Consider the following 57,671-nt stretch of genomic DNA (forward strand, 5'->3'; position numbering starts at 1 on the left):
ACTAAATCTTTAGCTTCTTTCAAACCAAGACCAGTTAATTCTTTTACTGCCTTAACAACAGCCAATTTGTTTGCACCGGGTGCTTTCAAAATTACATCGAAAGAAGTCTTTTCTTCTTCTGCAGCAGCAGCGCCACCAGCAGCAGGACCAGCAACAGCAACAGCTGCAGCAGCAGGTTCAATACCATATTCTTCTTTAAGGATTGTAGCCAGTTCGCTAACTTCTTTTACGGTCAGGTTTACTAATTGTTCTGCAAAAGCTTTCAAATCTGCCATTTTTGTATGATTTAAATGATTGTTTACTGTAAAATATTAAATAATTATCTTTCTTCCAAAGTCTTCAACAGACCATGGATAGTTTGTCCTGATGACTGAAGAGCAGAAATAACGTTCTTCGCCGGAGATTGCAACAATGCAATAACGTCGCCGATAAGTTCGTTTTTGCTCTTGATATTTACAAGGGCTTCCAGGTTTTCAGCACCGACATAGAAGCTTTCCTGTACATAGGCTGCTTTCAATTCCGGTTTAGCGATTTCGCCTTTCTTGGCACCTTTAGTAAATTCTTTTATCAGACGAGCAGGAGCGTTAGCTGTCTGTGAAAACATAACAGCTGTATTGCCTTTCAAAGCAATCTGCAGCGGTGAGAAATCACCTTCTACATTTTCCAGTGCTTTTTTAAGCAAGTTGTTCTTAACAACAACCAACTTAATTTCCTGTTTGAAACATTCTCTTCTCAATTTGCTTGTTTTCTCAGCATTCAATGCTTCGATATCAGTCAAATAGAAATTAGGATATTCCTTTACAGTCTCTGTAAGCTGGCTTATAACTATGCTTTTATCTTCCTTTTTCATTGTCCAACAATTTTAAATTAGTTTTCTTCAACTGATTTCGGGTCAATCTTAATACCCGCGCTCATTGTACTAGAAAGATAAATGCTCTTTATATATGTACCTTTAGCTGCAGACGGTTTCAACTTCAAAAGAGTTGAAATAAATTCCTTAGCGTTATCACGAATCTGATCGGCATTGAAAGATACCTTTCCGATTGATGTATGAACGATACCAGATTTGTCTACTTTAAAGTCGATCTTACCTTGCTTAACTTCCTTCACTGCGTTGCCTATTTCATTGGTAACCGTACCGCTCTTAGGGTTAGGCATCAAACCACGAGGGCCTAATACGCGACCTAAAGCACCGATCTTACCCATGATAGAAGGCATAGTGATGATAACGTCAATATCAGTCCAACCACCTTTAATTTTGTCAATATACTCATCCAAGCCAACATAGTCAGCTCCAGCAGCAGTTGCTTCAGCTTCCTTGTCTGGTGTACATAATGCGAGAACCCTAACTTGTTTTCCTGTTCCGTGAGGCAATGAAACCACGCCTCTAACCATTTGATTGGCCTTACGGGGGTCAACTCCTAAACGAACATCCACATCTACAGATGCATCAAACTTAGAAGTAGTAATTTCTTTTACTAATGCTGATGCTTCTTTTAATGTATATGCTTTCCCAGCTTCAATCTTGCCCAAAGCCAACTTTTGATTTTTTGTCAGTTTACTCATTTCAATTGAAGTTTATTAATTATTACCCGGGAATGTCCCTTTAACAGTGATACCCATACTTCTAGCTGTTCCGGCAACCATTTTCATGGCAGCTTCAACAGTAAAACAGTTCAAGTCGACCAGTTTGTCTTCTGCAATAGTTTTTACCTGATCCCAAGAGATTTCTGCAATCTTCTTACGGTTCGGCTCAGCAGAACCACTCTTCTGTTTAGATGCTTCCAATAACTGGATAGCAACAGGAGGGGTTTTAACGACAAAGTCGAAAGACTTATCAGCATAGTAAGTAATTACCACAGGTAATATCTTACCAGCCTTGTCTTGGGTTCTGGCATTAAATTGCTTGCAAAACTCCATAATATTAATACCCTTAGAACCTAAGGCAGGTCCTACTGGGGGAGAAGGGTTTGCTGCTCCTCCTTTAATCTGCAATTTGATTTGTCCAGCAACTTCTTTAGCCATTTTTCTAAAATTTAGATATATAACATCAATAACAGAAAGAAAATACTTCTCGTAACAAAAGCATTACTCCTTCTCAACTTGCATATAGCCCAACTCAAGCGGGGTTTTACGTCCGAAGACCTTCACCATCACTTTAAGTTTCTTTTTCTCGGCGTTGACTTCTTCGATTACACCCGTAAAACCGCTGAACGGTCCGAAGGTGATCTTAACACTCTCGCCAACATAAAATTGGACATCCAGTTCTTCCTGTTGATCCTGCAATTCGTCAACCGTACCTAAAATACGATTCACTTCAGAAGGACGCAACGGGACCGGGTTATCAGACCCGCCCAAAAATCCGATTACATTGGGAATGTTTCTTAATCGATGAGCGACTTCTCCGACTAATGCTGCTTCTACCAATACATAACCTGGCAAGTAAGCTCTTTCTTTCATCACTTTCTTACCATTACGCACCGTAAAAGTCTTCTCCGTAGGTATCAGAACCTGGTTGACATATTCACCCAGATCTGTGTTCTTCAACTCAGCCTCGAGATACTCTCTGACTTTATTCTCCTTACCACTGATGGCACGCAGAACATAAAATTTCTTTTGGATATCAGACATATCTAAAACTGATTAAAAGATTTTCTCGTAGAAGAAACGCATTACGCTTTCGAAGCCTAAGTCCACAACAAAGATTACTGCTGCAATTATAAGGGAAGCAAACATAACAACCACAGCACTATTGGAAAGCTCTGTTCTAGTAGGCCAAGAAACTTTATAAACAAGTTCGTTATAAGATTCCTTAATATAAGTAATTATCTTTTTCATCGAATCTATAGATTTTTAGCACGGAAGGAGAGGCTCGAACTCCCGACACCTGGTTTTGGAGACCAGTGCTCTACCAACTGAGCTACTTCCGTAAAAGAGCCAGTCCTGTTACAGACTGGCTACATGTATTATGTATGAATTAGTTTTCTAATTCTGTAATCTGACCAGCACCTACTGTACGTCCACCTTCGCGGATTGCGAAACGAAGACCTACGTTACAAGCTACCGGGTAGATCAGTTCAACGTCGATTGTTACGTTATCACCAGGCATAACCATTTCAGTTCCTTCCGGAAGAGTAATTTCACCTGTTACGTCCAATGTACGGATATAGAACTGAGGACGATATTTGTTGTGGAACGGAGTGTGACGACCACCTTCTTCTTTTTTCAAGATATAAACCTCAGCTTTGAAGCGAGAGTGTTCTTTAACCTTACCCGGATGGCAGATAACCATACCACGTTTGATTTCGTTCTTGTCGATACCACGAAGCAACAAACCTACGTTGTCACCAGCTTCACCCTGATCCAACAGCTTACGGAACATTTCAACACCAGTTACAACTGATTTCTTTCCGTCAGCACCCAGACCGATGATCTGAACTTCTTCACCAACTTTTACGATACCTGCTTCGATACGACCTGTTGCAACAGTACCACGACCAGTGATAGAGAACACGTCTTCAACCGGCATCAAGAAAGGTTTATCTACATCACGCGGAGGCAGAGGAATCCATGTATCAACAGCTTCCATCAACTCCATAACTTTGTCTTCCCATTTCGGGTCACCATTCAATGCACCCAGAGCAGAACCACGGATGATCGGAGTGTTGTCACCATCGAAATCATAGAAAGAAAGAAGTTCTCTCATTTCCATTTCAACCAATTCCAACATTTCTTCGTCGTCAACCATGTCACATTTATTCATGAAAACAACCAGCTTCGGTACGTTTACCTGACGAGCCAACAGGATGTGTTCACGAGTCTGAGGCATAGGACCATCAGTTGCAGCAACTACGATGATAGCACCGTCCATCTGAGCAGCACCAGTTACCATGTTCTTTACGTAGTCGGCGTGACCCGGACAGTCTACGTGAGCATAGTGACGGTTTGCAGTCGAATACTCTACGTGAGAAGTGTTAATTGTAATACCTCTTTCTTTTTCTTCAGGAGCGTTGTCGATAGAATCGAATGAACGCAGTTCTGAAAGACCTTTCTTTGCCAATACTGTTGTGATAGCAGCTGTCAAAGTTGTTTTACCGTGGTCAACGTGACCAATCGTACCAATGTTCACATGTGGTTTCGATCTGTCAAATTTCTCTTTTGCCATAACTTAATTGTTCTTTATTTGATTAATGATCATGTTCTAAATATCATCTTGAGCCGGTGCCGAGACTTGAACTCGGGACCTCTTCCTTACCAAGGAAGTGCTCTACCGCTGAGCTACACAGGCGAAATAAAAAGAGCGGAAGACGGGGCTCAAACCCGCGACCCTCAGCTTGGAAGGCTAATGCTCTATCAACTGAGCTACTTCCGCAATTTTAAATCTTTCACGAACCAATTCTCGCTTAGAATTGTTCCTTAGTAGTGGGCAGTGATGGATTCGAACCACCGAAGTCGAAAGACAGCTGAGTTACAGTCAGCCCCATTTGGCCACTCTGGTAACTGCCCATTTCAAATTTCAATTCTTTTGAGCCTCTTGTCGGATTCGAACCAACGACCCCGAGATTACAAATCACGTGCTCTGGCCAACTGAGCTAAAGAGGCAAACCTTCTTTCTAAAAGAAGCCGTTTCGTCGGGTAGGCGAAACGGCTGCAAATTTAGATATTATTTCTTACATACCAAATTTATCTACCGTTTTTTTTATTTGGCTCTGATTTTTTCCTTGAATTTAACTAATTGCTTTTCCAAAGCTTCAACACATTCGTCAATTGACTCTTCAAAAGTGTCGTTTACCTTCTCCGCAAAGCAATCGCCATTCTTTATTTTTAAACGTACAGCAGCCTCTTTATTCTTAGCAGCTTCAGGCTTCACGACCTTCAATGTTACTTCTGCCAATATTATGCCGTCGAAGTATTGCTCCAACTTACTAACTTTCTTCTGAATAAACGCTTCTAACTGCGCTGTAGCGTCAAAATGGATTGCTTGAATTCTAATGTCCATAATTAACCTCCTTCTTTTTTAGCTCTTGGATGAGCATGATACACTTTTTTTAATTCCTCAAAGGTTGTATGTGTGTAAACGCTGGTTGAAGCCAAACTGCTGTGTCCGAGCAACTCTTTCACAGCATTCAACTCTGCTCCATTATTCAACATACTTGTTGCAAACGAATGTCTCAATACATGAGGGCTACGTTTCGCCAATGTTGGGATCTCCGACAGCTTCTTCTTTACTATAGTATATACGATACCTGCCGATAATTGCTCCCCGTTTTTTCTTACAAAAAACCATCCGCTCTCCGAACCAACTTCACGATTTCGAACTTCAGTGTATGCTTGTATCAAGTTCTTTAACCCTTCTGCAAATGGAATCAACCGCTGCTTGTTACGCTTACCTGTCACACGTATCTGCATCGCTCCGAAATCCACATCGAAATCTTGTATTCCGATCAATTCCGAACGGCGGATACCTGTATCATACAGCATTTCAAGTATCAGACGATCCCTTACACCTTCAAAATCCTCATCAAATCCATCTCCGTCCAACAGCAACTCCATTTCCTTATCTCTTACAAAATAAGGTAACGGCTTTTTTGTCTTCGGCCCGGTTATTAACCTTAATGGATTCACAGAGATGCTTCCCTGCTTCATAAGGAATTTAAAAAAAGACTTCAAAGAACTTAATTTCCGATTGACCGACACCGGAGAAATCTTCTCGTCCATTAAAGAAACGATCCAACTTCTGACTAAATCCGCATCGACATCTCCCGGAACAAATATGCTTTCTTTATTCAATTTTACATACTCTTCGAACTGACGCAAATCTTTCGAATAAGCCTCTATCGTATAATTGGAGTAATTCCTTTCATACCGAAGATAATCTAAAAATGAATCTATCAACATATCTGCGTTGCATCAACTATTATGCAACGAAAATAGGAATAAGAATTCAATTAAACAAGCCTGACAGGATATTTTATTCTTCTACCTGCTGCAATTGCTGAACGTAAACCGCACGCATGTTTTGTTTTCTCTTTTCAACAGAGGGTTTTATAAAAGCCTGACGACTTCTCAGTTCTTTTACCACACCTGTCTTTTCGAACTTTCTTTTAAATTTCTTAAGCGCTTTTTCAATGTTTTCGCCTTCTTTCAATGGAACTACGATCATAATTTAATTTATTATATTGTTTTTAATTACATCCTCAAAATGGGCAGCAAAATTACTGATTCTTTCGTTATTAGCAAAACTTTCCGGAATTTATTTTACGAAGCCTCCACAAAATAAGCTAAAACCCGATCCGTTATAAAACTCTTTGTAGCAGCAAGACACATCATCTCTCCATAACCACCTCCAGATCCTTTTCGCTTGTGCGGACCGGCCCCTTCATAAATTCGGGTACATTATAAGACTTATATTGAAAAAAATAAGAATCACTCCTTTTTTGTGGTAACAAAAAAGGCTTTCCTGCATGTCCCGAAGAATCTATATGAGCCAAATACAAGCAAGTAAAAAGCCCTGTCATCCGACGGCTACTAAAAACAATCCAATGACCTTCCGACGACCAGGAATGATAACTTTCCGTTTCTTCCGAATTTAAGATCGATGTATCTACTTCTCTTCGGTTATGCAAATCAAACATGCATAAGTCAGCATCCCGATGCCAGATAGAAAAATTACCATAAGCATGTCGCGTGTATAGCATAAAACGCCCGGAGGGTGATATTTTAGGGAAAGAGATACTGGCTTTTAGTGTATCGACTCGTATCACCGTATCAATTTTACTTCCCAAAGTCCCTTTCTCCAAATCCACATCCAGGCTACATAAATGATATCGTACGTAATTAAATGAATCCGGTAACGATATTGCAGGAGCAGAGCAAAAGTATAACTTTTTTCCATCGGAAGAGAAACAGGGAAAAGTCTCATAAGCATCAGCCGACGATAATAGAGAACTGGTTAAAAGTATATTCTTTTGTACATCCAGGATCACAATATCCGAGTGCAGATCCATCACCTCAATGCGATTCCTGTGCTGTGAATGTACTGCCTGTACCGTCTTGTTTACAGAAAAAGCTATATATTTACCTGATGAATGCCAAGATGGATAAACTAAAGTTTTTATTTTTTCGGAATAATCCGTATTCAATTTACTAACAACTCCATCTTTAACTAAAATAGTTCCTGCCGGTTTAGGCCGCTGATGGAATATATACTCTTCCGGGTTTCCTTGATTGGTCGTATGACAATTCACACAAATTTCTTTTACTCTTGAGTTTTCAAAAATAGCATCCTCTTCATAATTAGCCAAACAACGTTGATAAATCCCCATATCCCCCCACACCTCATATCCTGGCTCAATCAGGCGATATGAAAGATAAGGATCTATCGGATCCGAGGATATATATATCTTAAAAGAATCAATGCAGTTCCACAAACGGTCAGTTTTTTTCTGAATATAAACATTCAGTACACTATCAGATGTCACTAACTCTCTCCATTCGAGTGAGGAAAAACGAATCTCTTTACCCTGACGATTTAACTTATAGGTTCGTGTAGATAATGAGACCTGAACATTTTCATTCATTTCCGGCAGATTTACATAAAAAGATAACGGCGCAATATCAACCGGAATTGTAACATTTCTGTAATCAGGAAATATAAGTTCTCCCGTTGCATAGCCAGGCCTCTCTTCTTCACAACAAGACAAAAACAGAATTACATACCAGCAAAACAATAAATATTTAATCATAAACGGACAGGATTAAAATCGTAATAATACCAATAACTACTTGTATAACAATGAATATCCTTATTCTCCACATTCGTAGATATATCCAGATGATTCGTCTTACAAAAGGATTGATACGCCTGAAAACGCTCTTTCAACGAATCCGGTATAAAGAAATAATCAAGTATTTGAGGGTTACTTTGTGCTCCCAGAAAAATTGCCTCCTGATAAATAACCGGGACATTTTTCTCATTTTTATAGAAATAGTAAAATGCTTTCAAAAACTCATTCAGGTTCTTATCCAACAAATATGAGCATAGAACAAAATCTGCCAACTTCTTATTATGCACATTATCATAAGCCAACAGGTCTATGTCTTGGAGATATACAAAATTATCGGCCTGAGATTCGACTCGTCTCAAACAGAGAGTGTCCACCTCCCAATTCCGATAAACCCATGTTTTGTGCAAATAGGAAAGATATTTATCTACAACTGCATACTCTCCCATCTCCCAATTACATGTTGCCAGCATTTTTAGAGTCTGTGGATATCCGACTGATCGTGCACAAACATTACATTCAAAAGCATATTTTCGAGCCGATGCTATATCTCCATAGCAATAACATATCTTTTGTAGTGTCATAGAAACAAACGGCGTCATATTCCAATCGACAAACAACCCTTTACTCCCCTGTTGTGTATACATAAGTAAAGAGTCTGCCAAAACACCCTGTTCTGCCAAAGCCAAGTTTTGATAATTAAGGCACAATAAATCCGTAGGTTTCCGTTTCTTACAACTATGTAATATCTTTTCCCACTTTTTGTGATCTGCATAATACGCATATTTTTTTACCGGCAAAGACTTTCTATCATCATATCCTGACAATAAAAAAGCACCACAGAGTAACAATATAACGACCTGAGTACCCATCCTCCAATATTTATTTTTTATCGCAACAAAGACAAAGTCAAATAATGGACTCAACAATGGACTGAAAGCCAATAAAAACCACGGAGCATAAATCACCCATCCGGCTCCCCCTTTCAATACATATATCCCATCAGCAAAACATATGATCTCCGAATAATACAGATATCCGGCATAATTCAAATAAAACATCAGTAATATTGTGAATAGCATAGGGATAAGAAGCAGACCGATTTTTAGCCTGTATACCTTTATTTCCTGAATCAATAAAGAAACAGCAAAGGCGACAAAAACCGATCCGGCTATCAGATATAGTAAGCAGATCATCAAACATCCGGTCAGAATACGTACGAACTCTTTTTGAATACGCTTATAAACCAACAGAAAGACCACACAAAACAAATAAGCAACAACTCCTGCATAAAGAAAATTAAAATCAAGAATATCAATCAGTAAAAATAATAGAATGAGCCCTTCCGATAAAAAACAGGTTTTATTGGAAGAGACGTATTGCTTTATCGATCCGGCTATACATACTAATAATAATGCTGAAACAAACTCACCTACCAGCGGATAATAAAAAAACTGTACCAGAAACTCTCCCAAATACACTGATAAGCCTCCAGGATGAGAAACCGTTTCAAACAGATAGTCCTCCAAAAACATAAACAACTGAAACTGCTCGATATAGAAAAAATGATAACTATATCCAATCTGCAACAATAAAAATAAAAGAATGAACAGGCTTATATAAAACAATTTACTCATCATTCTGCATTTTTCAATAAATTTCCCGAATACCGATACAACTGTCCGCTCTCATCCACGCCTTCAATTACCACATGATATGAAGCCGGGAGATCCGAAGCATAAAATTCCACATTTCCTCCTCCCTGAGAGTCTATTTCCAAAGTAGGATTCCAATAAAGAGTACTGCGTATATCCATTTTTTCCGACTTTTTTTCATCAGGTGTCTTATATACCGGATGGTAGAATTGATCCGGTTTTACATACCCTTGCGAATGGAATAAAGCCACCCCCTTCCTCTTGCGATTCATCGCTTCCGGTTTCAATGTAATCACTACGGCAGGAGTCGACTTACTTATAGAACCGTATTTACATCGTTTCTGATCCCTAAACACATCAAAGCTCCTCATGTCATCCGGATAAATTGTTTCCAATATATAATTATCATCCCAACAGCACATCCCATCAATCACTACTAGCGGATCACTTACATCTGCGCCTCCCATAGCTTGTCTGAATAAATCTTTTGCAGTCCTGGACACCGACTTTCCAAGCATATCTTCTGTCATGGAATAATCAGCCCACACACGTTCAGCCTTTTCTTTGGCTGTCTGAGTTCGTTTTCCTTCAATCACGACATCTTCCAGATTGATTACACGCATACCACCAGCGTCCATTGCAGAGGATAGATAATGCGAATTAAAAACAAACAATGAATCAGGGAATAAATTTTTGTCTTCTACAACAGGAATAGTTTCTTCGTCCATCTTTATATCGACAACTGCCAGACCTTTTTTACTTCGGGCTTGTACGACAAAAGTCGTTGAATCACAATAATCAATTCCATCCAGCAAAAAACAACCTTTTTCATCCGACTCCAACGTCCTGACTAGATTATTTGCAGGATCGACTGCGACTATTGCTGCATCTTTTGCCTCTTTACCGAAAAAATTCAAAATCCTTCCACTTATATATTGCCCCTTCTCCACAAAATAATCAGGCATAAACGATTGCTCTGCAAAAGGAGTAATATCAAACCGACTCCAGCCATGCGTCAACATCAATAAATCCAATCCTCTTATAGTTGTTCTGGACTTCTCTTTAAAATACCATCCGGGATTCTCCACAAATCCCTTCAAATCCGACACAAGTAACAAATCAGAGTAAATATTGCTTGACAGTGAATCCACAGAAACCGAATTATTATCCGTAATACTTAAAGAAAAAGAGCCTTTTACCGGTAATCCCGATTCGTTATCCAACCGGATATTTATTTTTATTTTTTCCCGACGCTCATATGTATCTTTATCAGTTTGTAAAGTCCAACAGCTTTCCTTCCTTGGATAATTAAATATCAGTCGTTCACTCAATTTATTACCGGCCTCATCCATCAACAGAAAATGAGAAATACCATCCGGAAAATAAGAAGAACTAATAACCCCCGTATGATTCTCTTTACTTATCGGCAACAAAAAACGAAGTAATCCTCGCGTATGACCAATCAAATATAACGAATCCGATTGTTGACTAGCCGGCAGTGATGAAAATATCTGATAACGTATTTTTCCGGCCGATTGATTTAACGATAATGTAACGCCTGAATCTTCAGCTTTTGGTAATTGTATCTTTTTCTCTTCACATCCGGAAGAACGGACTAATGCGTAATATGAATTATCCTTCGCCGGAAGAAAAGAAAAAGTTCCCATACCATCATGCTCGCTCTTCACTTGTGTTAGCGTATCCCCTGACTGATTGACTATATATCCTTCCAACATTCCACTATAGCCATTTGAACGCTGACATTTAAAAGCCATTTGCTGACGATATCCCGTTAATAAATGTCCTCCCTCCGGAAAAAAAGAAACACTAAAATCATTTTTACTTATATCTTTCTTCTTGAGTTCTAAAGTATCCGGTCTATCCAAGGTATTGGCTATCGGAATATTTTTTTGAAAGAAAAAGTTTACATTAGCATTACGCATCCAATTTGTATATCCCCTCAATGTATATTCTCCTACAATCATATCCGTTGGTAATAGTAAATTACCCCAAAAGCCACCTTCATTTTTCTTTACTTTTTGCCTACAAACAATTTTATTATTCTGATTTACCAATTCCACATAAATAAAATTATCCGGCATATCCGGAGCATGGGTAGACGAGTTCACCAGATATCCTTTAAACCAAATTTGCTCCCCTGCGGCATAATAAGGTTTATCCAAATGCAAATACAACTTTTCCTGTTGAACTGTTTGAAGATTTAAAAAAAAGGAGATTATCTGTTCACTTGTTGTTTTTTCCTGAAACAAACGAAATGACATTCCATCCAACAAGACACAGATGATAGTTATAAATAGGATTTTCATAAATCAACTGATATTTTTCATCATTCTCTCACTGTGTTTTATAGTAGGTCCAAAAAAAAAACCATTGTTCCCGCCTTTTGGACCTACCGATAATCAGTATGATACTACTTCGCTAACTGTTTCATATTTTCAGTAACAACAACCCAATCACTCCATTCTGCCTCCAATCCTTCCGAAGCAGGAGCAACCAAAGTCCGATATCGATAAGAAATATAGAATCTCATTATTCCCAGTTCTTCTCCGTACCGATTCGATTCAGCCACTGCCAGGACTTCTTTATCGTCCTCACTTCCAAGCATTTCGACTTGTATATTTTCCTTATTATAAGGATAGACTGTCAATGGATAATAAGAAACACCTTTATAATTCAGTGTTTTTTCTTCGCCAATCTTTACAATAACGCTATATTTATTGATTAACTCCAGATCAGCCTTATTTCCACTGTTTTCCATACCTGCATTAATCCTTACTTCCTGCTTACTTAAAGGATACATACGCTTATTGGCCGCAATTTTAGAAACAGGCCCATCACCGACCTGACGAGTACCTCTCATCGACATTAATGTATTGTCCTTTTCCGATGCAAAATCATTCTCCAGAACAACCTGATAAAGCACACGGCTTTTCTTTGGATTAATTTCATAAGCAGAAACGCCTGTCAGCTTCAATGGTATCATATATAAAGAGTCCGGAGAAAGTCCTTCTGGACGTATCTTGATCGGCAATAAAGCATAGGGCATTTCTCCCCCCTGCTTCATTGTTACCGAATATGACTCGATCGTATATTTAGACGGATCCAATCTTTTTGCGTATTTGTCCGTATCCAAATCATAGTTCAGCAGATTATATTCATCCAACAACTCCTCATCGGGTTCCAGCGTAAACGTTATATCCTGATCTATGTCCAACGTCCCTCCTGCATATAAAGTCAAATAACCAGTACTTTCTGTCTCATTTAGCGAATGAATAACCTGAAAAGCCATATTATCATCACTTAGCACATAAAGCACTTTTTTATATTGTTCTTCCTTAAACACATCACTCTGGCTACAAGCAACAAGTCCGGAAAAGAACAAACATGCGGTTATTCTATATATTACCTTATTTATCATATCTATACATTTTAATATTATTAATTATCCCATCCCGGATTTTGATCCATTTTCGGTACTTTTCTGATCTCCTGGCGACTAATAGGCAACCAGATCATTTTTCTTTCGACTTTACGATTTCTGGCTATCGGATGATTGACCACCGTGCGCTCATAATAACTGTCTTTACGCGATTCGGTATCCATTCCGACAATAGGCTCTTTGTCGACTTCTTCATAAATACCCCAGCGACGTACGTCATAGAAACGACGATTCTCATGTAAGAACTCGATCATTCTTTCGCGTACTATTAAATCAAACATTTGATCAGGGGATGATAATTCAGCAGATGTCAATCCCGGAAGCCCGGCACGGTAACGGATCATATTAAAATATTTAGCCATCTCATTCACATCCCTGGTAAATGTCTGACTATTACCTTCAGCATCTGTAATAGTATGCCCTCCCGTCAGGTTGTTGAGTGCTTCCACATAAGAAAGAAGAATTTCTGCATATCGGATTATAGGGAAAGGTTTTTCCAGTGTCTCCGCATCATTTCCGGCCCAGGCATCGTCTTTGTGGATAAACTTCTTGATTACGTAACCTGTGATCGGGTAATTTCGAATATCTGAATTTGTACGGTCTTTCCCGGAATTTCCACCCTTAAAATAGGTGATCGTCTGATTTCTGCGTCCACTCTCGCTTGTAGAAAGACAAGGCCAGAAACATTCACTGAAACCGATAGAGGCATAAAAGCGCATTTCTCTGTTCATATACATATTATATACGCCATTATTCAACTGATAACCGGAGAAGGATTGCTTCTCACTGGAAAATCCGATTTCCGAATAAGGATATTCTTCGCTCGAATCGTTGATATTACGACCGTCTACCATATAATACGCATCTACAATCTTTTGAGGAATAGCCATACCATTCCAACCACCTAAATTATCAATAGGAAACGCATGCCGGGTATAGTTTCTTACATTACCGGAAATACGCCCCCACACAAATTCCGTATTTTTTTGAGACAACGCTTCTCCTGTAAACATATCGCTATACGACTTGAAAGGGTCGATATTACCCGCCCCATTTGGAAAATCTCCCGAAGGTACATTTTTGGGTAACGGCATAGTTGTCGAGTCACGTTTTACCGTATATAACTCATAAACTCCCATATCAATCACCCGTTTTGCTGCCGCAGCGGCAACCGCCCATTTCTTTTCGTCATATTGCTGTGAAACATAATCAACTCCATCGACCGTACGTTTCCAGGCTGCGAAATGGGTTTTAGCAGCTGCACCACCGTTAAACAAAGGACTTGCCTGCTGCAAACGCAGACGCGCAATCAGACCGTAAGCCGCTCCACGGGTAGGACGTCCGAATTGCCCCATAGAAACAGTAAGAGGTATATATTTCGCAGCCAACTCCAACTCATCACAAATATAATCTACCGACTCGTCATAGGTCGCTCTTTCCCGGTTGTAATACTCCGGTTTCTCATTCGTCTCCAGGGTTTCATCACCTATCAAAACAACCGGACCAAAATTCATCAATATATGATAATAGGCATAAGCACGCATAAAATGAGCATATCCTAATATCTCACGCTCTTCTAAGGTCGTAAGATCTTTACATTCATCTATTCGTTGAAAAATAAGATTGGTTTTCCGTATGATCTTATACATTTGCGGCCAGACATTCATACTCATCAAGTTGTCAGGATTTATATTTCCCAACACAAATTGCGTACCCGGATACTCATCATGGTCCCACATAGTAAAAGCTTCATCCGAACCGACAACTCCCGGTGTATACGTGCTACCCCAAATAGCTCCTTCATCATAAAAAAAGGCTGCCGTACCCCATAAATATTGTTGTAAATTCAACTTATTCTGAAAGATCGAATCATATCCCAACGTATCCATAAAATAATCATCAACATTCAGATAATTACACGAACTCATAGAACAATACAAAGCAATAAAAGCAACAATGATTAAATGCTTCAAATATCTTAAATATCTCATATTCCGTTATTTTTAGAAATTAACATACATCTGTATCGCATACCGGGCCGGTATCGGATATACATTCCCGTTCTTACCGGCTTGTTCCGGATCTACCGTCTTTACCTTATCCCATACACAAAGATTATAACCGACCAATTGAAGGTCTACAGAGGAAATTCCTACATTGTTCAACCAACCTAAAGACTTCAGGTTATAGGTCAAGCTGATTTCCTGTAAACGCAAATATTTGGAATTACCTTTCCAGAAAGTCGAGACTTGTGTATTGTTCTCATTCTTTCCATAAGTCAAACGAGGAAACATGGCATCAGGATTTTCTGTAGACGGATCTCCTGAATACCAGGCCGGAGTCCATCGGTTTGCCTGGATACCAGCCTGTACCGGAACATTACCAACTACTGCTTTATGGAACGGTATATACCCCATTTCATACACATCATAATTACCATAACCATCCGGTAAACCGGCCTTATAATAATCTGTGTTACCGGTACCTTTAAACAATACCGACAAGGTTAGATTTTTATATCTGAACTCACCGCCAAAACCATACATCAACCGTGGATAATCAGAAAAAGATAAAGGAACCTTGTCGTCAGTCGTTATTTTTCCATCTCCATTGACATCTTTATATTTGATATCCCCTGGGCGAACCGTACCGAACTGGGCTGGACTACTTGCCACATCCTGATCATCCTTAAACAACCCTAAAGCTATATATCCTCTCTGTATATTCAACGGATTACCTGCAATACGTTGATATTCATATTTAGGATATGCCTGTTCCCAGTCTTGAACATCATTTGTCGAATAGGTAAAGTTTCCACGAACCGTAAAAGTAAAGTCTTTGCCAAATGTTTGTGTATACGAAATATTACCATCAGATCCATAACTTCTCATACGCCCGACATTACCAAAAGGCATCGTTATAATACCTGCAAAATCAGGAACCTGGGTACGCTGTTGGAAAATACCTTCACGTTGATCATTAAAAAAGTCCACAACAAAATTCACTCGTTCATCAAACAAACGACCTTCAATACCTAAGTCCGCTTTTGTTGATTTTTCCCAGGCCAGATTATCCGCGCCGACGATAGACTCGTTTACCCCCCAAGAATAACGACTTCCCCAACCAGTATTCGCGGTCGAATTGATAATAGTCAGATAAGGGAATCGTTTATCCGAAATACGGTCGTTACCTACTTGCCCGTAAGAGAATCTGAATTTCAAGAAGTTCAACCAAGGCAACGCTTTTTTCATAAAGTCATAGTTTGTCGGAACCCAGCCGATTGCACCGGAAGGGAAAAAACCGAATTGCTGTCCAGGACGGAAATTTTCAGAGCCGGTATAACCAAAGTTGGCATCAACGAAATAAGTATCCTTAAAACCATATGTCACACGTCCGGATAACCCTTGATACCTCTTTGGTATCGCGTCCATACTTGTTTTTACATTATATGTGTCTTTCTCATCACTCATATAGTAGTAAAGCAATCCGGTAAAACGATGATCGTCACCGATCATATTTTCATAATTCACATTTGCTTCAAAATGGTATTTACGCCATTGCCGCTGATAATTCATAAACTGAGCCGCTTCCGCATTAATTTTCTTTACCAACTTCAACTCCCCGTCAGTCGAACGTCCCACCGCATAATACATATCAGGCAAAACATAGCGTGTTTCATCATAGTAACTCTTATTATTTAAAGCACCCTGTATCTTTACTTTTAACCCCTTCAGAATCGGAGAAAAATCCTGAGTTAAAGCAAGCGTCACCATATTGGAATAGGTCTCGGACGTTTTCATTCCCGTATGATTCAACATCACATAAGGAGAATACTGGCTACCTGTTCCATAAGCCGGTAACATACCATTTGAATAAGTAGTAGGAATCGTAAGTGGAGTCAGAGCGGCTTGTGCATACCACAAATAGTCGGTATTTGCCATACCCGGTTCTTTTTTAGATGTCAAAGTTCCGTCGAGTCCCAAATAGACCTGAGTCGTCTTCGTCACATTAACATCCAAGTTCGTTCTATAATTATATGTATTATATCCGGAACCGGCCTTATATTTACTATTCTTATCCTGTTTATAGGCGGCGCCTTCATCAGACATTCCCAAGCTGATGAAATAACGGGCGATACTACCTCCCCCCTGCGCATTGATATAATAAGTTTGCTGCAAAGACGTCTTATTCAAAACCTCATTCTGCCAGTTTACGTCCGGATATAAATCCGGGTCAAGCTGGTATTTGATCAAATCCATTTCCATGGGAGAATATAAAGGAGTTGATCCTGATACTACCCGAGCTTCATTGGCCAACTTGGCATAATCGTAAGCTCCCACGTATTCCGGCAAACGCTTCAATGTAGATACTGTCAAATTTGCGCGCGCTGTAATTCTCAAACGATCCACCGTTCCACGTTTGGTTGTCACCAATACAACCCCATTAGCACCTCTCACCCCATATACTGCGGTTGCAGAGGCATCCTTCAGTACAGAAAAACTTTCAATATCAGCCGGTTCTATATGACTCAGATCCCCTTCCAAGCCGTCAATAAGTACCAAAGCACTACTATTTGCACCGAAAGTACTCATACCGCGAACCCAAAATTCCGATATATTTTTACCGGGTTCTCCACTCGTTTGTAAAGAAATTACCCCGGCAACTCTACCTCCCAACATGTTATTGATCGACGTAGACGGCACTTGCAAATCTTTTGTATCAACAGTTGAAACAGCACTAAGCACACTGATTTTCCGTTGTTTATTACCCATAGCAGTAACAACAGCTTCCTCCAACTGAACCGAAGAAGTTACCATTTTGACAACCAAATTCTTTTCTTCTTTTGCGACTTGGTATTCAAAATTATCATATCCCAAATAAGTAAAGACAATCATATCGCCTTTACTGGCCTTTATAAAAAATTTACCATCTATATCCGAAGCCGTACCGACACCCGGACGATCCTTCAGGTATACATTCACCCCTGACAACGGTTCATTATTAAATGACGGATCAATAATTGTTCCTTGTATCGTAAATGTTTGCTTCTGTGCGACCACAACCATAGCACACCATAGCAACATCTGTATGATGAAGAGTCTTTTCATACCATCAATTTTAAAATTGTTTTATTTATTAGATTATTCTATAGCCAGCTTCCGAACACAATTATTCCTTGCATCGCCGACATAAATGGTGCCTTCTTTGTCGATAGCCACTCCTGTAGGATATTGAAACAAGGCATCTTCCGGCGAACCATCCACATATCCCTTTACACCGGCAATACCAATGACAGTACTAACCACACCATCACGTGTTATTTTCCGTATAACATGATTTCCGGCATCAGCGACATACATCACTCCGTCTTGATCAAAACATATTTGTTTCGGATCATTAAATAAAGCATCTTCACGTTCTCCATCCTGCCATCCGGTTTCATTTTGAACACCGGCGTAGAGTTCATGCTTTTTGGTTTTGATGTTATAACTATATATACAATGTTTAGCAGAATAACAGATATACAACATATCAGGCTCAAGAGTATCAAAACTAACAAAGCTATCAGAACTACTTAATAATCCTTCATCCAGTTGTTCCGCAGATTTAGTTCTCGGATCAAAACGAACAAGTTGACCATTATAGGCACGTGTATAGATTAATCCGTCATTTACATTAGGTGCAACCGAATGCATCCAGTCAAGTGTAAAAGCAGGAGTTCCTTCTTTGGGCCTAGGTTTAATTCTTTTAGGTGCCCACTGAGTTTCAGGATCAAACTCGATCAATCCCTGGGAGCCCTGATCCAAGGCTACAAAAACAGTTTTACCTTCTGCATCCGTTGCAGAAGCGTTGGGATACGGACAGTTTCCTGAACCTTTAACTAACGTACTGACTACATTCTTTTCCTCATTAATCTGGCGAACTGCATGTCCAAGACGTTCACTAACAAAAATATTTTTCTCAGCATCCACACATAAGAACCAGGGTTGATCAAAAGAAGCCTCTGCCAATGTTCCATCAATCATTTCACCATGTCCATCATCACCTCCCACCGGCTTTCCGGCTATAGTAGAAACCGTAGTCTGCGTTGTATAAGAAAATGTGTTTTCAAAAGTAAGGGAGTCTTTTCCTATTGCAACAGATATTTGGCATTCTGCACCGGGTTGCCTCGGAGTAATTACATAAAGCATATCACCGGCAGCACGCACAACAGCCGCCCTTTTGGTATTATAATATACTTTTATCGCTTCCGGATCTGTTCCGAAATTAGTACCTTTAATGATCATCTTAGTTGCCATCCCTCCCGAATCGGGATAAAATGTTTCCAACTTGACCGGAGTATTCGGATCATAGGGTTGCCCACTTCCATTTGTATTCGTCTTATCATCAGAACAAGAAAAAATGGAGATAAGCAAACAACTTAACATAAGAGATGGTACATTCTTTGTAACAAATCTCTTGGGTTTAAAATAAATTGTCATAATTGATTACTTTAGATATTTAGGTATAACTTTCTGTTTCAGTATCATTGTACTGCAAAAACCGGGGTTCAACTTTATCCGCTCATAGACAATTTTTTATAGGTTAACAATATATTCACATTGAAGAAACTCCATCCGGCTATTCTGTTTTTCAATTTTTTACATTGTGAATCGAGTTCTGCCAGAACTATGGTAATTATTCCTTATACATACTGAATATCACCCAAAGCAAATAATAAGAGCTATTATATTAGAGTGTTTTTTAATAAATGCGGGCTGGTTTAATCTGAATTTCCCAAAATTGGATACAAAATATCTTTAGCAATACGCAAACATACACGCGCAACAAAATTTAACACGTACAATAACAGACAAAACGAAAACTTTTATATTTATTGATTTGTTTTTCATAAATTTAGTCCGTACATTTGCATTCGAAGGACATAGTTCTGGCAGAACTATAAACAAGAAGAATTTCAAGGCTTAATTATCAATAATATACCCATCCGGACTACACGGATCGGATTAAAATGCTACCATTTAAATAGGTTACTTTTATTAAATTCAATTGCAGACTTACATGTCTTCTAATTCTATATAAACAATCTTTTTCCTTAGATACAAGAGAAAATCAATATCTTTTTCTACTCTATTTCTATCACTTAACAAAATACCACAAGACATTGACTACAATATAAGTAGATAGCTACATAGTGACTGATAGAGCTCCTGAAAATGCAGCTATCCCACTTATTATTATACCGATTTATCCACTATGACTCAAATCCCCCATTCGCCGGATTGAAAATTCCTTTTTCCGTAATAATTGCAGTAATTAATTCGTTAGGTGTTACATCAAAAGCCGGGTTAAATATTTTTACATCTTTCGGAGCCATACGATGCATATACCACATTTCTGTTACTTCAGCAGGATCTCGCTCTTCAATAACGATGGATTTTCCATCGGGACATTGCATATCAATCGTAGAAGTAGGTCCCAAAACATAAAAAGGAATGCCATAATGTCGGGCAAGTATGGCAACGCCCGAAGTCCCGATCTTATTAGCGATATCGCCATTGGCAGCGATCCTGTCACAACCGACAATGACCGCCTGTACCCAGCCTTTCTGCATGACAGACGAAGCCATATTATCGCAAATAAGCGTGACATCTACTCCAGCTCTGTTCAATTCGTATGCAGTCAGGCGAGCTCCCTGGAGCAGCGGACGGGTTTCATCGGCAAAAACTTTAAAACCATATCCTCTCTCTTCTCCCAGGTAAACCGGAGCCAATGCCGTCCCATATTCAGATACGGCCAGATGACCAGCATTGCAATGGGTCAAAATTCCCATCCCCGGACGCAACAAAGACAGGCAATGTTCCCCGATACGCCGGCAGGCAGCCGCATCTTCCTCACGGATAGCCAGTGATTCCTTATGTAATAATTCAACCAAAGCCGATACTGTTTCCGAAGCATTTTCCAATACGACCTTTTCCATCCGGTTCAAAGCTGCGACCAGGTTGACAGCCGTAGGCCGCGATCCCGCCAGATATTCTTTAACTCGACGAAACGCCGTATAGAATTCATCGAATGAGCCGGCCTCGATCTGCCTGCTACAAACATATATACCATAGGCCGCAGCAACACCGATCGCAGGTGCCCCGCGTACTTTCAACTTATAAATTGCATCCCAGATGTCCTCAGCCGAAGTAAGTTCCAAATAACATTCTTCAGCCGGTAACCGGGTCTGGTCCAGAATCACGACTGCATTCTGGTCGTCGCTAAGACGGACGGTTTTCAAATCTGTAATATTTTTCATTGTAATTTAAATATCCACTTCTTTATGACCTTCCATTTTTATATTATCCTCATTTCCTCCCGCTATCAATAGTGATCAGGTGTCAACGTCGACTCTATTACAATACCGGCAGCACCAAAGGCTACGGCACCTACGATAATTCCGGCATCAGCGCCTTTTACCTTATGCACATAGAAAAAGTCTCCGGCCTGCTTTTTCCCGGCATCAAAAGAAGCTGGCGGCACATTCCCCGTCTTGATCAGCTGTGCAACATAGAAACTACTTTCATAAGAAGAATAGTTTCTCCCTCCGTTCTCCGAGTTAGCCGTATATAAACTCAGATAACTCCTGAAAGACAAAGGACTATCATCCTCCGTAAACTTCTTCACTTTCACATTTACCACATCAGAATTGGACTTGGCAAATTTCTGTGTCGTATATGCCCCTTTGGGTATACGGTCGAACGGGAAATTCGTAAGCCTCAAAGGAGTAGATTCCACCTTTGACCTGGGAGGAATAAAACTGACACCTTTAGGCAAAGCTATCTGACCGGCAAATGAGCCGTTTGAATAAGTATCTGTCGAACTATATCTTCTGCTCCAACTGAAACTGTCACCATATGAAGAAGATTCGGTCTGTCCCTGTATCGGGGCATTCTCCTGGTAATAGCTGGTTGCAACGTCGTCAATGATCAATGCAGAACGTTGCCAGTCAACAAACAGAGGCTCATCCATCTTATTATATACCGTGATAGAAACAGGCGCATCTTCACCATAGAAACAGTAAGATATACACACACTGTCATTTTCTATGACAAAATCTTTATCGTCATTTTTCTCTCCGACTGCATCATTCGACTCCAATACTGAATAATAGTAAGAAGAACAGGAACTCATGCAAAACAGAGCCACTACACCCAAAACAAACAACATTCTTTTCATGATCATCCGATTAAGTAAAGTCCAACAAATATATTCTTTTTTATTTAAAATCTTCAACGTTTCCAGCTTTAAACGAATGCGACCCGCACTTTTCCGTATTGGCTTACCGAAGTTGCCTGTTTTAATGACATCCTGGTATATTTAAGACATTCCATCAATAAAAAACCCCTACTTCATATGTCTAAATTATACTTACCACAGACACAATCCTCCTTATCGTTTCATTATTTTTCCGTTACCATTCTGCCTGCCGATAATTGTCAGCAGGCCTGCGCATAATTATCGACAGGCTAGCCCACAATTGTCGACAGACCTGCTTATAATTATCAACAGGCAATTCCATTGGCAAAAATTCAGACAGACATGATGATGATATTTAAAGAGGATCACAATGTTCCGGTATTTTCCAGGTGAAGAAAATGGTTTTCCCGATATTTTCTTAACTTTGCGAATAGTAACGTTGACTAAACAATAATGCGATGAAAACAAACATTCCGGAACATATTGCCTCACTCAGAGAGGTAATGAAAGAAAAAAATATAGACGCTTATATCATTCCCAGTTCAGATCCGCATCTGAGCGAATACCCTGCCGACCGTTGGAAATCACGCGAATGGATATCCGGTTTTGACGGTTCTGCCGGAACAGTGGTCATAACAGCCGACAAAGCCGGGTTATGGACAGACTCACGATATTTCCTGCAGGCCGGTATCCAACTGGAAGGTTCAGGCATCGAACTATATAAAATGGCTTTGCCGGAAACTCCGACAATTCAGGAGTTCCTGCTTCATGAATTGGAAAGCGGACAAACCGTCGGAACCGACGGACAGACATACAGCGTAGCTGAAACGGCAATACTTGAAAAGGCCCTGCGCCGGAAAGAGATCAAACTGGAAACATCCTACGACCTGATCGACCTGGTCTGGAAAGACCGGCCTGCCATCCCTGGTAATCCGCTGTTTGAAATGCCTGTCGAGTTAAGTGGAAAATCCGTCCACGAAAAGCTGGATGAATTAAATAACATGCTTCGCAAGGAAGGAGCAGACAGCTTGATCCTCGCTGCTCTCGACGAAGTGGCCTGGACATTTAATATACGCGGAACAGACGTCGCTTACAATCCGGTGGTAATCAGTTATGCGTTTGTCTCGGAAGACGAAAGTGTGCTTTTTATCGATCCTAAAAAGATAACGGCAGAGTCTGCTGAAAACCTGAAAAAAGAGGGGGTTATAGTGGCCGACTACACGATGATACAGAAATACCTGTCCCGGCTTCCGGAAAACAGCCGCGTATTCATCGACCCGGCAAAAACAAATATATCATTGTACAACGCCCTTCCCAAAGGTTGCACGATCATCGAAGGCATCACTCCCGCCAACCACCTGAAAAGTATCAAGAACGAAACAGAAATAAAAGGATTCCGCAATGCTGTGATAAAAGACGGTATTGCCCTGACCCGTTTCTACATCTGGCTGGAAAAGAAATTAGCAGCAGGAGAAAAAGTAACAGAACTCAGCGCATCAGCCATGCTGACGGCTCTACGTGCAGAACAACCGCAATACATCATGGATAGTTTTGAGACCATCTGCGGATACGCCGCCCACGGAGCCATCGTGCATTATGCCGCCACGCCCGAGACCGATGTGGAGATTAAAGCAGACAGTATGCTTCTGATGGACTCCGGTGCCCAGTATCTGGACGGAACGACCGACATCACCCGTACGATAGCCCTAGGTGAACCGACCGAACAGATGAAAAAAGATTTTACCCGTGTACTGAAAGGCACGATCGGGATTGCCAAATGCAAATTCCCGGCCGGAGCAAAAGGTGTTCAACTGGATATCCTGGCCCGCAAAGCATTGTGGGATGCCGGCATTAATTACCTGCACGGAACGGGACACGGAATCGGTCATTGCCTGAATGTACACGAAGGCCCGCAGAGTATCCGTATGGAAGCAAACCCTGTCCCACTGAAACCCGGCATGGTAATCAGTGATGAACCAGCCATGTACCGGACAGGCGAATACGGCATCCGGACAGAAAATATGGTTCTGGTCCGCGAAGACAGTGAAACGGAATATGGCAAATTTTACGGATTCGACACACTGACTTTATGCTACATCGACACCAAACTGATCGTTGTCCCGATGTTGTCTGTCAGGGAGCGTGCATGGATCAACAAATACCACCAAATGGTATACGACTTGTTAAGCCCTCATCTGAATGAAGATGAAAAGGCCTGGTTGAAAGAGAAAACAGCAGAAATCTGAAGAATTAAAAATTGAAAATTGAAAATTATTGTCACTGCTTAATTTTCAATTTTCAATTATCAATTATATAAACATGGCAATAATAAAATCAGTAAGAGGTTTTACCCCAAAGATCGGTAAAGACACATTTTTAGCAGACAACGCCGCAATTATCGGCGATGTCGAAATAGGAGACGGTTGCAGCATCTGGTTCGGGACTGTCCTCCGCGGTGACGTAAACTCGATCCGCATCGGAAACGGTGTCAACATACAGGATGGTTCCGTACTGCATACATTATATGAAAAGTCAACCATAGAAATTGGCGATGACGTTTCGGTGGGACACAACGTTACCATACACGGAGCCAAGATATGCAACGGCGCCCTGATCGGAATGGGATCGGTTGTCCTCGATCATGCCGTGATCGGTGAAGGAGCGATCGTAGCTGCCGGTTCAGTCGTACTGAGCAAGACGATTGTCGAACCGGGCAGTATCTATGCCGGCGTACCGGCTAAGTTTGTAAAGAAAGTAGACCCGGAACAGGCGAAAGAGATTAATCAGAAGATTGCTAAAAACTACCACATGTATTCAAGCTGGTATAAAGAAGATTCAGAATAAATGAAAAAAACAGGTTGGGCAATACTGCTGGCTCTATGTTGTATCGGAGGCTATCTGGTATTGCCCTCCAATTATTATCTGCGTCGTGCGCTGATTCATCTGCTCCCGAAGATCGACCAGTATCCGATCTTTGAAAACCGGACCATAGAAGCAGGAGCCCCACAAGCATGGATACAGTCTGAGGACTACAACAAACTCTCCATCCCCGAAAAATACCTGCCGGTATTTGATGAACTGGGAACGGTTGCTTTTGTCATTATCAAAGACAGTTCTTTACTTTTCGAACAATACTGGGAAGATTATTCCCCTAAATCGCACAGCAACTCGTTTTCCATGGCCAAAAGCATTGTTTCACTGGCTATAGGATGTGCTATTGACGACGGATTCATCAAAAACGTAGATCAACCGGTCAGCGATTTCTATCCGGAATTTCAGGGATACAATGGAAAAGTACTGACCCTCCGTCATCTGCTGACAATGAGTGCCGGTGTAGATTTCGACGAAGCCTACTCCTCCCCTTTCTCGCCTACCACGAAATTGTATTACGGGGATGACCTGGAAAAGATCGCTTTAGGCATGAAAGAAACGGAAGAGCCGGGCGTTAACTTTATCTACCAGAGCGGGGTGACACAACTACTTTCCCTCATTGTAGAAAAAGCGACCGGAGAGAACATCAGTTCGTACATTTCTAGAAAATTATGGACTCCAATGAATGCGGAAGAAGATGCGCTCTGGAGCCTGGATAAAAAAGAGGGTATCGAAAAAGCATATTGCTGTTTCAACAGTAATGCCCGCGACTTCGCCCGTTTCGGACAACTGATCTTAAACAAAGGCAGCTGGAACGGCAGGCAACTGGTTTCCGAATCCTATATAACGGAAGCGACAACACCCGACACCAGCCTGACCTTCAAAGAGTATAATGAGACAAACCACTGTTACGGTTTCCAGTTCTGGCATCTTACCTATAAAGGCATGGAAATTCCTTACATGCGGGGAATTCTCGGCCAATATGTTTTCGCCATCCCGGAACTGAATGCCGTCGTCGTACGCCTGGGGCATAAACGCAGTGATACACGTTCCGCCCAACATTATCCGGATGATATCGATACGTGGCTGGGAGCCGCGGTGGAAATGATACAGGAATCAACTAAAAATCAGAATAAATCAGAATAAACATACTAAATTAAACAACAAATGAAGAAAACAGTTTTAACTGCGCCAATCGCAGCATTGTTACTCCTTTCTTGTGCAGAAGCGCCACAGGAGAAAGGTAAAGAGATCACTTACACGCCGCAGGCTGCTTACAATCCTCCGACGTATGTATGTTACAAAGCTCCGGCTCCGATCAAGATAGACGGCAAGCTATCTCCCGAAGAATGGGATGCGATTCCCTGGACTACCGACTTTGTCGATATCGAAGGTGACAAACGTCCTAAACCACTTCTGCAAACACGGGCAAAAATGACTTATGATGATAACGGTATGTACTTCGCCGTTCTGATGGAAGAACCGCATGTGTGGGGCACCATCACGGAACACGATGCCGTAATCTATCAGGATAACGATTTTGAAATATTCCTCAATCCGACAAACGACACGCATAACTATCTGGAATATGAAGTAAACTCACTGGGTACGGAATGGGATCTGTATCTGAGCAAACCTTACCGGGATAATCCGCAAGTCCTGAACAACTGGGAATTTGCCGGTATGAAATCGGCCGTTCATGTAGACGGGACTTTGAACAACCCGAAAGATACCGACAAATCATGGAGCGTGGAAGTTTTCATTCCCTGGTCTTCCATCTATCAGGTAGCAAGAGGGAAAAACAAGCCTGTACCCGGCGAACATATCCGTACGAACTTCTCACGTGTGGAATGGACAACGGATATACAGGACGGAAAATACGTAAAAGTGCCTATCAAAGGCGAAGATAAGATTCGTGAATACAACTGGGTATGGGCTCCGACAGGGGTAATCAATATTCATATGCCGGAATACTGGGGATTCGTACAGATATCCGATAAAGTGGCCGGAACCGGCGAAACACCATTCGTAACAGACCCGAATGATGAAGTTAAATGGCTTTTGCGCAACTTGTATTACCGTCAGAACGAATATGCTGCTACCTTCGGCGAGTATGCACCATCTGTAGCCGCCCTCAAACCCGAAGAATTATGCCCGGCAGAACAGGCCAAACAGATCAAACTGTTCAATACGCCTTCCATGTATGAAATCACATTGCCCGGAACAGACGGTAATGTATGGCATATCCGACAGGACGGATTGGTTTGGGCTTCCAAGAAATAATTGAACCTACTTTTCCCTTGATGGAAAAGTAGACAAAAGATCAAGGCTTAACCGGCTTCACTGCTACAGTGAAAGACTACGCTGTCGCCTCTGAACTCGCTACGCTCAAACAGCAGACGCTCCGAACGCTTCGTCTTTCCCCTTCGCGGACGTTCACCCGCTTAGGCCTTTCCCAGGAAGCACAGCTTCCTCTTTGGATTGCCGATACCGACATCTAAATATAACAGGTGCTTTCTCTTTCAACAGCCGGTATCGGCAATCCCAGGAGAACGCTTTGCGTTCTATGAAAGGCCTCATCTGGTGAGCGTAAAGCGAAGCATCCGGAGTGAGCGCCCGGAGGCTGTGCTGTTTGAGCGTAGCGAGTTCACAGACGACAGCGAACGGAGGATGCGCAGTAGCGAGGCAGATGTAGCCTTGATCTTTTGGTTACTTTTCTATCAAGAGAAAAGTAACATTCAAATATGATAACAAATGAAACAATACAAATACCTCCTTTTTGATCTCGACGGTACAATTACCGATTCGGAAAGCGGGATTACCCGCTGCGTTGAATATGCACTGAACCATTTTGGCATTCAGGTAAACGATTTACGCGAATTATCACCGTTCATCGGTCCTCCTTTGATGGATTCATTCAAAGACTTTTACAATTTCACCGATGAACAGGCAACTATCGCCGTTGCCAAATACAGAGAAAGATACACAGTCAAGGGCATTCTGGAAAATAAGTTATATCCGGGGATTAAAGAATTGCTGGCACAAGCCCGACAAAACGGCAAAACCGTCATACTGGCCACATCCAAACCGGAAATATTCGCCAGACGCATTCTGGATTATTTTGAATTAAGCAGTTATTTCTCTTTCGTCGCAGGAAGTGGCCTGGATGGTTCGCTTCATACCAAAACGGATGTAATCAACTATATATTAGAGGCAAACGACATAACAGACCGAGATTCAGTCGTCATGATCGGCGACAGGAAACACGATATCATCGGTGCCAAAAACACAGGTATAGATTCTATCGGCGTTTTATACGGATTCGGAGATTACGAAGAACTATCGGAAGCCGGAGCGGATTATATAGCAGAAGATATTCCGGCACTCCGCAGATTACTTCTGTAGTTTTGCATTATTCTTCCGATTTTATTCACGTTTTCGGTGTTTTCCTCTTACTTTTGCATATGAAGGAAAGCAATTTAGGATTTGCCTTATGATGAATGTTATAGAAAAGATAAACTCTTCGTACCCCATTTCAGATGATACGATACGAATATTGAAAGAAAATGTGACTTTATGCCATTTCCCTAAAAAATATCAGTTGATAAAGGCAGATATGTTTTGCAAATCAGCTTATTTCATAGAGAAAGGAATGACCCGCTCTTTCTGGCTGGTAAACGGGGAAGAAATAACAACTTCCTTCTCTGACGAAGGGGGAATTGTTTTCAGCATGGACGAATTATACTATAACAAACCCAGTGAAGAATTTGTGGAAACACTTGAAGACGTTGTTGCCTATAGAATATCACTGACCGACTTACTCCGGCTGTTTGAAACAAATATTGAATTAGCCAATTGGGGAAGAGTCATTCATCAAAACGAATACAGACGATTACACCGTTCACATAAGGAACATCTTACATTATCGGCCAAAGAGAGGTACGAAGAATTTAAACAGCAGTTTCCTCTGGTTTGCCAGCGGGCACAACTGGGATATATTGCTTCATATCTGGGAATAACGCTGTCGACACTCAGCCGTCTCAGAGCTCAGAAATAATCTTTCCCCGGCAAAATTTGACGTAGGACAAATGTTAGGAAACAGAAGTTCTCTAATTTTGGGGCGTCATTGACAACAGCTTACAATAATAATCTAAATTATAAATTTTATCATGCAAAACATTTCTTCCGCTGCATTTACAGACACTAAACCTCATTACGACCTTCTTGACGGATTAAGAGGGGTAGCGGCCCTTTTAGTCGTATGGTATCATGTGTACGAAGGCTACGCTTTTGCCGGAGGCAGCGATACCATCGGAGGTATCAACCATGGCTATCTGGCCGTTGATTTCTTTTTTATCCTATCCGGCTTCGTTATCGGCTATGCTTACGACGACCGTTGGGCAAAGAGTTTAACCCTGAAAGATTTCTTTAAACGCCGTTTAATCCGTCTGCATCCGATGGTTATCATGGGAGCGGTTCTGGGTCTTATCACTTTCCTTATTCAAGGCAGTGTAAAATGGGACGGAACACATGTGGCTATCTCCACAGTTATGTTATCTTTACTTTGCTCCCTGTTTTTCATACCCGCCATACCGGGAGCCAGTTACGATGTCAGAGGGAATGGTGAAATGTTTCCGTTGAACGGTCCCAGCTGGTCATTATTCTTCGAGTATATTGGTAATATTCTTTATGCCTTGTTTATTCGCCGATTATCCACCAAAGCATTGACTGTAGTCGTCTTTTTGATGGGTGTGGCATTGGCTGCGTTCGCTTCCCTCAATGTTTCCGGATACGGTAATATCGGAGTGGGTTGGACACTGGATGGCGTGAACTTTATCGGCGGATTGTTACGAATGCTTTTCCCTTTCTCCATGGGTATGCTCTTATCCCGTAACTTCAAACCCATAAAGATTAGAGGCGCTTTCTGGATTTGTTCGATTATATTACTGGGATTGTTCTCAGTTCCTTATCTGGAAGGAACCGACCCGATTTGCATAAACGGACTTTACGAATCGTTTTGTATCATCATCGTTTTCCCTATCCTTATTTGGTTGGGAGCATCGGGAACTACTACGGATATAAAGTCTACGAAGATTTGTAAATTTTTAGGGGATATCTCTTTCCCGCTTTATATCATACACTATCCGTTCATGTACCTGTTCTATGCCTGGTTGATCGACAAGCAGCTTTTCACTCTCGGAGAAACCTGGCAGATGGTATTGGGTGTTCTTGTCATAAATATAGTTGTGGCTTATCTGTGCCTGAAACTATATGACGAACCGGTAAGAAAATGGTTAAGCAAAAAGTTCCTGGCTAAGAAATAAGTATTCTATACATTAATTATAATACAGACGCGGATTTTACGGATAACACTTTATACAAGAACCGTAAAATCCGTGTCTGCAATATATTAATAACACAAACCGATCAGATACCGGCAAAGAATATCCCCGCCAAACACAGCCACACAATAAAGAATACCTAACGGATATCCTTTCAAATTACAGGACACTTTCAAAGCCTTGAACATCCATACCAATGCCCACACCAAAAATATCATACCGATCAACGACAGCCATATCCCGACCAGGAAACCGGGTTGAGCCATTAGCTCCATCGGCGGCACATTCATATCGATCTTCGCCAGGTTTTGCATCGGAGGCAGCATATTGAATAAATTCATAAAGATAAAAGGTAACTGGGCAAAAGCAACAGTCCCCAATACATCGATTACCCTTATCCGTGAACGTGACAGGATCAGTCCACCCAGATAAAACAACACAGCCGGAACTATCCAGACAACCAGATGTTCCACCGCATAACACCACCAGGCCGGATTAGGTGCCGGACCAAAATGTAACAACCCGTGATAATGCCAGCCGGAAAGATAACATATAACTGTAGAAACTACCATTCCTAATAATCCCCACCCTAACGCTTGTCCTCCGGCAATCCATTCAAACGGATTAACAAGAAAATTCAACCACTGTTTTTTCATAACTACTCTATCTTATTTAATTTATCAATCAGATCATCCAATACATTCCTGACGGTAGGATAACTCACTCCCATACTCTTCGCCATGTCTTTCAGGCTTCCGCTCGACTTAATAAAATCAACGATAAACTGTTGTTCTTTCTCAGTCAACCGTGCCAAAAGAGGCAGTTCAAAGTTCCCGCAAACCTCCGTGTCGCATTGTCCGCAAAACAACCTCCCCACTCTCAGAGGGGAATCACAGGCCGGACACTGCAACGGCAAGCGTTTTCTGACTTCTCCCATAATTACTTTTTCTCTTTAATAAACGAACTTAACGACGAAATCAAAGTGGCATTAACCGGTAAAGAAGGATTTGCATACACCGCCATCTGTTTTTGAGGATCAGCCGTATCACAATCTTTCAGTACATGGTTCATCTTTTCTATCAAAAGAAGCGTTGCAGAAGGAGCCGCTTTCTTCAACAACTCCGCATCTTCCACCAGAACCTGTATATCATTTTTCCCTTGTACGATCAACACCGGAATTTTCAACTCCTTAATTACCTGTTGGGGATTATATTTATACCATGATATCATATAGGGTTGGACCGATTGCCTGAATAAAGCCTCCATACCGAACGGCACATTCGGGACTAATTTACCCTGCTTCAACGAATCATTGATAGAAGCGACCATATTCCTGACAGATTCAGGTTGGGACGAAAGCTGTTTTTCTATTATCTCATAAGCCGGTCTTCCCGCCCCTGCCAAAGAAACAAAAGCCTTTACTTTCGGATTATTACGGCATGCCAGCATCCCGATTAACGAACCTTCACTATGGCCGATCACCGTAATACCGGTAAAACGTGAATCCTTTCCCAGATAATCGATCCAGCCTTTCACATCGTTGACATAATCCTCAAAACGCAAGTCAGACTCTTTCTTTCCTGCCGGTGCACTGGATGCTATTCCCCGTTTGTCGAAACGTAAAGAAGCTATACCCTGCTTTGCCAGATCTTCGGCCAGATACTTCAAAGAATTATTCGTCATCTGTCCGATCGCAGAATTACCATCCATATCAGTCGGTCCTGATCCGGCAATCAACAAGACTACAGGAGAAGATTTCATTCCCGGAGGAAGAAGTATTTTTCCATGAATGGCTCCGTTTTGAGTATTCAAAGTTACCGCCTCATCGGCCAGCGGTTGTAATTGCCCGAAACAAACAACGGTAACGAAAGAGAAGATAATGCTGAATAATAATTTTACCTGTTTCATATTATTGCTTTTCTAATAACTTATCCGGACAAATATATGAATTATATTGAATAAAATTCAACATGATATAAACTTTATTCAATTATAGATAAAAATAATTCATACCAGGTAAGGTATTCCTATCCCGGAATATCCCTTATTTTTCTTTTACCATATTTTAGCCATTCCAATTTGTATCCCTTATCTTTGCAACAGATTAAATACATAACATAAACGAACTATATCATGAAACGAAACAACCTATGGATAACCACCCTGGCCTTGGGCATCGCGTTATCCACCTACGGACAGCAAGCCGACGGAGGTATTTCCGCGGAGATGCTGCAACAGATCAAACAATCTTACAAAGGAACACCGACTGATAAAGCAATTCATAATGCGATCAGTAATAACGACATCAACAAACTGGCTGTAAACGCTGAAAGCAAAAACAATTTCGACACTTACTTTTCTCACAAAGTAAACGGTAAAGGCATCACCAACCAGAAATCTTCCGGACGTTGCTGGTTGTTTACCGGACTGAATGTATTCCGTGCACAGGCGATCGCTAAATATGATATGGGAGATTTCCAGTTCTCACAAAACTATTCTTTCTTCTGGGACCAACTTGAAAAAGCAAACCTTTTCCTGCAAGGCATCATCGATACCCGGGAAAAACCGATGGATGACAAGATGGTGGAATGGTTATTTAAAAACCCGCTCAGCGACGGAGGACAGTTTACCGGAATATCCGATATCCTGGGAAAATACGGCGTTGTTCCCTCCGACGTAATGGTAGAAACCAATAGTAGCGAGAGCACCGGAAGAATGGCAAACCTGATCGGTCTCAAACTGAAAGAATTTGGCTTGCAACTACGCGACCAGTCAGCCAAAGGGGCTAAAATAGCCGCACTGGAAAAGAATAAAACCGAAATGCTGGGAACTATTTACCGGATGCTGGTCCTCAACCTGGGTGAACCGCCTACGAAATTTACCTGGACACGCAAAGACGCCAAAGGCAATCCGGTTGAAACGAAAGAATACACGCCCCAGTCATTCTTCGACGAATATATCGGCAAAGACCTGACAAACAATTATGTCATGTTGATGAACGATCCGAGCCGCGAATATTATAAGTTATACGAAATCGACTTCGACCGCCACCGCTATGACGGCAAGAACTGGACATACGTTAACCTGCCGATAGAGGACATCAAGGAAATGGCTATCGCCTCTATCAAAGACAGCACCATGATGTACTTCTCTTGCGACGTGGGTAAATTCTTCGATCGTGAACGTGGCCTGCTGGACGTGAACTATTACGATTACGGCTCACTGATGGGTACCACTTTCGGTATGGATAAGAAACAACGTATCCAGACATTCGCCAGCGGCTCGTCGCATGCCATGACCTTAATGGCAGTGGACCTGGACGCCAACGGCCAACCGAAAAAATGGATGGTCGAAAACAGTTGGGGACCGGGTGCCAACAACGGACATCTGATCATGACCGACGAATGGTTCAACGAATATATGTTCCGTCTGGTAGTCGATAAGAAATATATCACCGACAAAGTAAAAGACGTCCTCAAACAAACACCAACCCGTCTTCCGGCCTGGGACCCGATGTTTGCTGACGAAAATTGATCGTTATATTGAAGAATGCAGATAAAACAAAAGCGGCAGACACAGTCTACCGCTTTTGTTTTATCTACGCTTTCAGATTACTTCTTTTTATTGTTTTTACTTCCTATCCAGGTTCCTTGTTTCCACAAATACTCCAATGGCCCTTGTTTGTGCCCCGACAGCCAGTAACGGCTGAATACCCATTGGACGGTGAAAATAAATACCCCGATAAGCAAACTCTCCGTAGCCCCGGTAACACGGTACAGCCCCAAACCAAATCCATAATAAATACAGACACCTATGATAGACTGCGAAATATAGTTCGTCAGGCTCATACGTCCGTAAGGGATAATAAATTTTTGCCAGTTACACCCATCCCCTTTTTTAAACCAAATCAGCACAAAAGCCGAAACCAGGATAAGCATAAATGCAAAATTGCCAAGAGATTGAGTGATTATATTATATGGAAGCAACACGGATGGATTACTTATCTGTCCAGGAACAAAAACCCGAAGTAGATACAGCGGAATAAATGCCAATATGCCTATACCTAAGATACGTTTCCAAAGGCCAATCGTACGGTCACTTTTTATGAAAGAACCGTTACGTCCTAATAACATACCAAACATAAACAAGGCCGATGTCTGAAACAACCGTCCATTTTCCACCTGCCAAAAATTGCTGTACAATTGTCCGTCCCATATATTACTGCGCAAGACCTCCCAGAAGGAACCATTCATAGTCACTCCTCCTACCCGCTCTGAATAGATCAAAAATCTCTTCCCGGCAGCGACATAATCCGGATCTAATAACGCATACAACATCCTGCCCAGTTCAAAAGGCTGAAGCAATAAACAGACAGCGATCCAAAAAACGACTTTATCTTTCAGCTTACAGACCGGAATAAGAACAAAGCCGGCTACAGCATAGAGTACCAGAATATCCCCATTATAAAACAAAGCATGAAGCTGGGCAAACAAGAACAACAGCACTAACCGCCAGGCAAAACGTCCCCGAAAATCGATTCCTTTCTGTTCCGCATGATGAAACTGGATATAGAAGCTGAAGCCAAAAAGCAGGGAGAAAGTAGCATAAGCCTTTCCGCCAAACAGAAAGAAAAAGCTATTCCACATCCATTTGTCCAGGACATGCAACCAGGCCGGCTGAAATTCCGGAATGAAATATATATTATAATGTTCAAGATTATGCAACAGCACAATAGCCAACAAAGCAAAGCCACGAAGCGCATCTACCACATTCAAGCGTTCGGATTTTTGAATAGTATGTATCATCTCTTATTTATGTATCAGATATTCAATCTATATAAATGTTTCTTATCTCGTTCTATTTTCCCCAATCCGAAGGCTTTGCTCCCATCTGCAATACCAAAGTTCCTCCCTTCATCAGGTCGGCATGCATCAGATAACATTTATCGTAAGGCTTTCCATTTAGAGTAGCCTGTTGGATATATATATTTTCAGGGCTATTATTGTGAGCTTCAATCACGAAAGTCTTTCCCTCAGCATAGTCCGGGTCCAGATTGAAGACAACCTTCTCAAACACCGGACTCGTCAGTTCATACCGCTGATCGCCCGGACAAACCGGATGTAATCCACTAGCCGCCAACACATACCAGGCAGACATCTGGCCGACATCTTCATTACCGACCAATCCCAGCACTGAATTTTTATAAGCATTCCGGCAAATATCCCGCGTCCATTTCTGTGTAAGCTCCGGAGCACCCAGGCGGTTGAACAGGAATGGCACGTGATGTACCGGCTCGTTGGCATGATTATAATATTGATTCCATAAATAGTTGGCAGGTGTTTGTTCAAACATATCCGTCAGATCGGCCAGTACCTTTTCCCGTCCGCCCATCAGTTTAACCATACCTTCCACATCATGAGGTACAAACCAGCCTTGCTGGTAGGCATTACTTTCCACACAGCCATATCCTTCGGCCAGTCTTCCCTGTTCCGGCAACGGCAAATATTCCCCTTTTTCATTACGGGGACGGAACCATCCGTAATCCGGATCGTACAGGGTCGTATAAGTTCCTGCCCTACGATCAAAAACATCCTTATCCGCCTCTTTCCCCAGCCATTCGGCCAAACGGGCCATACACCAGTCGTTGTAAGCATATTCTAATGTATGGGAAATGGAGCCCGGTGTATATCCGTTCTCATTATTTCCAAACATCCGGGATGTATTCAAAGCATACTGATAAGCCTTGTCTATATCATACGAACGGATTCCTTTAGAATAAGCGTCACACAACACGGAGATAGCCGGATTTCCCAGCATACAGCCGGAATAAGCATTCAGCAACTCCCAACGTTCCAGATAGTTATTTCCGCTCTGGTCCGCAATCTCAACCAACGAATTAATCTGGTCATTGATCAGAGTCGGATTAATAATCGTCTGCAAAGGCATTTGGCTCCGGAAAACATCCCAGCCGCTAAAGATCGTCCGTTTAGAAAACTGGTCTGTTATATGTACCTGTTTATCCGCTCCCATATACTCTCCGTTTACATCACTGCAAACACGGGGATCGATCATCGTGTGATAAAGGGCTGTATAAAAGATATGCTTTTCGTCTTCCGTTCCGCCAGACACGGATATTTTGGAAAGTGCGTCATTCCATAACTGCCGGCAGGATGCCAGTGTCGCATCAAAATCCCACGCATTCATTTCCGAATGCAGGTTCTCTTCCGCATTCCTCATACTGGTAAAAGAGATACCGCTTTTCATCAGAATCTGATCGCCGGTTTCCGTCTCAAAGTCAGCATAGAATCCAAGATGTTTGCCTACATAAGAAGTCACGTCCGGAATGATCCGGGCATTCCTCACTACATCCTGATAGCGTTCGCTCTCTATATCTCCACGTTTGCGCGTCCAGTCGTCCGGTATATCGGCCGACCATACGCCATGCGACCGGAACGGTTTCGAGAACTCGGCATAGAAATAGACGGTATAATCTGCTTTACCGTCGCCATTACCCCAACCGCCGCCTTCGGGAGGACATTTCATCTCTCCGCGAATCGTATGATCGTTAATCACTTCGACGGCTTGCCAAGTGGAGGTTCCCCCCACCCTTCTCGCCAGGTCTATCTGGATACGCGATTCTTTACTTTTAGGGAATGTAAAACGCAACATTCCGCTATGGGGAAGTGCCGTTGCCTCCGCTTTTATCTGATAATCCGTCAGCATCACAGCGTAATAACCGGCAGATGCTTCTTCCGAAGACTTGTCGTACCGGGACCGGTATCCCTTATCCGGATCGTCCGATGTTCCCGAAAATGTATGCAGTTTCCCTACCGTGGGCATAACCAACAGATTTCCCAGATCGCCATACCAGCCAATCCCGCTCATTTGTGTAAAAGCAAAACCTTCGATAAAAGTATGTTCGTCACTATACCCGGAACCGTTATCCCCTCCTGTAATCGTATTCGGACTGACCTGTACCATCCCGAACGGCGCCGTTGCCCCGGGAAAAGTCTTCCCCAGACCATGATAAGAACCTCCTGCATCCATACTGGTGGATGCCCCGATAAAAGGGTTTACATAAGAAAAAAGGGCCTGTTGCTCCTCCGACCGGTCTTTCACTGAGCCACAGGAAGTATAAATTGCACCAAGAACCAATAAACACAAACTAATCTTTTTTTTCATAATGCTATCGATTGATAAGAATGAGACAAAGATACTATTTTATCTCCAACACTTCATTTCCCGTTCTCCGCATTCTAAGTGTTTATTACATCATCAGAGGATACAATCACAAACTAACCGGCGAAAGCAGGGATACTAATTTATTCCTCTTCACTATTGATCTGAAAAATCGTTTTTGGTATTGTCTGATAAATTGACAAAAGCATTATTTAATGTTAATCCTTTCAGATTCATTGCCTGTCATCTTATAAACTCAAAATCATTTTTCGTATCTTTAGAATCGAAAGTTCAAAATAGATTTTAAATTTATTACTATGGACAAAATGAAAAAACAATCTGAAAAAACACCATTCATATCAGTCGTGATGCCGGCTTATAATGTCGAAAAATATGTAGAAGAAGCAGTTTGCAGTATACTGGATCAAACATATTGCGACTTCGAGTTTATTATTGTGGATGACGGATCTACGGATCGTACTCGGGAAATATTACGTTCATTCTCCGATCCCCGCATTTCCTTACTGTTCAATGATAAAAATGAAGGAAACTACCCAGCGAGAAATCGAGGATGTCGTTTGGCAAGAGGAAAATACATTGCCGTGATGGATGCGGATGATGTAGCGTTGCCGGAAAGGTTGGAAAGGCAAGTAGAATATATGGAGAAGCATTCTGATGTGTTGGCTTGTGGGACAGCTTATCGATTAATAGGAAAAAATAAAGTGATCATACAGCCTATAGAATGGCATGAAATTCGATATATTTTACTCATGACTTATTGTATGCTACATCCAACAATGATGATACGTTCTGAATCTATGAGTAAGATTAATTTTTACAAAGAAGATTCAATTTGCGCAGAAGACTATGATTTAACTTTGCGTTTAGCTATAAATGGAAAAATAGTAAATCTACCGGATATTTTATTAAATCGAAGATTGCGAGAGGATCAGCTATCCTCTCTTTATATGGAAAAACAAAATATATACGGAAGTTATATTCAAATGCGTTATCAACATGAAATGGGTATATTTTATCCTCCAAAAGATAACGATGTTTTTTTAATTCATTTAGCAGCTTACATCCGCTCCATTGTTTCATATGTTGATGAGAGTGGTTTGTTTCATGGGAAAATAGGATTAATATTGTTTTTTTATTGTTATTCCAAATATTCTAAAAATCATGAATATCTAAAATTGGCAGATCAGATGTTAAGTGATATGATCAAAAAATTGAAAACAGATATACCCGTTGGCATCAGCTCTGGGTTATGTGGTTTAGGTTTATTTCTTGGTTTTTTAATTTCTGAAAAGTTTGTAGAAGGTGAATTAGACGAAGTATTAGAAAATATTGATCGAATGGTTGTCTCTAAAACAAAGTTTGACACAGAAGATTGGTCTTTTGAATCAGGAATAATTGGCATTGCATATTATGTATCTTATCGGTTAAGTAGTGGTAAAAAAGATATAAAAAAGATTTTTGATGTCTCATACAGAGAGCAATTATTAGATAAAATAACAACTTTGGAAAATCATGTCAAATGGAGTAATCCATACTCGTCGTTGTTAAACCAATGTTGTATAAATTTACAAAATACAGTTACTCAATCTATAGACTGGAATGAATTCTTTAAAATGATCATACTTCCATTACCTACTACACTTTCTTTTGGTGGATGGAACTTTGGTCTAAATAGAGGAGCTGCGGGAGTAGGCATGAGTCTAATACTCAAACTAAATATATAGAAAGTTATATATCGGTGAAGCAGATCGACCGGGATTGTGACGCATAATTAGAAATCAAATTTATGAAGTTAGCTAGAGTGAAATTTTTGGATGCTTCAGAAAGTCAAAAATTGACGAAAGATGAACAAAAAATGATTCTGGGAGGCTATAGCGGTAGTGAATGTTGTTGGTGGAAATCTGGCACAGATCGTGGCTGTTCTAATGCTGCAGGAGCTTATCATATGGGTGGACATTATCATTGGGAATGCAACACTTCTTATGCAAAAAGGAAATGTAATTGTTAAAAGAATCAGAAAGAATGTCACATTTTGTTCTACATAATATAATATGACATTCTTTTTTATAATACAAACAGACAATCATGAAATATATAACGATAACAATAATATTACTATTTACATCTTGTTCCTTTCACGAAGATAGGACTGAAGAAAAAATTATACCAATATCGAAAGCTGTTGGTTCTGGTGAAATATTGAATTTAAGCGATTATGCAAAGTCTGTGAAATATATTCCGTTGGAAACAACGGATAGCATATTAATCGGAAAACTTACAAATGCAATACCGATAGGAAATAAATATTTGATTGGCGATGCACCATTGGGGCAAACATCAAAATATTACTTATTTGATGAAGAAGGTAATTATGTTATTCCAATAGGAAGTATAGGCCATGGTCCCGGACAATATAGTAGCATACGCTCTGTTGACACTGATAACAAGAATAAGACCATATTATTGGAAGCAATACCCAAATGTTTCGAATACAATTGGGACGGTGTTTTAATTGATGAGAAAATAAAAATGGATTCTGCCGGATATTATCCTTTTAAGACAATGTATGCAGGTAAGAATTTATATTTGTCAACTATCTCATCTCCGGAAACTCGCGAATATAAGGCGTTTTTATATGAAAAAGAGGAAACGGGATTAAAAATAATTCGAACCTATTTGAATTATTTCCAGCGTGAAAAAACAGGGATAAGCAAAGGGAGCTGGGGAACTACAGATGGCAAGATATTCAAGGGAAAAGATCAGATTCGTTATTGGCGCGCCTGGGATGATACCATATTCACGTTCAATGCGAAGCAGGATTTAGAAGTTGCCTATGTATTTGATTATGGAAAATACAAGGCTCCAACAGAATGGATGTTCTCTTACCGAACAGATCAAGCAATGGTCTATCATATATTTCCGGAAATAATTATGGAGTCTAAAAATTATCTGTTTTTCAAATTCAGCTTTGGAAATAATGCACCGGAAAAATTTGAATACGAACAAAGATCTCTTAATCAACGTAGCTGGCAAACAAGAAAACGTATGAATGTTTCAGTATGTTCTATATTTGACAAAAATACAGGTAAACTTATATTATTGAACCAGCCTGTCAAACACAAATATTTAGGTTTCCGAAACGATTTGGACGGTGGTCCCTGTTTCTGGCCGAAATATATATCGGCAGAAGACGAAATGGTTACTTGGTGGACTGCAGATGAATTTTTAGACATATATGGACAGCTATCAAATCCTTCTGCAGAATTGAAGTCCATTGCTGAGAAATTAAATTCAGACGATAATCCGGTATTGATGGTGGTGAAACTGAAATAGGAAATCATGGATAATTCATTTTTTAATGTTTGTGATAAGTTTTTACAACTTCACCGGATTTGTGTTGATCCGGCGGATTTGAGAAAACTGTTGTATTCCTCAGATTCTTATCCGTCCTTAAAATCGTTTACGGATATTTTGTCCATTTGGGGTATCAGACACCAAGCTTTAAAAATTGGATGGAATCAATTGATAGAATATGGAACACCGGTAATGCTGCACTATCAGGATGGAATCCCTCGTTTTGTCATAGCAACAGATGTAACCTCAGACGAGATCACTTATTATAAAAGTAACTTAAAGAAGAAAACAGAGCCACGGGACAGTTTTCTCGAACACTGGAACGGTGTTGCTCTGTATGCAATAGAATCTGACTCTTTTTCTTGGAAATGTTATTTTTTGAACAGATTCAAAAAATACAGAATGCTGTTATTATTAGTAATGGTTTGTTTATTAATACTTTCGTTATTTTGGGCAGTACCGATTGAAAAGGACTTTTATTTATATGGTTTTTCCATATTAAAGATAATCGGCCTGTTGGTTTCTATTTTCTTGTTGAGACATGACTGGGAGAAAAGGGGACGCATAGAACGGAATTTTTGTACACTGACAAAAGCATTCAGTTGTGATGCTGTTTTAAATTCAAAAGCATCGAAACTCTTCGGGTTAATAAAAATGTCCGATATTGGCATGGTTTATTTTTCAGGTGGATTAATGCTCCTGTTATTTTTGTTTTATGGAATTGTAGAAGCTCAAAAAATGTTGGATATATTGGGACTTTTATCTTTTTGTTCTTTGCCCTATATTCTTTTTTCATTGAGTTACCAGCGTTTCAAAGTAAAAAAATGGTGCCCGTTGTGCTTGGGGATATTGATGACTCTGTTAATGGAGATCATCTTAGGGAGTATCCGAATTTTGACAAATGGCTTCTACTTTCCCACAGTATATTATTGTTATATTAGCGGACTGTTTTTCTTGGTGTTAGCATTGGTTTGGAATTTATTAAACAGTTTCATCAAAGCCTATTTAAAAATAGAAGAAAAAGAATTGAATTATTTGGCATTAAAACGTAATAGTCCTGTATTCCGGTCGATGTTGGACCAACAACCAGTTATGGATATGTTTTTTTCAGAAGGAGATATCCTCATCGGCAATCGGAATAGCCATATGGTAACAATCGCTATCAATCTATTTTGCACACCTTGTCTCAACTTGTATAGTCAGCTACAGGATTTGATAAACCGATATCCCAATACTTTTTGTTTGAACATTCGTTTCATGGGTATGGATGAAGAAATACGGGACCAACAAATAGGATTGAGTTTGATAACAATGTATTATCAAGACAAAAGTTTGTTTCTAAAAGCGTTTGGATTTTGGAAAGAACATAAAGACTATCCACTGTTCCAAAAAGAATTTGGTGATATCCGTTTTTCAGATCTTGCTAAACAAGAACAAGCAAAGCATTTTATTTGGAGGAAGCAAATACATCTCAATCAGACACCTGCGGTCTTTGTCGGAAATCGGAAATTGCCGGAGATTTACACTAATGAGGATTTGGTTTATTTTTTGGAATACGGAGTGATAGGAGATCTTTAAGTCCGATCCGGCTAACTAACTATTGGATGCAAAGTTTCAGGAGAGTTTCCTCAAAATTAATCGATTGTCAAAATGATATTTTATGTGTATACTGGATGAATTGTACGGGTATTGGGGAACGATGATCTATTTTATAAGACTCTCGCGGACTTGCTTCCGCTTGTTATGATCTAATTGTTATCATATTTATAACACAAAAGCATATATCATCTATTACTGCTACCAATATAACGCACTGTTTTTTATATCGCCGACATATTGATAATCACGACATGCATTAAAAAAAGGCTGTTCTGGAAATAAAAGCTGTTAAAAAACATATGATTTTCACTTTGAGAAGCACTAAACAGATGTGTTTTTCTTCGCTAAATTAAGAAATTCTTCATTACAGCAAAAATTTATCTTGTTTAAAACGAAGTTGAAGTTCGTTTTAAACAAAAGTTTTATCGTTTTAAGCGAAATAAAAAGTCGATATTTGACACCCATAGCGTTAACAAATGCAAATATAAGTCTTCTAGAATGAAGAAATAAAAAACAAACCTGTTTCTTTTAAAGCCTATTTACGATCATAACATCTTAATATATACTATTTTTATGTTATTTTAATTTTACCATTTACTTGATTGCTAGAAGCGGAGGATAACAATAGTTTAAAAAGAATGCATGATAAAAACATCCTTTATACACAAAGCTTTCAGCATTTTATTTGAATAAAAAAACAATCTTCAAAAGTCTTTTATTCTACACAAAAACAATCCTGGAAGATTGTTTCATGACTTGATCATTCCCAAACGATTTATCTTCAATGCTTTCCCTTTTCCTGTAAAACGTACATTCATTCAAAGAACAGAGAAACAATTCAAAACTTTTTTTGTTTTCTATTTGCTTTATTCAACACTTCTCCATACATTTGTTGCCGTACACACTGGTAAAGCGTTATTGGTCGGTACATTTTATTGATTACGGAAGCGTTTTAAAGATATTATCCTAATTGGAAATCTCGACAATTTCTAAAATCCCGGATAATAGACAACTAAAACGCTCACGTACCCTTCCTTGTTATATCTATTCATAGGCATTGCTATATGTATATGTTTATATGAATAACAAGATAAAAGGGCGTGAGCTGTTGTTTATATTGGGATTTAGGCAGTCGAGAGCCTCCAATTAGATATAATCAACAATCCTCACGCCTCTTTTATTTGTATAACCATCCACTTGGGGATTGATGGATATCTAGTATTAGTATTTGTATGAAAAATCATGTTCTCAGTTTTTTTCATCGGTTCGCCTTGATACTATTCTTATCAGGGATGTTTATCTGTCAGGCCTATGCGCAAAGAACTACCGTTAAAGGTATTGTAAAAGATCATTCAGGAGAAGCACTTATCGGTGTGAATGTTATGGAAAAAGGGAAGACCAATGGGACCATAACCGGTAGTGATGGAATGTTCAGTCTGAATGTATCTGGGAAAAAGCCGGTATTAGTATGCTCTTATATCGGTTATGTAACGGAAGAAGTTCCTGTCATCGGCCAGGAAATGCTCACAATCACGCTAAAAGAAGACACCGAAGAACTGGACGAAGTGCTGGTTATCGGTTACGGCACGGCTAAGAAAAAAGACCTGACTGGTGCTATTTCCCGTGTAAAAGCAGAAAAAATGGAAGCAGAAGCTCCACGGTCTGTCCAGGACCTGCTACGTGCCAGTGCAGCCGGTTTATCCATCAGTATGTCTACCGATGCTGCCGGTACAGCCGACCTGCAAATACGAGGGAAAAACACGTTAAGCGCAGGTTCAGCTCCCCTGATCGTACTGGACGGTGTCATTTATGACGGTTCCATGCAGGATATCAATGCCATGGATGTCGAAAGCATCGATGTTCTGAAAGATGCCAGTTCAGTCGCTGTCTATGGGGCCAAAGCGGCTAATGGCGTTATTGCCATTACGACAAAAAAGGGGAATACAGGTAAGCCAGTTATCACTTTTAATGCCAATGTCGGCCTGGTACATAATTCCCGACTACCTAAAACTGTCGACGGAGCAGGCTTTCTGGCTTTCCGTCAGGAATATGCAGAAGGCTTGTTATCACAAGACGAGTTAACCGCACAACCTGGCAAATATGCCGACCCGCGAACCTTGTCATCGATGGGAATCGATCCTTTGACATGGTATAATTACGATCAGAAAAATCCGGGTTCAGCCCTGCCTGATGACAAGACACTGGTCACGACCTGGCTGACCCGTCTGAATCTACAGAATATCGAAATTGAAAATTATCTGAACGGCGTGGAAACCAATTGGGATGACATTGTTTATCAAACCGGTTTGCAACAGGATTATACCACCAGTATTTCCAACCGTACGGATAATTTCTCTTATTACTGGTCGTTAGGATATGCCGACCGTGAAGGAGTAAAAACCGGTGACCGCTACCGGAACTTCCGCTCACGACTGAATCTGGAATCAAAGGTTACTTCTTTTCTTACTGTCGGACTGAATTCCCAGTTCGCAACCCGTATCGGCGGTTACCTGGCTGCCGATGTCGACCAGCGTGAACATAATTCGCCTTACACGACCAATGAAATTGACAACCTGGATAGTCCGTACCGAATGTATCCCTCCGGCGACAACAATACAAAAAATCCATTCTTCGACAACCTGTACCGTGACAGACGCGATATAAACCATGATTTCAATGCCAATTTGTATGCCATCCTGAAACTACCCTTCGGCCTGGAATATCAAATGAATTTTACTCCCCGTTACCATTGGTACGAATACATGAACCATGAATCGTCCCAGCATCCCGAATGGGCCGGAGAAGGTGGCAAGTCGGAACGTAAAAACGAGAAAACGTTCAACTGGCTACTTGACCATATTGTACGCTGGAAACAGGAGTTCGGAAAGGATCACCGTGTAGAAGCGACATTCCTGTTCAATGCGGAAAAAGGACAATGGTGGCAAACGGTAGCCAAGAACCAGCAATTTACCCCAAGCGACGTACTGGGATATCATAACATCGGAGCAGGAGCCATTCCTTCCGTTTCCAGTAACGATACTTATAAAACGGGGGATGCGCTGATGGGACGTATATTCTACTCATTCAAGGATAAGTATCTGATCACAGCCTCGGTACGCCGTGACGGTTATTCCGCTTTCGGGCAGATGAATCCGCGTGCCACATTCCCTGCCGTAGCTTTAGGATGGGTCTTTACTTCCGAAAAATTTATGGAGGCATCGGGTAGCTGGCTGAATTACGGGAAGCTCCGTTTCTCCTGGGGACAGAACGGGAACAGGGATATCGGTCAATATGATGCGCTGGCTTCCCTTAACTCCGGACTGCATCCCTATATCGACCAGAACGGAAATGTGTATGTTACCTCCCAGATATACATCAACCGTATGCCGAACAATACATTGAAATGGGAACGTACTGCCTCTTATAATATAGGTATCGACTTCTCTGTGTGCGGTGACAGACTGAGCGGTAGCATGGAAACCTACATGGCCGAGACCAACGACCTGCTGGTTAACCGCTCCCTGCCCTCTATTTTAGGATATGACAATGTGAAGGCCAATCTGGGAACACTGACCAACCGCGGTTTTGAACTGACCTTGAATGCCAATGTGATAGAGAACAGAAACTTCTCCTGGAATTCGAGCGGAACCTTCTCTTTCAACCGGCGGAAAATCAAACATCTGTACGGAGACAAAGAAGAAATAAAGGATGCCGACGGGAATGTGATCGGTTATAAAGAAGCGGACGACCTGGCAAACAAATGGTTTATCGGACATGATACGGATCAGATCTGGGACTATGAACGCGACGGCGTCTGGCAACTCGGAGAAGAAGAAGAGGCTGCCAAATATGGGAATAAGCCGGGTGATTTCAAATATATCGACCAGAACAACGACGGGGTAATGGATAATGATGACAAAATATTCCAGGGTTACACTACTCCACGCTTCCGCTGGTCCTGGAGAAATGAGTTCACATTCTATAAGAACTTCAATTTATCCTTTATGGTGTATTCACACATCGGGCAATACGGGACCTTCAACCGGGCAGCCAATACGGGAGGAATGTTCGACCGCTACACCGTTGTAGATATCCCGCGCTGGACAAAAGATAATCCGACGAACGATTATGGACGCCTGGGCTCCAAGAACATCGGCAATAATTATGTAAAGAAAACATTCGTACGTATGGAAAACATCACACTGTCATATAATGTGCCGCAGAATTTCCTGAAAAGATTCTCCGTACAGAACATGCGTTTCTCCGTTGCCGTCCGTAATCCGTTCGTCATCACGGGATGGACTTTCGGCGATCCGGAAGGCGGCGACACGACGCTGAGAACCGTCAATTTCGGCGTAAACTTTTCTTTATAAACATTGATTAACCCATAAGAATTAAGATTATGAATCAGAATAATAAAAAATACCTGGTACTGGCTTTAGCAGCCTTACCTTTACTGAATTCCTGCAATGACAGTTGGCTCGACCCGAAGCCGTTATCTTTTTATACTCCCGAAAATACCTATGTAGATGCTGCCGGTTTGTATTCGGCACTGGTTGCCTGTGAACGTAATATGCGCCACGAATTCTTTACGGACGGTGCCCCGATCCTGACGGAAATGTATACCGCAGATATTGCCGTACATGGGAAAACCGACGAAAGCGGTTCGTTGGTGGACTTCGATAACGAGATGCTTCCTGCTCGAACCAAGAATGATATGAAAGGCAAGAACGGCTGGTATTGGGCAGAAGGTTTTAAAGGAATCAAGTATGCCAATATTGTGATCAGTCGTCTGGATGCCGCCACTTTCAAGGATGAGGCGGAGCGGAATGCCGTACTGGGCGGAGCCTATTTCCACCGCTCCTATCGTTACTATAAACTCACCCACCAATTCGGAGACGTTCCCTGGTTGAGTGAAGAAATTACCCGGCCGAAACTTGACTTTTACTCCTATGACCGTTGGAGCATTCTTGAGCAATGTAAAAAAGATATGGAATTCGCTTACCAATGGGTACCCGAACAAATGGACCGGGGCCGGGCCAACAAAGATGCCTGCGGTATGTTGCTGATGAAAATATGCATGTCATTAGGAGACTTTGACCGGGCCATCGAAATCGGAAAGGAAGTCGTCGCACGGCACCCGCTGATGACACAGCGCTTCACGACCAACCAAAACAAGCCCAATACGAATTTAATGCATGACCTGCATAGCGTAGAAGCCAAAATAGACATGAGCAATACGGAGGGCATCATGTATGTGGTAGCCTACCCCGACATCGTCGAAGCCGGAGACAAACGCATTTATACGATGCGTAACGGACTCCCTTACTGGGCAAAAGGGGCAGCGATCAAGACACCCGACGGGAAATCAGGAACAGCTATCGTCCCTGCTTCCGAAGATAAAAACACGGAAATTGACAATGATGCCAATTACGGCCGTGGCATCGGAACCTGTCGTCCTACGAATTATTTCCAGTATGAGATCTGGACCGACAAAGAAAAGAATGACCTGCGCAGCCCGAACAATCATGACAGCTGGAAACGTATGGAAGACCTGCGGTATAATGAGCCGAGCCTGAAGAAGAACAACAGCCCATGGTATGGCCAGCAACTGGTACGTCCGAACGACATCTCCGTGGCAGACTCCATCCGTTGCTGGTACATGTGGCCGCATTATAAACTGTTCGTCCCGGACCCAACGAAAACTCAGGATCTTCAGGGTGGCGAAACACCCTGGTACATCTATCGTTCAGCAGAAACCTATCTGATGATGGCCGAATGTTATTACTGGAAAGGCGACAATGCCAACGCCGCCTCCATGCTGAATATCGTCCGTGCACGTGCCGGAGCCGAGCCTTTGACCGGCACGATCGGTATAGCAGAAGTACTGGCTGAACGTGCCCGTGAGTTGTATTATGAAGAGAACCGCCATGTAGAACTGGTCCGTATATCCTATCTGTATGCCAAAACAGGCAAAGCATGTGAGGCTTTCGGAGGACGTATCTATACCCTGAATAATTTCTCAGGACCAGGTGGAACCGGAACAAACAACAAAGATGCAGGCGTAAATTTCTATTTTGACTGGGTGATCAAACACAATAACTTCTATAATAAAGGTATCGTTATCCCTTATGGCGAATATCGCCTGAGTGTACATCATGCACTGTGGCCCGTTCCGGAAAATGCGATCAAGACAAATACCGGAGGAGTCATCAATCAGAATATCGGATATCCGGGAGCAGAAAACAATATCACTCCCCTGAAAGTAGGCGAAATAATTCCTGAAACAGAATAGACCAATGATAAGAAGCGCAATTCATTAGAAACATCAACAATGCGCTATGCCCCGGACGATCGGAAGAAAGTGGAATACACCGGATTCGGAGACTCCGGGGCTAAAAAACAAAATACCGATTGACTGGTGTCCAATTCCTTATCGGCATAAACCTCAAATCAAACACCAGATCAATCGGTATATTTTTTACAACTTTATTATTCGTAATATCTTATCTGTCGCCCCGGCATTGCCATTTACAAACTGTCCGGCACTTTCACCCGCAGCTTCCAGCACTTCATGATAGGTCAGCAGTTCGTCCATCTTCTCGCAGAAAGATTGTTTATCTGATACGGAGAAGCCGCCTCCCACCTTGATCAGATCTTTTGCTTCCTTGAACTTATGATATTTCGGACCGAATAAAACCGGAATGCCATACACTGCCGCTTCAAGCGTATTATGTATGCCCGCTCCGAAACCGCCACCAATATAAGCGATCGTTCCATACCGGTAGATAGAAGACAATAAACCGAAACTGTCGACAATCAGACAATCTTTACCTTCCGCCAAAGACTGGTCATGAAACACATCCGACAAACGGACAGAAGGACGTTTCAACAACGACTCGATATACATCAGATGTTCGCGATGGATCTCGTGCGGAGCGATGATCAGCTTCATCTCCGGATGCTCATTGAAATAAGGGATCAGAATCTCTTCATCCTGCGGCCAGGAACTTCCGGCTACAAGGGTCAATCTTTTCTCCTTTCCTCCTTCACAGACAAAATGTTCCACTGGCGATAACTCACGTGCCTGGTTACGGACATCCAGTACCCGATCGAAACGGGTATCTCCCGTAACAGTTACATTTGTTATCCCGAACTCTTTCAGCAAAGCTGCCGAACGATCGTCCTGTACGAACAAATGAGTAAAGCAATAAAGCATCTTCCTGTACGGATAACCGAACCACTGGAAGAACAACTGATCGCGACGGAATATGGATGAAATGATGTACACCGGGATATTGCGATGCTTCAACTCTTGCAGATAGTTTCCCCAAAACTCGTATTTAATAAATACAGCAATGGAAGGATTTGCCAGATTCAGAAATTTCTTCACCCGGTAAGGCGTATCGAAGGGCAGATAGCAAATGACATCTGCCCCGTTATAATTCTTACGGACTTCATATCCCGAAGGGGAAAAGAAAGTAAGTAGTATTTTATACTCCGGATGTTCCGCCTTGATCTTCTCCATCATCGGACGTCCCTGTTCGAACTCGCCCAGGGAAGAAGCATGAAACCAGATATATTTTGCATTCCGGTCGATCTTCTCACGAAGAATGGAATTCGTTTTCCACTGCCCCAGACGCATGATCCGGGCCTTCTTATGGAATGGAGAAATCAACGCAATGATAAATGCGTAAAAGTGGATTGCCAGACTATACATAACTTATTTAAGCACTTCAATCGCTCTTTCGATACGGCGAATAGATTCTTCTTTTCCTAATGCTTCTGTAATATCAAAGATATGAGGACCTTTTCCTTCACCGACTAATGCCAGACGGGTAGCATTCATTATATTACCCAAATGGTAGCCTTTGCTTTCGATCCAGGCTTTCACCTCTTCTTCCGTTCCTTCGATATCGAACGGTTCACGAACGCGCAGTACCTCGATCAGTTCTGCCAACTGGGCAGCAGAATCGGCCTTCCAGCGTTTTTTCGTTGTCTTCTCATCGTATTCGGTCGGAGCAATAAAGAAGAATGCACAAACATCCCATAATTCCTTACTGAAAGAAACACGGTCTTTCATCATGCCGACAACCTTCTCCACATATGCCGGATCGGCTTTTATACCGTGGCTTTCAAGGATAGGCGTGAACAATGCTGCGACTTCTTTATTGTCTTTTTTCTGGAGATACTGGTGGTTGAACCATTTTCCCTTTTCATAGTCGAACTTGGCACCGGCCTTGCTGCAACGGGTAAGATCGAAATAGTTGATCAGTTCGTCCATACTCATGATTTCCTGATCGTTACCGGGATTCCATCCTAACAGAGCCAAGAAGTTAACAACCGCTTCCGGCAGGTAACCGCTTTCACGGTAACCTGAAGAGATATCACCGGTTTTAGGGTCATGCCATTCCAACGGGAATACAGGGAATCCCAAACGGTCACCGTCACGCTTGCTCAGTTTACCATTTCCTTCCGGTTTCAATAACAAGGCCAGGTGGGCAAACTGCGGCATCGTATCCGCCCAACCCAAATAACGGTACAGCAATACATGAAGGGGAGCGCTCGGCAACCACTCTTCGCCACGGATCACATGAGTGACTTCCATCAGGTGGTCATCGACAATATTTGCCAAGTGGTAAGTAGGCAACTGGTCAGCCGATTTATATAATACTTTATCATCCAGGATAGAAGAGTTGATTACCACTTCACCACGGATAATATCATTCACATGAATATCTTCGTTCGGCTCGATCTTGATACGGACAACATACTGGTTTCCAGCATCGATCAACGCCTTTGTTTCTTCAGTAGAAAGTGTCAAGGAGTTACGCATCTGCAAACGGGTGGATGCATCATACTGGAAATTCGCAATTTCCTGACGTTTGGCATCCAGTTCGGCCGGTGTATCAAATGCAATATAAGCCAAACCGTCATTCAGCAACTGGTCGACATATTGTCTGTAAATAGCTTTTCGCTCACTCTGACGATACGGACCGTATTCGCCACCAAAGTTCACACCTTCGTCGAATTTGATACCCAACCAGGTAAGCGCTTCAATAATATAAGCCTCCGCTCCCGGAACAAACCGTTGAGAGTCGGTATCTTCAATACGTAAGATCAAATCTCCGCCATTCTGTTTGGCAAATAAATAGTTGTATAAAGCTGTACGAACACCTCCGATATGCAGCGCCCCTGTCGGGCTGGGTGCAAAACGGACTCTAACTTTCCTTTGAGTCATAATTATTTCATTCTATAATAATGCGGCAAAAGTAGTCCTTTTTTTTCTCTTACTAAACTTTTTTATGTACATTTCGCCCTCAAATGAGAATCTTATGAAACTAAAAAACTATAGCATACATCCAGCCGTATATTTCATCGTGGCATCTTTGCTGATCGCCTACTTTTTTCCTCGCGAGGGAAAGTTCCGTTACCAGTTCTATGAAGGCAAGCCCTGGAGGTACGGATTACTGACGGCTCCAAGCGATTTTCCTATATATAAAACTGACGCAGAAGTCGATGCGGAAAAGGACAGTGTGTTGAAAAACTTCGAACCGTATTTCCGTATGGATGCGACTGTCGAGAACACGGAAGTCGACAAATTACGGGCCGCCTATACCGATGGCCTGAACCGGAAAGCGACACCTGCCTATATGCAGTATATCGAAAACAGCCTGGTCAGCTTATATAAAAACGGGATCATTGCACCGCAGGAACAGGAAAAACTGAAAAAGGATAACTATGAGCGTGTCAATCTGTTAGAGAACAATATCGCCCACTCCCGGTATGCCAGCGACTTTTTCACCGTAAAAACGGCTTATGAGTTTATCATAAACAATTGTCCGCCGCGGCTGGACAAATCGGTCCTGCAATCCTGCGATATAAATAACTATCTGAAAGAAAACATATCGTATGACGAAGCGATGTCAGAGAAAGTGAAAGACGATATGCTCCGGAGCGTATCCCTGGCAAACGGTATGGTACAGGCCGGAGAACGTATTGTAGACAGGGGAGAGATTATTGATAACCATACATATAATGTACTGCGTTCGTTGAAGATCGTGCACGAAAGCAAATCTGGCGGCGCACAACGCCAAAGCATCATTCTCGGAGGGCAGTTTGTATTGGTCTGCGGCATTATCTTCTGTTTCTGGTTATACCTGTGGTCTTTCCGGTTAAAGATATTACACAACAGGCGGAATGCGCTTTTCCTTATTCTATGCATATTTGTCAGTTGCATATTAACGGAGTTATGCGTCACTTATGCGCTGTTCAATGTTTATATCCTGCCTTATGCAATCGTGCCTATTGTTGTCCGGACCTTCTTCGATTCGCGTACAGCCCTATTTACGCATCTGGTCATCGTGCTGATCTGTTCGTTGATGGTACCTTTCCCGCATGAGTTCCTGCTATTGCAGATCATCGCCGGAATGGTAGTTACATTCAGTCTGAGAGACCTCTCGGAACGTTCGCAACTGATTCGCTGCGCATTCCTGATCTTTATGTCCTATACGTTATGTTATATCAGCCTTGCCCTCTATCAGGAGGCAGACTTCAACAAGATCAACTGGTTGATGCTTCTATACTTCGGTATCAATTTCATCCTGCTGATGTTTACTTACATCCTGGTTTATATGCTGGAAAAAACATTCGGATATGTATCGAGCATCACGCTGGTGGAACTATCCAATATCAATACGCCTATTCTTAAAAAGTTGTCGGAAACATCTCCCGGAACATTCCAGCATTCCTTGCAGGTTTCTATCTTGGCATCGGAAGCCGCTGCAAAAATCGGGGCAAACGCCCAACTGGTCCGTACAGGAGCCATGTATCATGATATAGGAAAGATGGCAAACCCGGCATTCTTCACCGAAAACCAAAGCAGCGTGAATCCGCACGGCCAACTGACTTTCGACCAGAGTGCCAAAGTAATCATAAATCATGTCACCGATGGAGTCAGGATTGCAGAAAAGGCATTGTTGCCCAAGGCCGTCGTTGATTTCATCCGTACACATCACGGATTAGGAAAGGCTAAATATTTCTATAATTCATTCAAAAACCAATATCCGGATAAAGAGATCGATGAAAAGGCGTTTACTTATCCGGGACCTAACCCGTTCTCGAAAGAGACTGCCGTGCTGATGATGGCAGACTCCGTTGAAGCCGCCTCCCGCAGCCTGAAAGAGCATACGGAAGAAAGCATCAGACAGTTGGTGGATAAAATTATTGACGGACAGATAGCAGACGGATTACTGAAAAGTGCCCCGCTGACGTTCCGGGATGTAGAGACGATCAAAAGCGTGTTTGTCGACAAGCTGAAAACAATGTTCCACACCCGTATCAGTTATCCCGACCTGAAGAAATAGTTTCAAGCAATCCTCCACAGGCGTCTTCCAGCAAATCGAGTACCAACTCAAAACCGGAGGCGCCCCCGTAATACGGGTCGGGGACATGATCATACAACTTATTACGGGAATATTCCGTCATCTGATGTATTTTGGCTACTGATTCCAGATCGGGAGCTTTCCGTTTCAGGTCATCTATATTCCGGTCGTCCATTCCGATGATCAGATCAAAATCATAAAAGTCAGTCGTACGAACCGGACGGGAAATAGAATCCAGCACATATCCCCGGCGGGAGGCATGCGCCCTCATCCGCTGATCGGCTCGTTCTCCCTCATGGTATCCCATGATCCCTGCGGAATCTATTTCTATATAATTCTCAAGCCCGGCATCTTTTACCAGTTTCTTCATCACCGCCTCAGCCGACGGAGAACGACAAATATTCCCCAGACAAACAAACAATATCTTATATTCTTTCTTCTCTCCCATAATTTTCAATTCTCAATTTTCAATATTCAATTATCAAGCCGGGTCCACATCATAATGCACCAGCAATTGCCTGAATGGCAAATAGCGTTGCATCTCTGAATGGACAGCCTCCAGTATTTCCCTGACAGGGGCGATGGCGGCGGCTATCTCTATTTTCAACACAATCTTCTTGATATGCAAAGTCTGCACACGTGTTACCGGAGGGGTGACAGGTCCCAGTACCCGTTCTCCGAGACGGGCATGCAGTTTCTCGGCATAGATCACCGACAGTTCCTGCAAAACCGACTCATTGCGGCTCCGGAGCACCAATACGATCAACCGATAATAAGGAGGATACCGGAACATGCTGCGCTCGCTCAACTGCAAACGAACCATTTCCTTATAAGCAAAATGTTGCACCATCCGTATCAGAGGATGTTCCGGCTGGGAAGTTTGCAAAACAACCGTACCACGTTTATCCCTTCTCCCCGCTCGTCCGCTTACCTGCACCATCAGTTGGAAAGCACGTTCGTGAGCCCGGAAATCGGGATAGTTCATCAGGTTATCGGCATTCAGGATTCCAACAACACTGACATTTCCGAAATCCAACCCTTTCGACAGCATCTGCGTTCCGATAAGGATTTGTGTCTTTCCTTTCTCAAAGTCGGAAATGATGCGTTCGTAAGCCGTACGGGTACGCGCCGTATCAAAATCTAACCGTTCGACCTTCGCCGAAGGGAACAGGGAAGCTATTTCCTCCTCCACCTTCTCTGTCCCAAAACCCATCATCTTCAACTCTACACTCTGGCATTCCGGACAATGAGGCGGCAACTGGATGGTATATCCACAATAATGGCAAACCAATTGGTTATGATATTTATGATAGGTCAGGCTGACATCACAGTTCACGCAATGAGGCACCCAGCCACAACTCTTACATTCGATCAGCGGGGCAAACCCACGCCTGTTCTGGAACAAGATAGCCTGTTCACCGCGTGCCAGGGACGCATTTACTTTCTCGACCAATAACGGGGAGAAAAGTGTGTCCTTCATGATCTTTTTCCGCTTCAGTTCCTTTATATCGGCAGTTATGATCTCCGGCATCAGGCAGTCACCGTAACGGGTAACCAACTCTACCAGTCCATACTTACCGGTCGTTGCATTGAAATAAGAATCGATCGAAGGGGTAGCAGATCCCAGCAGCGTCTTTGCACCATGCATTCCCGCTAACACGATTGCAGCATTGCGGGCATGGTAACGTGGGGCTGGATCTTGCTGCTTATACGTATTTTCATGTTCTTCATCCACAATGATCAGTCCCAGGTCCTTGAACGGCAAAAAGAGAGAAGAGCGTACCCCCAGCACTACCATCGGTTCGTTCCCATGCAGGAGTTTGTTCCATACTTCCACACGCTCGTTATCTGAGAATTTCGAATGATATACCAAGAGCTTATTACCGAACAGTTTAGCCAGCCGTTCGGTGATCTGCGTCGTAATAGCTATTTCAGGAAGCATATATAGAACCTGGCGTCCCAGCTTCAGAACCTCGTCTATCAGCCGTACATAAATTTCCGTCTTACCGCTGGAAGTAACTCCATGAAGCAGGCAAACATCTTTAGATGCAAAGGTATCATGTATTTCGCTATACGCTTTCTCCTGTGCCGGACTAAGCGAACTGAGAGGTTGCAAACGGCATACCGGAACCTGCAAACGCCCCACTTCTTTTTCATAGCTTTCAAGGACTCCCCGTTTCAGCAGCCCGTCCAATATCGTTGATGAACAACCGCTGCGTTCCAGTAATTCTTTTTTGGATACTTCCACGGTTAAAGCCGGATTTAATGCGTGGCTCAGATCAAGGAAGCAAACCAGCAAAAGTTCCTGCTTCTTGGCCCGCTTAAAATCAGCAAAGGCTTCCTGCAAGCGCTCTTCGGTTGCATATTCCCGAGACAAACGGATAAATGCCTGCATCTTCGGAACAAACCCGCGTTTCATCTCTTCGCTGACCTCCACTGCCCCACGGGCCATCAGGGAAGCAACTATGGGAACGACATTGCGCAGGCCTGTTTTCTTTTCCAACTCCGAGACTGTTAACTTGAGCACTCCTTTAAAAGCATCCAGCACAGCCTGCTCATTAGGACGCAAAGGACCGTCCGCCTCAAAATCAGCATTATAGGTAACAGCCGTCTCGCTTTCCAGTTTCAGCCCGGAAGGTAAAGCCGCTTTATAGACATCCCCCAGTTTACACATATAATAGGAGGAGATCCATTTCCAAAAGCGAAGTTGCGGCCTCCGCAACACAGGGCTGGCATCCAGCAGGGCATAAATCTCCTTCGTCTCAAAGTCCGTATTCGGCCTGCGTTCATGTACTTCCATCACAATGGCAGTATAGTAACGTTTCTTGCCGAAATGAACAATGACCCGGCAACCGGGAGTTACGGCCGCCTCCAGATCCGTCGGAATACTATATGTATAGCTATTCTCCAACGGCAGGGGTAGTATGACATCTGCATATTTCATTTCCGAGGTCAAAAGTAACAAAAAAGGCCGGACTGTTAAAGCCCGGCCCCTCATATCTTCTGTCTGTTATCAGAACAGGATAGCGGCTGTCACCGACCATCCGCGGTTCTTGGCATTCAGATCATATTTTTCCGCACTGTAATTATCAGTCAGTCCCAGGCCATAGTTTATACCGACCTGCAAATGGCTGATCAGTTCCACACCTGCACCGAAATTAAGACCGGCACTAAAGTTTTTCGCTTTCACCTGTCCTACTACACTTCCGGGAATCTCCCAGAATTTATCGCCACCTACACGGAAACCTATATACGGACCGGCAGCCAGATATCCTTTAATGATAGGCAATCCGAATTTCCATTTCAAATTCACCGGGACATCGATATAATCTGTTTTCACATTCGTGGAAGTTCCTGTCTCCGATTTCACATCCATCCCTTTCTGTGAATAGAGGATAGCCGCATCCAGCCCTACTCCTATCAGAGGAATCGTTGTCTCGATCATCGGACCGATCTGGAAACCAGTTACATTATCCGCTTTTAGAATATCTGAATTCAAATGAACGGACGATATATTCAAACCGCCTTTTACCCCAAACTTCAACTGGGATTTAGCGGGAACAGCAATAAATGCCATCAAAATAATCAAAACTAAACCTGTAACCTTTTTCATATTGCCTGTTGTTTTATAAATACTATCTGCAAATAAACATACTTTTCCAATAATAAACAAGTATTCCGTCTTAACTGTTCAGTCTTTGAAAAAGAAAAGCATGGACCACCGACGGAGCTCATCCCGTCAACCGAACCATGCTTCTTTTCCTAATTATTATGGCAAA

General features: G+C 41.9%; 45 protein-coding genes and 5 tRNA genes (1 of these 50 cut by a window edge). 16 read left to right on the forward strand and 34 right to left on the reverse strand.

What is annotated here, in order from left to right; genetic code table 11:
- The 24 genes from rplL to NBH14_RS06755 form a co-directional block, all read right to left on the reverse strand.
- Positions 1-275 carry the 5' portion of a 50S ribosomal protein L7/L12 gene (gene rplL / locus NBH14_RS06640; RefSeq protein WP_122356276.1) on the reverse strand. It extends 103 nt beyond the left edge of the window, so the window shows 275 of its 378 coding nt (coding positions 1-275); it begins with the start codon at positions 273-275; the stop codon falls past the left edge of the window.
- Positions 276-319: 44 nt separating this feature from the next.
- Entirely contained in the window at positions 320-850 is a 531-nt protein-coding gene (rplJ, locus tag NBH14_RS06645; protein WP_186958333.1) for a 50S ribosomal protein L10, read from the reverse strand.
- Positions 851-867: 17 nt separating this feature from the next.
- Positions 868-1,566, reverse strand: coding sequence for a 50S ribosomal protein L1 (gene rplA, locus NBH14_RS06650; RefSeq protein WP_007654180.1), 699 nt, complete (start codon positions 1,564-1,566; stop codon positions 868-870).
- A gap of 15 nt (positions 1,567-1,581) precedes the next feature.
- Complete coding sequence (gene rplK, locus NBH14_RS06655) at positions 1,582-2,025, reverse strand: 50S ribosomal protein L11 (protein WP_007654181.1); 444 nt, start codon at positions 2,023-2,025, stop codon at positions 1,582-1,584.
- A 63-nt stretch (positions 2,026-2,088) separates the two neighbouring features.
- Positions 2,089-2,631, reverse strand: a complete 543-nt coding sequence (nusG, locus tag NBH14_RS06660) for a transcription termination/antitermination protein NusG (protein ID WP_010800483.1) — start codon at positions 2,629-2,631, stop codon at positions 2,089-2,091.
- Between the two features lie 12 nt (positions 2,632-2,643).
- The gene (secE, locus tag NBH14_RS06665; protein ID WP_007654183.1) at positions 2,644-2,838 is read right to left on the reverse strand and encodes a preprotein translocase subunit SecE; all 195 of its coding nucleotides are present in this window, start codon (positions 2,836-2,838) and stop codon (positions 2,644-2,646) included.
- Positions 2,839-2,857: 19 nt separating this feature from the next.
- Positions 2,858-2,930 (reverse strand) — tRNA-Trp (locus tag NBH14_RS06670).
- Positions 2,931-2,977: 47 nt separating this feature from the next.
- Positions 2,978-4,165 carry an elongation factor Tu gene (tuf, locus tag NBH14_RS06675; RefSeq protein ID WP_010800484.1) on the reverse strand — a complete coding sequence of 396 codons (1,188 nt, stop codon included), beginning with the start codon at positions 4,163-4,165 and terminating at the stop codon, positions 2,978-2,980.
- 51 nt (positions 4,166-4,216) lie between these two features.
- Positions 4,217-4,288 (reverse strand) — tRNA-Thr (locus tag NBH14_RS06680).
- Positions 4,289-4,299: 11 nt separating this feature from the next.
- A tRNA-Gly gene (locus NBH14_RS06685) sits at positions 4,300-4,372 on the reverse strand.
- 51 nt (positions 4,373-4,423) lie between these two features.
- Positions 4,424-4,506 (reverse strand) — tRNA-Tyr (locus NBH14_RS06690).
- A 22-nt stretch (positions 4,507-4,528) separates the two neighbouring features.
- Positions 4,529-4,602, reverse strand: a tRNA-Thr gene (locus tag NBH14_RS06695).
- Between the two features lie 97 nt (positions 4,603-4,699).
- Positions 4,700-4,999, reverse strand: a complete 300-nt coding sequence (hpf, locus tag NBH14_RS06700; RefSeq protein ID WP_007654185.1) for a ribosome hibernation-promoting factor, HPF/YfiA family — start codon at positions 4,997-4,999, stop codon at positions 4,700-4,702.
- A gap of 2 nt (positions 5,000-5,001) precedes the next feature.
- Positions 5,002-5,898, reverse strand: a complete 897-nt coding sequence (locus NBH14_RS06705; protein ID WP_186958334.1) for a tyrosine recombinase XerC — start codon at positions 5,896-5,898, stop codon at positions 5,002-5,004.
- A 73-nt stretch (positions 5,899-5,971) separates the two neighbouring features.
- Complete coding sequence (gene rpsU / locus NBH14_RS06710; RefSeq protein ID WP_007654191.1) at positions 5,972-6,163, reverse strand: 30S ribosomal protein S21; 192 nt, start codon at positions 6,161-6,163, stop codon at positions 5,972-5,974.
- Between the two features lie 163 nt (positions 6,164-6,326).
- The gene (locus NBH14_RS06715; RefSeq protein WP_250817262.1) at positions 6,327-7,580 is read right to left on the reverse strand and encodes a TolB family protein; all 1,254 of its coding nucleotides are present in this window, start codon (positions 7,578-7,580) and stop codon (positions 6,327-6,329) included.
- 161 nt (positions 7,581-7,741) lie between these two features.
- Positions 7,742-9,421, reverse strand: a complete 1,680-nt coding sequence (locus NBH14_RS06720) for a DUF6057 family protein (protein WP_250817264.1) — start codon at positions 9,419-9,421, stop codon at positions 7,742-7,744.
- The gene (locus NBH14_RS06725; protein ID WP_186958337.1) at positions 9,421-11,766 is read right to left on the reverse strand and encodes a hypothetical protein; all 2,346 of its coding nucleotides are present in this window, start codon (positions 11,764-11,766) and stop codon (positions 9,421-9,423) included. Before NBH14_RS06725 ends, NBH14_RS06720 begins: the two co-directional genes overlap by 1 nt.
- 104 nt (positions 11,767-11,870) lie before the next feature.
- A complete protein-coding gene (locus tag NBH14_RS06730; RefSeq protein ID WP_222622073.1) occupies positions 11,871-12,878 on the reverse strand; it encodes a DUF1735 domain-containing protein in 1,008 nt (335 codons plus the stop codon).
- A 20-nt stretch (positions 12,879-12,898) separates the two neighbouring features.
- Positions 12,899-14,890, reverse strand: coding sequence for a RagB/SusD family nutrient uptake outer membrane protein (locus NBH14_RS06735; protein WP_186958338.1), 1,992 nt, complete (start codon positions 14,888-14,890; stop codon positions 12,899-12,901).
- 12 nt (positions 14,891-14,902) lie between these two features.
- On the reverse strand, positions 14,903-18,007 hold the full coding sequence (locus NBH14_RS06740; RefSeq protein ID WP_186958339.1) for a SusC/RagA family TonB-linked outer membrane protein: 3,105 nt from the start codon (positions 18,005-18,007) through the stop codon (positions 14,903-14,905).
- 33 nt (positions 18,008-18,040) lie between these two features.
- The gene (locus NBH14_RS06745) at positions 18,041-19,327 is read right to left on the reverse strand and encodes an IPT/TIG domain-containing protein (protein WP_250817265.1); all 1,287 of its coding nucleotides are present in this window, start codon (positions 19,325-19,327) and stop codon (positions 18,041-18,043) included.
- Between the two features lie 827 nt (positions 19,328-20,154).
- Positions 20,155-21,201 (reverse strand): S-methyl-5-thioribose-1-phosphate isomerase, encoded by a 1,047-nt coding sequence (gene mtnA, locus NBH14_RS06750; protein WP_186958341.1) that lies wholly within the window; start codon positions 21,199-21,201, stop codon positions 20,155-20,157.
- Between the two features lie 65 nt (positions 21,202-21,266).
- Positions 21,267-22,121, reverse strand: coding sequence for a hypothetical protein (locus NBH14_RS06755; protein ID WP_186958342.1), 855 nt, complete (start codon positions 22,119-22,121; stop codon positions 21,267-21,269).
- Positions 22,122-22,600: 479 nt separating this feature from the next.
- On the opposite strand from NBH14_RS06755, the gene NBH14_RS06760 reads away from it, so the two are divergent.
- The 8 genes from NBH14_RS06760 (at position 22,601) to NBH14_RS06795 (ending at position 30,337) form a co-directional block, all read left to right on the forward strand.
- Positions 22,601-24,388, forward strand: coding sequence for an aminopeptidase P family protein (locus tag NBH14_RS06760; protein WP_186958343.1), 1,788 nt, complete (start codon positions 22,601-22,603; stop codon positions 24,386-24,388).
- A 73-nt stretch (positions 24,389-24,461) separates the two neighbouring features.
- Complete coding sequence (locus tag NBH14_RS06765; protein WP_007654214.1) at positions 24,462-24,986, forward strand: gamma carbonic anhydrase family protein; 525 nt, start codon at positions 24,462-24,464, stop codon at positions 24,984-24,986.
- Positions 24,987-26,159, forward strand: coding sequence for a serine hydrolase domain-containing protein (locus NBH14_RS06770; RefSeq protein WP_186958344.1), 1,173 nt, complete (start codon positions 24,987-24,989; stop codon positions 26,157-26,159).
- A 21-nt stretch (positions 26,160-26,180) separates the two neighbouring features.
- Positions 26,181-27,296: a carbohydrate-binding family 9-like protein gene (locus NBH14_RS06775; RefSeq protein ID WP_007654218.1), complete on the forward strand. Its 1,116-nt coding sequence runs from the start codon at positions 26,181-26,183 to the stop codon at positions 27,294-27,296.
- Positions 27,297-27,596: 300 nt separating this feature from the next.
- On the forward strand, positions 27,597-27,761 hold the full coding sequence (locus NBH14_RS06780) for a hypothetical protein (protein WP_186958345.1): 165 nt from the start codon (positions 27,597-27,599) through the stop codon (positions 27,759-27,761).
- A gap of 6 nt (positions 27,762-27,767) precedes the next feature.
- Entirely contained in the window at positions 27,768-28,418 is a 651-nt protein-coding gene (locus NBH14_RS06785; RefSeq protein ID WP_186958346.1) for an HAD family hydrolase, read from the forward strand.
- 88 nt (positions 28,419-28,506) lie between these two features.
- Positions 28,507-29,070 carry a Crp/Fnr family transcriptional regulator gene (locus NBH14_RS06790; RefSeq protein WP_128133210.1) on the forward strand — a complete coding sequence of 188 codons (564 nt, stop codon included), beginning with the start codon at positions 28,507-28,509 and terminating at the stop codon, positions 29,068-29,070.
- A 112-nt stretch (positions 29,071-29,182) separates the two neighbouring features.
- Entirely contained in the window at positions 29,183-30,337 is a 1,155-nt protein-coding gene (locus NBH14_RS06795; protein ID WP_186958348.1) for an acyltransferase family protein, read from the forward strand.
- Between the two features lie 86 nt (positions 30,338-30,423).
- On the opposite strand, the gene NBH14_RS06800 is transcribed toward NBH14_RS06795, so the two are convergent.
- From NBH14_RS06800 to NBH14_RS06810, 3 genes are read right to left on the reverse strand one after another with little or no spacing between them, the layout of a single operon-like run.
- Complete coding sequence (locus NBH14_RS06800) at positions 30,424-31,011, reverse strand: YIP1 family protein (protein WP_122329224.1); 588 nt, start codon at positions 31,009-31,011, stop codon at positions 30,424-30,426.
- A gap of 2 nt (positions 31,012-31,013) precedes the next feature.
- The gene (locus tag NBH14_RS06805) at positions 31,014-31,292 is read right to left on the reverse strand and encodes a DUF2089 family protein (RefSeq protein ID WP_007654224.1); all 279 of its coding nucleotides are present in this window, start codon (positions 31,290-31,292) and stop codon (positions 31,014-31,016) included.
- Between the two features lie 2 nt (positions 31,293-31,294).
- A complete protein-coding gene (locus NBH14_RS06810; protein WP_186958349.1) occupies positions 31,295-32,263 on the reverse strand; it encodes an alpha/beta hydrolase in 969 nt (322 codons plus the stop codon).
- 225 nt (positions 32,264-32,488) lie between these two features.
- On the opposite strand from NBH14_RS06810, the gene NBH14_RS06815 reads away from it, so the two are divergent.
- The gene (locus NBH14_RS06815) at positions 32,489-33,889 is read left to right on the forward strand and encodes a C1 family peptidase (protein ID WP_186958350.1); all 1,401 of its coding nucleotides are present in this window, start codon (positions 32,489-32,491) and stop codon (positions 33,887-33,889) included.
- Between the two features lie 77 nt (positions 33,890-33,966).
- Here NBH14_RS06815 and NBH14_RS06820 read toward each other — a convergent pair whose 3' ends face one another.
- Together NBH14_RS06820 and NBH14_RS06825 are read right to left on the reverse strand one after the other, a co-directional pair.
- Complete coding sequence (locus tag NBH14_RS06820) at positions 33,967-35,160, reverse strand: DUF418 domain-containing protein (RefSeq protein ID WP_186958351.1); 1,194 nt, start codon at positions 35,158-35,160, stop codon at positions 33,967-33,969.
- 52 nt (positions 35,161-35,212) lie between these two features.
- Positions 35,213-37,537, reverse strand: a complete 2,325-nt coding sequence (locus NBH14_RS06825) for a GH92 family glycosyl hydrolase (RefSeq protein WP_186958352.1) — start codon at positions 37,535-37,537, stop codon at positions 35,213-35,215.
- 314 nt (positions 37,538-37,851) lie between these two features.
- Here NBH14_RS06825 and NBH14_RS06830 point away from each other — a divergent pair, with 314 nt between their 5' ends.
- The 6 genes from NBH14_RS06830 to NBH14_RS06855 all read left to right on the forward strand — a co-directional run bounded on the left by NBH14_RS06830 (position 37,852) and on the right by NBH14_RS06855 (position 48,803).
- Positions 37,852-39,279: a glycosyltransferase gene (locus NBH14_RS06830; RefSeq protein ID WP_186958353.1), complete on the forward strand. Its 1,428-nt coding sequence runs from the start codon at positions 37,852-37,854 to the stop codon at positions 39,277-39,279.
- A gap of 62 nt (positions 39,280-39,341) precedes the next feature.
- Entirely contained in the window at positions 39,342-39,563 is a 222-nt protein-coding gene (locus NBH14_RS06835; RefSeq protein WP_186958354.1) for a hypothetical protein, read from the forward strand.
- Positions 39,564-39,640: 77 nt separating this feature from the next.
- A complete protein-coding gene (locus NBH14_RS06840; RefSeq protein ID WP_186958355.1) occupies positions 39,641-40,888 on the forward strand; it encodes a DUF4934 domain-containing protein in 1,248 nt (415 codons plus the stop codon).
- A gap of 6 nt (positions 40,889-40,894) precedes the next feature.
- Positions 40,895-42,487, forward strand: coding sequence for a vitamin K epoxide reductase family protein (locus NBH14_RS06845; RefSeq protein WP_186958356.1), 1,593 nt, complete (start codon positions 40,895-40,897; stop codon positions 42,485-42,487).
- Between the two features lie 1,253 nt (positions 42,488-43,740).
- The gene (locus tag NBH14_RS06850; protein ID WP_186958357.1) at positions 43,741-46,881 is read left to right on the forward strand and encodes a SusC/RagA family TonB-linked outer membrane protein; all 3,141 of its coding nucleotides are present in this window, start codon (positions 43,741-43,743) and stop codon (positions 46,879-46,881) included.
- 29 nt (positions 46,882-46,910) lie between these two features.
- Positions 46,911-48,803, forward strand: a complete 1,893-nt coding sequence (locus NBH14_RS06855; RefSeq protein ID WP_186958358.1) for a RagB/SusD family nutrient uptake outer membrane protein — start codon at positions 46,911-46,913, stop codon at positions 48,801-48,803.
- 186 nt (positions 48,804-48,989) lie between these two features.
- Here NBH14_RS06855 and NBH14_RS06860 read toward each other — a convergent pair whose 3' ends face one another.
- A complete protein-coding gene (locus tag NBH14_RS06860; RefSeq protein ID WP_046147910.1) occupies positions 48,990-50,228 on the reverse strand; it encodes a 3-deoxy-D-manno-octulosonic acid transferase in 1,239 nt (412 codons plus the stop codon).
- A gap of 3 nt (positions 50,229-50,231) precedes the next feature.
- Complete coding sequence (gene gltX / locus NBH14_RS06865; protein ID WP_186958359.1) at positions 50,232-51,749, reverse strand: glutamate--tRNA ligase; 1,518 nt, start codon at positions 51,747-51,749, stop codon at positions 50,232-50,234.
- Positions 51,750-51,843: 94 nt separating this feature from the next.
- On the opposite strand from gltX, the gene NBH14_RS06870 reads away from it, so the two are divergent.
- Positions 51,844-53,874 (forward strand): HD family phosphohydrolase, encoded by a 2,031-nt coding sequence (locus tag NBH14_RS06870; RefSeq protein WP_186958360.1) that lies wholly within the window; start codon positions 51,844-51,846, stop codon positions 53,872-53,874.
- Here NBH14_RS06870 and NBH14_RS06875 read toward each other — a convergent pair.
- From NBH14_RS06875 to NBH14_RS06885, 3 genes are all read right to left on the reverse strand, one after another.
- Entirely contained in the window at positions 53,849-54,340 is a 492-nt protein-coding gene (locus NBH14_RS06875; protein WP_186958361.1) for a low molecular weight protein-tyrosine-phosphatase, read from the reverse strand. The genes NBH14_RS06870 and NBH14_RS06875 overlap by 26 nt on opposite strands.
- Before the next feature lie 33 nt (positions 54,341-54,373).
- The gene (priA, locus tag NBH14_RS06880; protein WP_186958362.1) at positions 54,374-56,836 is read right to left on the reverse strand and encodes a replication restart helicase PriA; all 2,463 of its coding nucleotides are present in this window, start codon (positions 56,834-56,836) and stop codon (positions 54,374-54,376) included.
- 69 nt (positions 56,837-56,905) lie between these two features.
- Positions 56,906-57,505, reverse strand: coding sequence for a porin family protein (locus tag NBH14_RS06885; protein ID WP_007654242.1), 600 nt, complete (start codon positions 57,503-57,505; stop codon positions 56,906-56,908).
- Positions 57,506-57,671: the final 166 nt, after the last annotated feature.

Origin of the sequence: Parabacteroides caecihominis (genome assembly GCF_023656785.1) — a bacterium.
GTDB lineage: Bacteria > Bacteroidota > Bacteroidia > Bacteroidales > Tannerellaceae > Parabacteroides > Parabacteroides segnis.

Excerpts from the sequence above, each read along its gene's own strand:
- rplJ (WP_186958333.1), bottom strand. The coding sequence starts at position 850 with ATGAAAAAGGAAGATAAAAGCATAGTTATAAGCCAGCTTACAGAGACT.
- rplA (WP_007654180.1), bottom strand. The coding sequence starts at position 1,566 with ATGAGTAAACTGACAAAAAATCAAAAGTTGGCTTTGGGCAAGATTGAA.
- rplK (WP_007654181.1), bottom strand. The coding sequence starts at position 2,025 with ATGGCTAAAGAAGTTGCTGGACAAATCAAATTGCAGATTAAAGGAGGA.
- nusG (WP_010800483.1), bottom strand. The coding sequence starts at position 2,631 with ATGTCTGATATCCAAAAGAAATTTTATGTTCTGCGTGCCATCAGTGGT.
- secE (WP_007654183.1), bottom strand. The coding sequence starts at position 2,838 with ATGAAAAAGATAATTACTTATATTAAGGAATCTTATAACGAACTTGTT.
- tuf (WP_010800484.1), bottom strand. The coding sequence starts at position 4,165 with ATGGCAAAAGAGAAATTTGACAGATCGAAACCACATGTGAACATTGGT.
- hpf (WP_007654185.1), bottom strand. The coding sequence starts at position 4,999 with ATGGACATTAGAATTCAAGCAATCCATTTTGACGCTACAGCGCAGTTA.
- NBH14_RS06705 (WP_186958334.1), bottom strand. The coding sequence starts at position 5,898 with ATGTTGATAGATTCATTTTTAGATTATCTTCGGTATGAAAGGAATTAC.
- rpsU (WP_007654191.1), bottom strand. The coding sequence starts at position 6,163 with ATGATCGTAGTTCCATTGAAAGAAGGCGAAAACATTGAAAAAGCGCTT.
- NBH14_RS06715 (WP_250817262.1), bottom strand. The coding sequence starts at position 7,580 with ATGAATGAAAATGTTCAGGTCTCATTATCTACACGAACCTATAAGTTA.
- NBH14_RS06720 (WP_250817264.1), bottom strand. The coding sequence starts at position 9,421 with ATGAGTAAATTGTTTTATATAAGCCTGTTCATTCTTTTATTTTTATTG.
- NBH14_RS06725 (WP_186958337.1), bottom strand. The coding sequence starts at position 11,766 with ATGAAAATCCTATTTATAACTATCATCTGTGTCTTGTTGGATGGAATG.
- NBH14_RS06730 (WP_222622073.1), bottom strand. The coding sequence starts at position 12,878 with ATGATAAATAAGGTAATATATAGAATAACCGCATGTTTGTTCTTTTCC.
- NBH14_RS06735 (WP_186958338.1), bottom strand. The coding sequence starts at position 14,890 with ATGAGATATTTAAGATATTTGAAGCATTTAATCATTGTTGCTTTTATT.
- NBH14_RS06740 (WP_186958339.1), bottom strand. The coding sequence starts at position 18,007 with ATGAAAAGACTCTTCATCATACAGATGTTGCTATGGTGTGCTATGGTT.
- NBH14_RS06745 (WP_250817265.1), bottom strand. The coding sequence starts at position 19,327 with ATGTTAAGTTGTTTGCTTATCTCCATTTTTTCTTGTTCTGATGATAAG.
- mtnA (WP_186958341.1), bottom strand. The coding sequence starts at position 21,201 with ATGAAAAATATTACAGATTTGAAAACCGTCCGTCTTAGCGACGACCAG.
- NBH14_RS06755 (WP_186958342.1), bottom strand. The coding sequence starts at position 22,121 with ATGAAAAGAATGTTGTTTGTTTTGGGTGTAGTGGCTCTGTTTTGCATG.
- NBH14_RS06760 (WP_186958343.1), top strand. The coding sequence starts at position 22,601 with ATGAAAACAAACATTCCGGAACATATTGCCTCACTCAGAGAGGTAATG.
- NBH14_RS06765 (WP_007654214.1), top strand. The coding sequence starts at position 24,462 with ATGGCAATAATAAAATCAGTAAGAGGTTTTACCCCAAAGATCGGTAAA.
- NBH14_RS06770 (WP_186958344.1), top strand. The coding sequence starts at position 24,987 with ATGAAAAAAACAGGTTGGGCAATACTGCTGGCTCTATGTTGTATCGGA.
- NBH14_RS06775 (WP_007654218.1), top strand. The coding sequence starts at position 26,181 with ATGAAGAAAACAGTTTTAACTGCGCCAATCGCAGCATTGTTACTCCTT.
- NBH14_RS06785 (WP_186958346.1), top strand. The coding sequence starts at position 27,768 with ATGAAACAATACAAATACCTCCTTTTTGATCTCGACGGTACAATTACC.
- NBH14_RS06790 (WP_128133210.1), top strand. The coding sequence starts at position 28,507 with ATGATGAATGTTATAGAAAAGATAAACTCTTCGTACCCCATTTCAGAT.
- NBH14_RS06795 (WP_186958348.1), top strand. The coding sequence starts at position 29,183 with ATGCAAAACATTTCTTCCGCTGCATTTACAGACACTAAACCTCATTAC.
- NBH14_RS06800 (WP_122329224.1), bottom strand. The coding sequence starts at position 31,011 with ATGAAAAAACAGTGGTTGAATTTTCTTGTTAATCCGTTTGAATGGATT.
- NBH14_RS06805 (WP_007654224.1), bottom strand. The coding sequence starts at position 31,292 with ATGGGAGAAGTCAGAAAACGCTTGCCGTTGCAGTGTCCGGCCTGTGAT.
- NBH14_RS06810 (WP_186958349.1), bottom strand. The coding sequence starts at position 32,263 with ATGAAACAGGTAAAATTATTATTCAGCATTATCTTCTCTTTCGTTACC.
- NBH14_RS06815 (WP_186958350.1), top strand. The coding sequence starts at position 32,489 with ATGAAACGAAACAACCTATGGATAACCACCCTGGCCTTGGGCATCGCG.
- NBH14_RS06820 (WP_186958351.1), bottom strand. The coding sequence starts at position 35,160 with ATGATACATACTATTCAAAAATCCGAACGCTTGAATGTGGTAGATGCG.
- NBH14_RS06825 (WP_186958352.1), bottom strand. The coding sequence starts at position 37,537 with ATGAAAAAAAAGATTAGTTTGTGTTTATTGGTTCTTGGTGCAATTTAT.
- NBH14_RS06830 (WP_186958353.1), top strand. The coding sequence starts at position 37,852 with ATGGACAAAATGAAAAAACAATCTGAAAAAACACCATTCATATCAGTC.
- NBH14_RS06835 (WP_186958354.1), top strand. The coding sequence starts at position 39,342 with ATGAAGTTAGCTAGAGTGAAATTTTTGGATGCTTCAGAAAGTCAAAAA.
- NBH14_RS06840 (WP_186958355.1), top strand. The coding sequence starts at position 39,641 with ATGAAATATATAACGATAACAATAATATTACTATTTACATCTTGTTCC.
- NBH14_RS06845 (WP_186958356.1), top strand. The coding sequence starts at position 40,895 with ATGGATAATTCATTTTTTAATGTTTGTGATAAGTTTTTACAACTTCAC.
- NBH14_RS06850 (WP_186958357.1), top strand. The coding sequence starts at position 43,741 with ATGAAAAATCATGTTCTCAGTTTTTTTCATCGGTTCGCCTTGATACTA.
- NBH14_RS06855 (WP_186958358.1), top strand. The coding sequence starts at position 46,911 with ATGAATCAGAATAATAAAAAATACCTGGTACTGGCTTTAGCAGCCTTA.
- NBH14_RS06860 (WP_046147910.1), bottom strand. The coding sequence starts at position 50,228 with ATGTATAGTCTGGCAATCCACTTTTACGCATTTATCATTGCGTTGATT.
- gltX (WP_186958359.1), bottom strand. The coding sequence starts at position 51,749 with ATGACTCAAAGGAAAGTTAGAGTCCGTTTTGCACCCAGCCCGACAGGG.
- NBH14_RS06870 (WP_186958360.1), top strand. The coding sequence starts at position 51,844 with ATGAAACTAAAAAACTATAGCATACATCCAGCCGTATATTTCATCGTG.
- NBH14_RS06875 (WP_186958361.1), bottom strand. The coding sequence starts at position 54,340 with ATGGGAGAGAAGAAAGAATATAAGATATTGTTTGTTTGTCTGGGGAAT.
- priA (WP_186958362.1), bottom strand. The coding sequence starts at position 56,836 with ATGAAATATGCAGATGTCATACTACCCCTGCCGTTGGAGAATAGCTAT.
- NBH14_RS06885 (WP_007654242.1), bottom strand. The coding sequence starts at position 57,505 with ATGAAAAAGGTTACAGGTTTAGTTTTGATTATTTTGATGGCATTTATT.